This is a genomic window from Vibrio mytili (assembly GCF_049563345.1).
Classification (GTDB): Bacteria; Pseudomonadota; Gammaproteobacteria; order Enterobacterales; family Vibrionaceae; genus Vibrio; species Vibrio mytili.
Genome location: NZ_CP110481.1, coordinates 1,901,542 through 1,959,212 on the forward strand (window position 1 = coordinate 1,901,542; position 57,671 = coordinate 1,959,212).

The following is a 57,671-nucleotide window of genomic DNA, read 5'->3' on the forward strand; positions in this document are numbered from 1 at the left end:
TCACCTCTGTTTTACCCACCCCAGTAGGACCAGCAAACAAGAAGGAGCCGACTGGTTTATTATCAACGCCTAAACCAGCACGCGTCAGCTTAATGGCTTCAGACAAAGCATCAATTGCATTGTCTTGACCAAAGACTAGCATCTTCATTTTACTGTCGAGGTTCTTCAAAATATCTTTATCTGATGAAGAGACCGACTTCTCTGGAATTCGTGCCATCTTCGCAACCATGGCTTCGATATCAGCCACACCAACGGTTTTTTTACGGCGACTCGCAGGTGCTAAACGGCTACGAGCTCCCGCTTCATCGATGACATCGATAGCTTTGTCTGGTAGGTGGCGTTCATTAATATACTTGGCTGAAAGCTCCACCGCGGCTCGCAACGCTTTATTTGTGTAACGCACGGCGTGGTGAGCTTCGTACTTTGGTTTCAATCCCATCAGAATTTTTGTCGTATCATCTAGGGACGGTTCAACAACATCAATTTTTTGGAAACGACGTGAGAGCGCACGCTCTTTCTCAAAAATATTGCTGTATTCCTGATACGTTGTTGAGCCAATGCAGCGTAGCTTACCACTACTTAACAGAGGCTTAATCAAGTTCGCTGCGTCCACTTGTCCACCAGACGCTGCACCAGCGCCGATGATGGTATGAATTTCGTCAATAAACAGAATGGCGTCGTCTTCTTTCTCGAGTTGTTTCAAAATCGTTTTAAAACGTTTTTCAAAATCACCTCGATATTTGGTACCCGCAAGTAGAGAGCCAATATCAAGAGAATAGATAACACTGTTTTCAATCACTTCAGGGACTTGCCCTTCTACGATTCTCCATGCTAAGCCTTCTGCAATAGCGGTTTTACCCACGCCGGCTTCACCGACAAGCAGAGGGTTATTTTTGCGACGTCGACACAGAACTTGAATGGTTCGCTCTAGCTCTTTGTCTCGACCAATCAGTGGGTCGATATGACCTTGTTTAGCAAGTTGATTTAGATTGGTGGCAAAGCTTTCTAAGCGCTCTTCCGAGCTTCCCTCTTCAACACTATCGGAGCTAAAAGAATCTGGCGCAGACGGGTCTTCACTCGCACCCGATGCTTTTGTAATTCCGTGGGAGATAAAGTTAACAATATCGAGTCGGGAGATGTCGTTCTTCTTGAGCAAATAGGCGGCGTGAGATTCTTGTTCACTAAAAATAGCAACGAGTACATTGGCACCGGTCACTTCATTGCGACCCGACGATTGAACATGGAAGACCGCGCGTTGTAGTACACGTTGAAAGCTCAATGTTGGCTGAGTCTCTCGCGTTTCGTCGGCTTCAGGAATTAGAGGGGTTGTTTGATCAATAAAAATATCGAGTTCGTTGCGCAAAGCATCCAGATCAGCTTTGCACGCTAATAGGGCTTCCTTAGCTGCATCATTCTCTAATAATGCGAGTAGGAGGTGTTCAACAGTCATAAACTCATGTCGCTTATCACGAGCGCGAGCAAATGCACTGTTAAGGCTTGACTCTAGTTCTTTGTTTAGCATAAGTACCTCCCGAAAAAACAACTAGGGTTGTTCGAGCAAGTCTTCTTTTACGCTTGCTCCATAGTACAAAGTAACGGATGTTCGTTTTCCCTCGCGTACATCGTGACTTGCGCTACTTTGGTTTCGGCAATTTCTGCGCTGTATGTGCCACAAACTGCCTTTCCATCATAGTGGACCTTTAACATGATTTGAGTCGCCTTATCAATATCATGTGAAAAGAATCGTTCTAGTACCTCTATGACGAAATCCATAGGTGTGTAGTCATCATTATTCAGTACAACATTGTAGAGCTTTGGCGGCTGTACTTTTGTACTTTCTCGCTCCAGAAGATCAGAGTCTGGAGTGACCCATTCAAAATTTTTACTCATGGCAATTCAAAGATATCGTATCAAAGGGTTGATGGTTTCGACCTATAAAAACAATCTACCACAAGGATGAAGCTCGGTGTAGTGAGATGTAGCACCTAAATTAAACTTTGACAGATAAAGTGAACGCCCGGTACGTTTTTTCTTCTAGTAGTTTTTTCTTGTAGTAAGTGTACGGACCACTCATCTCGAAAATCAATCTACCCTTTTATAGAGACTAATCTACGTCGTCGTAGGGCGCAAATAAAAAAGCGCCCTCTTTGGCGGGAAAAGGCCTGTCTTATCTCCCCACTAACATCCTTGCTTATCCCTACAACTTTTTGGGGGATGAGTTCACATTTTTCAACATAAAATCGATAGAACTTATGAGCCACCCGCTTACCATTTAGCCAGATTATTTTTCTACTTTGGAACAGCATAGCGACATAGGTTACTTTAAAAAGAGGTCAACATGAGTATTAAGCACTGAATAATCATTAATTACAAAACTATCGTTTGCAAAATTGTTAATAATATATGCATTTTGTTGGCGATATTGTTTCAATTTGTAGCATATCACTATTGACTGTCTCAATTCATTGACTACAGTGGAAGATGTTGATGCATAAATCCTCACTCTGGGTCTGCAGGTTGAGCACCTAGCGGAAATACGGTATTAGGCATCGACTTGATGAGTTAGCACTAGCTAACAGTAGTACCAAGTAAATTCGTACTTGGGGTAGTAAAAATATCAATGCATGAGGGATGTAATAGCATGGCTACAGGTACAGTAAAGTGGTTTAACAACGCCAAAGGATTTGGTTTTATTTGTTCAGATGAAGAGGAAGGGGATATTTTTGCCCACTACTCGACCATTCAAATGGAAGGTTATCGTACTCTGAAAGCAGGTCAACAAGTTTCCTATGAGATAGAAAAAGGTCCAAAAGGCTCTCACGCTAGTGCCGTCGTGCCGATAGAAGACCAAGCTAAATAAACACATTTCGACAAACAAAATGATTGTTCTCGGGTTTCGCGGATCACCAATCGGTGGTATTGCTTTTGCTTAGAGAAGAATAAACCCGCAATACAGTAGCGGGTTTTTTTATTAGTTCTTCATTCAGCAACCAAAAGTTAAGATAAAGCACACCAATCAACGATCCATGTGCTCATCACTGATTACTTATCGATGATCGCGTTCAGAGTGTTACTAGGACGCATCAATTTGGCCGCTAAAGCGTTGTCAGGCTGGTAGTAGCCGCCTAACTCACCTTTCACACCTTGTGCATTGTTAAGCTCTGCAACGATCACTTCTTCTTGCTCGCTTAATGCTTTCGCAATGGGTGCAAACTCAGCAGCAAGATCAGTGTCTTGAGTTTGTTCAGCGAGTGCTTTAGCCCAGTATGCTGCTAGGTAGTAGTGGCTACCACGGTTATCAAGTTCACCTACTTTGCGTGATGGTGACTTGTTGTTGTCCAAGAATTCACCCGTCGCTTTATCCAACGTATCCGCCAAAACTTGTGCTTTAGCGTTACCAGTTGTCACACTCAAGTGTTCTAGCGATGCTGCCAATGCTAAGAACTCCCCTAGTGAATCCCAACGAAGGTGGTTTTCTTTTTCTACTTGTTGCACGTGCTTCGGTGCAGAACCACCAGCTCCCGTTTCAAACAAGCCACCACCGTTCATTAGCGGTACAATGGACAGCATTTTAGCAGATGTACCAAGCTCAAGGATTGGGAATAGGTCAGTGAGGTAATCACGCAATACGTTACCAGTGACAGAAATCGTATCTTGGCCCGCTTTCATACGCTCAAGTGAGTACTGACAAGCGTCTACAGGTGATAGGATCTTGATTTCTAAACCTTCTGTGTCATGTTCTGGCAGGTATGCGTTCACTTTCTTGATCAGTTCTGCATCGTGAGCACGATTTTCATCTAACCAGAATACCGCTGGCACACCAGTCGCACGCGCACGCGTCACTGCTAACTTCACCCAGTCTTGGATTGGAGCGTCTTTCACCTGACACATACGGAAGATGTCACCTTCTTCAACAGATTGTTCAAGAAGAACCTGACCAGCTGTGTCAACAACACGTACAGTGCCAGCTGCGTCTAGAATAAACGTCTTATCGTGTGAACCATACTCTTCTGCTTTTTGAGCCATTAAGCCAACGTTTGGCACACTACCCATCGTCGTTGGATCGAAAGCGCCGTGTTGTTTACAGAAGTCTATAACCGCCTGATAAATACCTGCGTAGCTACGATCAGGAATCATCGCTTTGGTGTCTTTTTGCTTACCGTCTGGTCCCCACATTTGGCCAGAAGAACGAAGCATTGCTGGCATGGATGCATCAACAATGATATCGCTTGGTACGTGTAAGTTAGTGATACCGCGATCAGAGTCAACCATCGCGAGTTCTGGCTGAGTTTCATAAACCGCTTGAAGTGCCGCTTCAATCTCAGCCTTTTGGTCTGCTGGTAGAGATTCAATTTTTGCGTAAACATCACCAATACCGTTGTTGACGTCCACACCCAGCTCTTCAAAGAGCTTGCCGTACTTATCAAACACGTCTTTGTAGTAAACTTTGACAGCATGGCCGAAAATGACTGGGTCAGACACTTTCATCATCGTTGCTTTCATGTGAAGGGAAAGCAATACGTCTTGTGCTTTCGCTTCGGCAATTTCTTTCTCAAAGAACTCAACTAATGCTTTTTTCTTCATTACAGAAGTATCAATGACTTCTTTGTCTAACAGTGGAAATGCTGGTTTTAGCTCTTTGACCGCACCATCTGCGCCAACAAATTCGATTTTTACTTCAGTTGCACCTGAGATCGTAGTCGACTTTTCACTGCCGAAGAAATCATTGTCAGACATGCTTGCAACATGTGACTTTGAATCGGCAGACCATGCGCCCATTGAGTGTGGGTTTTTCTTCGCGTAATTCTTGACAGATAACGGAGCACGACGGTCAGAGTTACCTTCACGTAGGACGGGGTTTACCGCACTGCCTTTGATCTTATCGTAAGCGGCTTTGATCGCTTTCTCTTCGTAAGTGCTCGGTTCGTCAGGGTAGTTAGGTAGATCGTAACCTTTCGCCTGTAGCTCTTTAATTGCCGCTCGTAGTTGTGGAATCGATGCTGAAATATTTGGTAGCTTAATGATATTTGCTTCTGGCGTTTTAGCCAGTTCGCCAAGCTCAGTTAACGCATCACCGATACGTTGCTCTTCTTTTAGGTGCTCTGGGAAGCTGGCGATGATACGACCTGCAAGTGAAATATCACGAGTATCTACGTTGATGCCCGAGGACGCAGTAAACGATTGGATAATTGGTAACAGTGAGTAAGTTGCTAGCGCCGGTGCTTCATCAGTAATGGTGTAGATAATTGTAGGCTTTTCTGTAGGCATGAAATTTCCCTATATTTTTTTAATCAACTGGTTGGTTGATCAACTCAGCGTCTGAGTTGGTGAAATTGGCGCATTGAAATACGTTAGTGGTGCGTTTCTCCTCGCTAACGCTACATGCGTTGCACTCTTCGTTGTAGTGATTCTGAATCCTTGAGTGCCGTTATATAATTAAACAATTGTCACGAAATAGTCTATCATTTCGTGCGTTTTGTAAGTTTTAGGCGCGCAAATGATATCTGATCATAAGGAAATTTAAAACTTTCAAACACAGTTCATTTACATTTTTGCAGGGTAGTTAACATGTCATCTCGTACTGGCCAAAGAAAAGGCCACCGCACGAACCAGCCAAAAGCAGAGCATTTAAAACGTTCCGGACACCAAAGCCGTTCAGAAACACAAACAAAACACCGTAGACGGGCTACCCGCACTGGCACAACAAACAAACCACGTATTGCTCCAAAAGATCGCAAAGTGATTGTGTTTAATAAGCCCTACGACACATTGAGTCAGTTTACCGATGGTCAAGGTCGTAAAACTTTATCGGACTTTATCCCGGTGAAAGATGTTTACGCGGCAGGTCGATTAGACCGCGACAGTGAAGGCTTAATGATCTTGACCAATGACGGTATTTTGCAAGCCAAGATCACACAACCTGAATCGAAATCGCCTAAAACCTATTGGGTTCAGGTCGATGGTGCGCCTCAAGAGCAAGATCTAGATAGATTACGCGAAGGTGTGGAGCTCAAAGACGGCATGACCTTGCCTGCCAAAGTTGAAGTGATGGCTGAACCCAATATTTGGCCAAGAACACCTCCCGTGCGCTTTCGAGCCAATATTCCTACTACCTGGTTGGCAATAACGATTATTGAAGGAAGAAACCGCCAAGTCCGCCGTATGACAGCCCACATAGGTTTCCCTACTCTACGACTAATACGTTACTCCATGGGTGACGTTACTTTGGGGGCTCTAAAGCCTGGGGAATGGAAAGAGATAGCGCTTTAGGCTAGCTTCTATATCGAAAAAGCCAGCCGCTAACGCAACTGGCTTGTTAAAATTAGATTTACGAATGAGGCCGAGAATATTACTGCTGATCAACCAACCACTTACGAAACGCTTTACGCTCTGATGGCGACAGTTTTAAATACGACATTTTCGATTTTTGCATATTCAGGCTATCTTGAGCGGCAGATTGAGTTGCTTGTTGAGTGCCATTGGCGATACTCGTTGCCACCACTGGTGCACTGGCAGTGCCCGCGAAACCGATGCCATTGGCTGCGTTGTAAATCGCCAGTTGTTCGTCAAGATTAGAGTACGGAAACGTACCCTTCTTACCCACCATTTTGACTTGTTCATAATTTACATCACTGTCATTCAGGCTGACATTCCAATCAATCGTATCACCTTCAAACACTCTTCGAGCTTGCAGTACATCGTTCAGTTGTGGGCCATCGATTTCCAGCTCGCCGCCATCAACATCCAAAGTAAGAATGTATGGTGCTGAGGTAAAGTTACCACGCTGATCGCCCCGACCCACCATCTTATTCATACGCAACACGATTTGGTTTGCTCCCGTTGCCAGCATGATCGGTGCATCCATCTGTTTTGCATCTTGGCTGTTAATAAATAGTACCTCAACCCCTTGAGCTGCATCCAGCTCCGTCAACAAATCCGTATTTGCATATGCATTCGGCAAACTCAATGCGGAAAGCGTCATTAAAATCGAAGTCCAAATTGTGCGTTTCATGATTTAACCCTTTTTTCTATTAAGCTTTATACCCAAACAACCTCAAGGTTTCGCTAACGCTACGCGTTACATACCTACTTATTACGTTGTAAATTCAACATTTGAGCTCAGTTGGGTATAACGCTTACAGTGCATCTATATAATCAAAAAGGCCGCATAAAGCGACCTTTTATTTACATTCAACTTGATATCAAGTGATTAGAATGTGTAGTACATACCTGCAACAAAACCGTCAGCTTCAACTTTGTTGTTGTCGTCAGCTTTGTTCTCAACGTCAGAGTATTCTGCAAACGCTAGGATGTTGCTAGATACTGCGTAATCAGCACCCAACGTGTAGTAGTTGATCTCTTCGTCGTTATCACCGTCAGTGAAGCCGAATGAAGTGTATAGACGTGCTTTGTCAAGTTTGTAGTCAAGAGCAGCAGAGATTGTATCTAGATCTGAAGCACCGTCGATATTTTCGAATACGTAGTTTACTGCAGCGCCGAAGTTACCTAGAGTAAGACCCGCTTTAGCACCCATGATCTGATGATCATCACCTTTGCCACGGTTGCCTTGGTCTTGGTAAGTTGCACCTAGTTTAAATGCATCGTTGAATGCGTATTCAGCAGACACACCGTACGCTACATCTTCATCTTCGTTTGAAGATAGGTAAGAGTCAGCGATTAACTTAAGACCACCAGTAGTGTACTTCATAGAGATAGCGTGACCAGCAGACTCTAGAGAGCTTACGAAGTCATCCATGTAGCCAAAGCCTTCGTTTGTGTTATCTAGCGTGATTGCGTCTAGAGAGTCACCGAAGTCACCGACTTCACCCGCAGCGATACCGAAGTTGTCACCGATATTGAAACCGAAGTAAAGGTCATCAGTTTTCATTGACTGGTCATCATCAATAATGCCTTCCCAGCCGTTAAAGCCGTTGCCGTTTTCAATTTCGAAAGAACCGAATGCACTTACGCCTTCGCTTAGCTTGTGAGTAGCATCAACTTGGATTTTTGCCCATAGGTCTACATCAAGATCTGAAGTGTTTTTAGTCTTCACACCTGCTGCTGTAGTTGTTGATTCAGCAGTACTTAGGTAAGTATCGATTTCACCTTTTACGTTGAATGCTGTAGTGCCGTCATCGTAGATGTTGCCTGCTGCAAGCGCAGAAGTAGAAACAGTTGCAACTGCTAATGCTAATAGAGTCTTTTTCATAATTAATCCACTGCCTTTTCTTAGTTCGGGATATCCTTTTCCGGTTCCCTTTTTTTATTTATCTAGGTAATGACCTTTAACTATTTGTTAAAACAATTCATTCCTAGAATCTGCGGATAAGATTGCAAGAGATTATTCTGGCTGTCAAATTTTATAAATCAGAACATAAAAAAACAAAAAAATCTTATTTTTCATAAAGATAAAAACAAACTCACACTGCAGAGGGCTAACTTATGAGCAGTTTTCTCAATTTTTAAAAATTTAATCACACGGAACAAATTAGAATATTTCACTAAAAAACAGAAAAAAAATAAAACCTTAAAACACAAAACCCCAACAACATGCGGCATGTGAAGTTTTATATTTTTCACACAGTGAAATTATATCAATTCTTGGAAGGTTCAATATTTTTTTGTGAACAAGATCGACATTATCCAGAAAAGCATTCAATTTTGTGAACTACAGAACATCTAGTGATGTGTGCTACTATGCGCCTCTAACGCATTTGAGGCCCCCATGCTGACCAGTAACATTCAAAAATCGATTCGTACGAGCTACCAAAACCTGCAAGCCCAACTCGATAACTTTGTGCCAAGAAGAGCGCAAAATTATCTTGTTGCAGAAATAGCAAAGACGCTTTGCGGTCAATACCATAAGTCCAATCGTATACTGGTCGCTGAAGCCGGAACCGGAATTGGTAAGTCTTTATCGTATCTTATGGCAGCGATACCTGTTGCTGTTCACAACAACCGTAAAGTGGTGATATCTACCGCAACGGTCGCTCTACAGGAACAGTTGATGAATAAAGATTTGCCGCTATTTCGTCGTCTAACTGATAGAGAGTTCTCATTTATATTGGCAAAAGGTCGTCAGCGTTATTGCTGCGCTGAAAAACTGGCTTCCGCAAGTGGCGTCGATGGCGGTCAGTTGGCGATGTTTGAAACCAAACCTAAACAGAAAGACATTGAATTGCTCGGCACCATGTACCGTTCCCTTGCACAAGGCAAATGGGATGGCGACCGAGATTCTTGGCCTAAACCTATCGACGATAAACTGTGGCAACTGATCGTCAGTGATAAGCACAGCTGTAATAACAGTATGCCCTCACATCGTGGCTGCCCGTTTCAAAAAGCTCGCTCAGAGTTAGACAAAAATGACGTCATCATCGCCAACCATTCGTTGGTTATGGCCGATGCAGATTTGGGGGGTGGGATCATCTTACCCGAACCAGAAAATACGATTTATGTGTTTGATGAAGCACATCACTTGCCTCATGTCGCACGCGACCATGCCTCCGCCTCTGCGAGTTTAAAAGGTGCCGCTGCGTGGTTAGAGAAGTTGAATCAATCGATCAGTAAATTTTCTGCGTTAGCAGACGAAAAGCGTGTCTCTCGCTTTCGTAATGAACTGCAAGAATCGGTGCAGGATTTAATACCAGCGCTGACTCAATTAACAAAGCAGTTTGATCCCGTCCATTTCGAGCAAGGCATTTATCGCTTCGAACACGGAGAACTCCCCTCATGGCTCGAAAACCAGTCAAAAGAACTGAAACAAGCCAGCAAAAAGGCCAACCAAAGTGTCGCCAAAATAGCGGATCTGATCGCAGAAAAAGTAAAAGATGGCGAATTAGCGAATCGAATTGCTGAACCTGCATTAGCAGAATTAGGCTTTTATATTCAAAGACTGGAAAACTTAGCCCAAGTTTGGCATTTGATGGCAGAGCCAACCCGGGAAAAAGGCGCCCCATTAGCAAGGTGGCTCGAAACCCATCCTGATCGGGAAGGCGACTTCATCGTTAGCGTTTCTCCTTTAGAAATTGGTTGGCAGTTGGATCAGAAAATCTGGAGCCGATGCCTTGGTGCGGTACTGGTATCAGCGACCATGCGCGCGCTCAATTCATTTCACTACTTCTGCCACCAAGTAGGGGTCGATGCGAAACCTGAGTCAGGCACGCAATTTTTAGCACTAGCGTCTCCGTTTGATTATCAGAATCAAGCGGAGCTACTTATTCCAAAAATGAAGTATGAGCCACCCGCCCCTCAATTTACTGAATATCTTATCGAGATTTTGCCTAAGTATTTGCAGGACAATAAAGCAAACTTAGTACTATTCTCCTCTTATTGGCAAATGAACCAAGTCGCTGAAGCGCTTTCAGCGGGTTTTATAAAGAAAGGTTGGGCACTGCAAGTACAAGGCGAAAGCTCACGCCAAGAAATTCTAAAAAAACATAAAAAATTGATAGAAAAAAATAAAACTAGCATATTGTTTGGTACCGGTAGTTTTTCGGAAGGTCTTGATTTACCAGGAGAGTTACTTGAAAACTTAGTCATAACCAAGATCCCGTTTGGCGTTCCGACCTCGCCGGTAGAACAAGCGCATTCTGAATATATAGAAAAGAAAGGCGGCAATCCGTTTATGCAAATTACGGTGCCAGATGCAAGTAAGAAGCTGATTCAGAGTGTCGGCAGGCTGCTGCGCAAAGAGAGAGATTCTGGTAGAGTAACCATTCTTGATCGACGCCTCGTCACAAAACGCTATGGCCAAGCCTTAATTGACTCTCTGCCACCATTTAAACGTAACATCGAATATTAGAAGAATAACCATTTATGGAAATGATTGAGCCAACCATGTTGTTGGTGTTGGCGCTCGTCGCTTTTATTGCTGGATTCATTGATGCGGTCGCCGGTGGTGGTGGCATGCTCACAGTACCTGCACTGCTTTCTTTAGGTCTGCCTCCTCACATTGCACTTGGCACCAATAAGCTTGCAGCAACCTTTGCCTCTTCGACGGCAGCTTTTACCTATTATCGAAAGCGTTTATTCCAGCCACGTTGCTGGGGTCGAGCATTTATAGCCACACTGATTGGGGCGACTTTAGGCACACTTTGTGTCGATGCCATCAGTACAGATTGGTTAGAAAAAGTGCTGCCATTAATCATTCTGGCTGCTGCTTTATATACTGTTTTTCATAAAACACCGCAATCCACTCACCAAAGTCCTATTCCTGAGCCTTGTCCTTTGTTAAATAAAAAGCAGTATGTGCAGGGACTGTCCATCGGCTTTTACGATGGTTTAGCAGGACCAGGGACCGGCGCCTTTTGGACAGTGAGTTCAATGGCGCTCTATCGTCTCAACATTCTGTTGGCTTCTGGTCTCGCCAAAGCAATGAATTTCACCAGTAACTTTACCTCTCTGATCACCTTTGCACTACTCGGCCACATAAACTGGGTGCTAGGCTTAACCATGGGCGTGTGCTTAATGGCAGGTGCATTTGTTGGGGCGCACTCCGCAATTCGATTTGGCTCTAAGTTTATTCGCCCTGTATTTGTTACCGTTGTTAGCATTCTCGCCATAAAGCTCGCGTATGAGGCTTGGTTTGTAGGTTTGGCATGAACATAGAGCAACTTTCACAAAATTTAGATCACATGGCTAAGCAGGCTGCGGTATTAGATCGACAACGTGGAGAACATCATGTCCCGCTATTTGACGAACGCTTGTTCAGTTGTCGGTCACGATTGCTAACGCCTTGCGTTAAAGAAGCGAAAGCGACGTTAGCGACAATTTTGCGTGAACAAGCTGAGAATATGCTCACTTCGCAGAGGGCTGAGTACCTGACCGAACGTTTAGTTGCTCAAATCAGCGCGATGCAGCGCGAAATCTCAACCACAAAAATACGCAAAAATGAGATCAAGCACAGTAGTCACTTCCGAAAACCAATCAACGCACTATATCAAGAGCTTGCCCAACATCAGGAGTGGGCACGACGATTGCGCGAAATGGTATTGGATAAAGAGCGCGCTCTGGCCAGTGCAACAAGTTTTCAGCGTGCTGAGGCCCAAAAAGTGCTGCTGGCTACCGAGCAAAGATTGGCGCGCTGTGAAGCGGCATTACTCAAACTAGAAAACCAAATTACTTACAGGGAAAAACATCAGTAGTATGTCTGATCAACCTACCTCGCCGTTAGAAAATGCACCGGAAGAAGTCAAACTTGCCGTGGATTTAATCTATTTATTAGAATCAAACGAGATCGATCCTCAAGTCGCATTAAAAGCGCTGAGAATAGTACAAACGGATCTAGAAAATAAGTTGTCTAGTCAAAGCTAGCGTTTTTGCTCCGCAAGCGCGAATCGTTTTTTGCGCAATAACCGTTTTTGGAACAATAACCGTTTTTGGAACAAACGCGCCAGAACACCATTTACGACAAATACGCCCATTAGAAGGATAAATAATGAAAGTCATCAGCTTTAACATCAATGGACTACGTGCACGACTCCACCAGCTGCAAGCACTTATCGATAAGCATCAGCCAGACGTAATTGGTCTTCAAGAAATCAAAGTTCATGACGAGGCGTTTCCACTTCAAGATGTTGAAGCGATGGGCTACAAAGTGTACTTTCATGGTCAAAAAGCCCATTACGGCGTCGCAATGCTGTGTAAGCAAGAGCCGATTCATGTTCAGAAGGGATTCCCAACGGACAACGAAGAGCATCAAAAGCGCATGATCATGGCAACTTTTGAAGATGAGAATGGCGAGAAAGTAACCGTATTAAATGGTTACTTCCCTCAAGGCGACAACATCAGCCATGAAACTAAATTTCCATATAAGCGACAGTTCTACATGGATTTGATGACCTATTTGAATGAGCACCACAGCAACGATGAACAGTTAATTGTGATGGGTGACATTAATATCAGCCCTATCGATGCAGATATTGGTATTGGAGAACCGAACCGCAAACGTTGGTTAAAAACGGGCAAATGCTCTTTCCAACCAGAAGAGCGTGAGTGGCTAAAGGCTTTACTTGATTGGGGGTTTGAAGATACGTTTCGCAATCTATACCCAGACGTAAACAATCAATTTTCGTGGTTTGACTATCGTTCACGTGGGTTCGATGATAACCGTGGTCTGCGTATTGACGTTATTCTAGCGACACCATCACTTGCGGAGAAGTGTATTGACGCTGGCATTGATTACGAACTGCGCGGGATAGAAAAGCCTTCTGATCACGCGCCAATCTGGTCAACATTTGAATAGACTTTACACTTGTAAGCGATAACCTTGCGCTTACAGGCTATAAATAACGAAGAGCGCCGTAATGGCGCTCTTCGTTTACTTTCCGACTTAACTCAGCGGTCTCGTATAAGCAAGTAGGCGTCGTTCAGCTTGCTTAAAACACCACAAAATCATGAATGTCAGCATCATATAGAACAACCCAGCCGTTAAAAATGACTCAAATGGCGCGTAGTAGCGTGAGTTCACTAATCGAGCGGCACCAGTTAAGTCCATAATCGTGATAATCCCAGCGACTGCGCTACCATGAAGCATGAAAATCACCTCATTTGAATAGGCAGGTAACGCTCTTCGAAGCGCACTCGGTAAGATGATGCGGCGATAAGTCATAAACGGACTCATCCCATAAGCTTTCGCGGCTTCAACCTCACCTGTAGGTAAACCATTAATCGCTCCTCGGATGATCTCCGAAGTGTAAGCCGACGTGTTCAAAATAAACGCCACAAGTGCACAGAACCACGCGTTCTCCCAGAGCGTGTCCTTCACTGGGAAAAACTGGTCCATCCCGTAATAAATAAGGTACAACTGTACAAGTAAGGGGGTCCCACGGAAAAAGTAAATGAACGCCCAAGATGGAAAGCTCAATAAATAGTTCTTACTGTTTCTAGCGATTGCCATTGGAATGGAGACACACAACCCAATGATCAGTGAAATACCTACCAACCAAACTGTTGTCCAAAGACCGTTAAGGTAAATCGGGAAACTTTCAATAATCAGTGAAAAGTCCATAATTTACCTCGTATGAATACTGAATTTACGCTCAACAAGCTTGAGTAAGCCTGTCGATACACTGGTAAAGAATAAAAATATAATGGCTACCGCCATATAGAACGTAAATGGCATTTTAGTCGAGCCCGCCGCTAAAGAACTGACCCTCACCATATCTTCTAAGCCAATAATTGAGACCAGTGCAGTGGTTTTAAGAAGCACTAACCAATTGTTTCCAAAGCCAGGCAATGCGTGACGCACCATCTGTGGTAACAGAATCCTTCTGAATGACATAGCCCCGCTCATGCCATAGGCTTTCGCAGCTTCGAGTTCACCTCTGTCGACGGCCATGATCGCGCCACGAAACGTTTCCGCCATGTAGGCCCCAAAAATAAAACCTATGGTCAAAACACCAGCGATGAAAGGACTGACATCAATATAATCTGGTAAGTATGATGTCCATTCATGATTTGAGTCGCTAGACGCAAACCACCCATTTAGCGTCTCATTGATAGAATAAAGGCTGTTATTTAAAAGTATTTGCCCACCGAAGAAAATCAGCATCATCAGAACCAAATCTGGGATACCACGGATAATGGTGGTATAGAGAGTGGCAACAGCTTTTGCCCATTTATAAGATGACAGTTTGGCGAGTGCACCCAACATGCCTAAAACCACCGCAAGTAACAGAGAAAGTACGGCGACTTCGATGGTTAATAAAGCGCCATGAAAAATGGACGCTTCGTATCCTTGCAAATCCAGCATAGGTGAGTTCCTAGTCCCTAGACTAAAAAAATCGACCGCTGGCTACCTCTAGGAACAAGCCAACGGTCGCTTGTTTACCGCTTATTCGCCGTAAACATCGTAGTTAAAGTATTTACTTGCGATTTCCTGGTAAACACCTTTCTCACGTAAAGATAGAATCGCAGCATCAAGTTTCTGAGTCAGATCTTTGTCTTGTTTACGCACCGCAATACCAAAACCTTCACCGAACCATTTCGGATCTGTTAGTGATGGGCCAACGAACTCATACGCATCGCCACCTTCTTTTTTCAGCACACCTTCTTCTAACGCTGATGCATCACCCAATACTGCGGCAACACGACCGTTTGCAAGGTCTAAGTATGCTTCATCGAAAGAGCCATAACGTACAATATCAATTTTATCGCCGTAGTTATCAGTCAAGTATTTGTCATGCGTTGTCGCACGTTGAACCGCGATTTTCTTACCGTCTAGATTGTCAAAGTCCAGACCTGCGCCTTTTTTAGCAATGAATTTATTTGGAATCAGTGCGTATTTGCCAGTAAAGTCGACTTTCTTTTTACGCTCGTCGGTAATTGACATAGCCGCAATGATTGCATCGTATTTGCGCGCCAACAGTGAAGGAATGATGCCATCCCAATCTTGCGCAACGATCTTACATTCAACCTGCATTTCTTTACATAAGGCATTCGCCATATCGACATCAAAGCCTTTCAAAGATCCATCCGTTTCTGTCCAGCTAAATGGAGGATAGGCGCCTTCAATGCCAAAACGAACGGTTTTCCATTCTTTCGCTTGTGCAATTCCGGACACTGCTGTTGCAGCAAGCGTTGCTGCTAATAACCACTTTTTCATTTCCATACTCCTGTGATTTATATTTTATTTCGTATTGTTTGTTGTGTTTATTTCAAGAGGCAGAAGAATGCCGCTCAAAAAACCTTGTACTCGATCCTTCGTACTTGAAAAGATTCTAGTAAATAGAAGAGATAAACTGTTTTAAACGCTCTGACTCTGGGTTGGTAAACAACTGAGCGGGGTCACCTTGTTCCTCAACCAATCCTTGATGAAGAAACATGACATGACTCGACACATCACGAGCGAAAGCCATCTCGTGCGTCACCACTAACATGGTTCTCCCCTCTTCTGCCAAATCTCTCATCACCCCGAGCACTTCTCCGACCAACTCGGGATCTAGTGCAGACGTTGGTTCATCGAATAACATGACTTCTGGATCTACCGCCAGGGCACGTGCGATAGCGGCACGCTGTTGCTGACCACCAGACAAATGACCTGGGTAATAGTCTTTACGCTCGTATAAACCGACTTTTTTGAGTAATAGTTCTGCGTTTTCAATAGCCTGAGATTTTGGCACCCCTAGAACATGAACAGGCGCTTCAATAACATTTTCTAACACGGTTAAGTGCGACCAAAGATTAAAACCTTGGAACACCATAGCAAGACGTGATCGAATGCGCTGAACTTGTTTTTCGTTGGCAGGAACGGGTTCACCAGAGCGGTTATTTTTCATCTGAATGAGCTCACCATTTACCCAGATATCTCCGGCTGTTGGTGTCTCTAATAGATTAATACATCTAAGAAAAGTACTCTTGCCTGAGCCGGAAGAGCCAATAATAGAAATAACGTCGCCTTTGTGCGCGGCAAGAGAAATACCCTTTAGGACTTCGTTTTGTCCAAACGTTTTGTGCAGGTTTTTTATATCTAGCGCTGGTACATCATTCATGCGCTTAACTCCCTGTGTCTTTTCACTGCTTTACGGGACTCCGCCCATCTAATTTGGAACAAAGTAGCATCACGCTCATAAACTTGCAACAAATCATTAACCTAGATAACTCGAATAGAAAGACATGATATCCAAATTTTTATGCAAAATATAGCGACATATGCTTTTATTCTTGAATATTTGACATAAAAAAGCCCCTAAAACTAGGGGCTAGATAAATTATAAAAGTGTTAGTTGGTTCTAGTTTAGTCAATCAATACGAGTACTAATTAGTGCGCTCTAAGCGTAATGTCTTCGTTTTGGCCATTCGGTTATTAACGCTTCTAACTTCTTGTTCATTCATCACAATGCCCAATGCATCTTTTGTCGTGCTCGTGCCGTCTTCGTTGGCAAACGCAGTCATAAAGTCTGTTGCTTTTAAGTCACTTTGATCTTCAGTAAACACATAACTTTGCGTCATGTTTGAACCACTTGATACCACTAGCCCACTAATACCAGAAATACTTGAGTAGTCCAACTTAGGAACAACAACCTTACCGCTGATCAATGAGTAAACTGAATGTCGAACAATGTATGGCACCGAATTTACACTTTTCCCTTGTTGGTAGGTCAAACGCTGTAAACCATTTTCATCGCCTAGAGCAATACTGTCACGCACATAAACATTGCCATTTGATACACCTGGCTTAGTATTTTGGGTATTGCTAACCGAGAATAATGAAGATTCATCTACAACAACGCGCCAGTCGTCTGATACCACGTCAGTGTAAGTCGCATTCCAACCATTGGTTGCAATTGTGCCTTCGACGCTAAAGGCCCATTGATCACCTTTCAAACTGTCTGGATGGTAAAAAGCATTCCCTTTCGCGACTTCAGCCAAACGATAAGAAAAGTTGCGGTAAATGGCGTCGATATCAATCGTTTTAAAGTTGATGCCCGAATTGCTGACAGACGGTGTGGATTGGTTTCCTGCAAACACCATTCGATTATCGTTCCAACCATCGAATCCGTACTGATATAAAGATGCTCGTGAACCGGTTCTATATTGAGCAACCATGGTCTTTTCATCTTTTACTGCGGATAACTTTTGACCATTAGTAAAACGCGATTCGTTTGCTTCAACGGTGTCATATTGAGAATCGAAGTAAAACGTTGAGAACGGATTACCCGATGCGTCTTCTGCAGCTTTATAGTCTAGGTTACTTTTATTGACCATTGCATCATTGCTACCAGTCAAACAAGTAGTGTTGCTAACATTCGATTGAGCAGATAGGTATACGTTGCGTAGTGAAGAATCTGCTTCTAGAAGCGCTTTAGTAAACGTTAATGCGTTAATGACCGTTCCGTCCACTTCTTGGATCGTTACACTACCGCCATCTGGTATAGACTGGCGAATAATCGTCAATTTATCGTTACTTGCCGTCACTAAGTCACCAACACGGTTACCCGACGCATCAGAGTAATAAGCGGTAAGCTGAGTATCTAATACTCCACCAATTCTATGATAATTCAGGACCTCCACAACACCATTAGTTGTATTACGATCATAGATAGTACAAGAGCCGTTGCTATCTAACGTCTGTGTCTTAGGTGTTACGAACGTAAAGTTGTACTGAGTTTGAGGCGCACCGCCGCCACCGCCGCCACCTCCGCCACAACCGACCATGATTCCTGAGATGATTGCCACTAAAGGCACTATTTTGAGCTTTTTCATGTCTTCTTCCTAAATAAGTCAAGCGGCAATAGATAGCCATAAATTCGTCATTTTTAGGAACTAAGCAAAAATGAAGCCAAGTTTTCACCACCCGATAGAACATCCGGGGATATTTCATTGATATGTGAAATGTGACCTGATAACGCTAACTCAACTCAAGTTATGTAATGAAATTACACACTTAAGCGCGATATGATCGACGCAACCCGCCGTTTTGTAGCAAAGTTTCAGATATAGTTCTAAAGTGATCTAAATCAATCACTCTTTATAGTTATGTTGATAGACTCCAGCCATAAAATGAGGATTTTCCTGTGCCTCAGCACAATCATAATAATAGCAACGTTATAAATCAGTTATTGGCTATGCTTAAGCACGTAAATTGAGTGCTACAAGTCTAATGACCGCCGGCGACGACTGTCCGATTGAGATACTTCAGTTCGACACAACACTGGCACTTATTTAAGAGTTCATACTTAAGAATTCATAACTTTAAAATATATGAGGAATCTATGTCAGACGCAGTGAATAAAGCGCATTCTGATTCAGATATCGAGACCAAAAGCTACCGTGAGCTTCATCGTCCAGCATCTGAGTTCGCCAGTCGTTCAGACTATCTAGACCACGAACTGCAAATCATGAAGCCACGTCGTTTCGGCTTAAACTTGCCAGGTCGTGATTTCCGTTTTGAGCTTGAAGATTTTGTTCCAGCTATTGCGGGTACTATCGGCATTATTGCAATGTATTCTGCAGTAATGATGTCTTGGGCTGAAGGTTTAACCCAAGCATGGGATCATGTGCATTTGACCAAAGAGTTCGCAATTGAAGTCGCTCGTGTCGAAATGCTGATCCCTGCTCTTCTTTTCTGTATTTTAGCTTCAGGTGTTTTTAACCCTAAAGCGAACCTCGCCGGTAACCATGGCCCAATGATTCCATTGATCGGTACTATCGCTCTAGCAGGTGCTCACCCTCTTGCTCTTGCCATTCTGATCGGTATTTTTGGTCTTCTACTCTCATTTTTTAAAGGCGGCTCAAAACTCGTCAACCTCACTTCTGAAGGCACCGCCGGTGGTTTGCTTATTTTCTTAGGCCTAACAGGTACGATTAGCCAAATCAACTCCATTCAATCCTGGGCAACAGGGCTGGAGTCTGCCGATGTTGCCGCTGGTAGCATGGGTTACGTTGGCTTTGTTGTTCTTGGTATCACCGTCGCTATCTATGCTTATCTTGCGAAAATCAACAAACGTTGGTTGGCAATTCCAGTGTGTGCATTCACCGGTCTTGCGATTGCGCTGGTTCTTGGTGCTGGCTTTGACATTGTATTCGAGACAAAAACAGGTCTGCCAAACCTTAATCCAGTTTACTGGTGGGGCAGCACCGAGGAAGGTTGGATGCTTGGTTTACCAACTGCAGAGCACTTTATCGCATCATTACCATTCGCGATTCTTGCTGTTGCGATGTGGTCACCAGATTTCCTTGGCCACCGTATCTTCCAGGAAATGAACTACCCACGTAAGACAGAAAAAGTACTGATGGACGTGGATGACACCATGACGATGTGTTCTTTCCGTCAGATGGTCGGTACTGCTGTTGGTGGCGGTAACATCACGTCATCTTGGGGAACTTACATGATCCCAGCGGCTATCGCGAAACGTCCAATTCCGGCAGGTGCGATTCTTCTAGGCTCTCTATGTATTATCGTTGCGATTCTTGGTTTCCCAATGGACGTTGCTGTATGGCCACCAGTCATGCGCGTCGCGCTGCTTGTCGGTGTATCGCTTCCTTTACTTGAAGCAGGTATGCAGATGGTGCGTGACACAAAAGATTCACAAGCAGCGGGTATCTGTATCTTTGCATCTATCGTCGCTAACCCAGTGCTAGCTTGGGCATTAACCATGTTCCTAGATAACAACGGATTAATTGGCGACAAAGAACGTGCATCACGCTTGTCATTCATGGATAAAATTATTATTCCTGTCACTGTCTTTATTATCTGTTTAGTTGCTATGCTTGCTGTTGGTATGCTAGAAGATCAATATGGATTAAAAGCTTGGCTATAATAAAGCTATAATTTTAACAAATATGTGGGTAGCGCTGGTCGCTACCCCATTTTTATCGCATTTTTTGAAGATTTATTGATTTAGTTTAAGGTTTGCAAAAAAATTTTAGTTTAGTCTTTCACTATAGGTTAACGAAACGGCGTTAATTTGTAGTGACAATATTTATAGTTTTACTACCCAGTATTGTGAATTTGAGACTATAAATATTGTTATTCATAAGAGTGTACTGTTCCTCACCTGAACGAGGATAGCTGGCTCAACGGCGAAGCAGTGCGTATTTTTTTCTACTAAAAAGGTAGGTATGTCATGGCAGAGCAATTTGCTAAAGCTTGGGAAGGTTTTGCTGAAGGTGATTGGCAAAACGAAGTAAACGTTCGTGATTTCATTCAGAAAAACTATTCTCCGTATGAAGGCGACGAATCTTTCCTAGTTTCTGAAGGTACTGAAGCAACTAACAAGCTTTGGGCTAAGGTAATGGAAGGTATCAAACAAGAAAACTCGACTCACGCTCCAGTTGACTTTGATACTTCAGTTATCTCTACCATCACTGCTCACGATGCAGGCTACATCGAGAAAGATCTTGAAACTATCGTTGGTCTACAAACTGACGCTCCGCTGAAACGTGCGATCATCCCTAACGGTGGTATCCGCATGGTTGAAGGTTCATGCAAAGCATACAATCGTGAGCTAGATCCGCAAGTTAAGAAAATCTACACAGAATACCGTAAAACACACAACCAAGGCGTTTTCGACATCTACACGCCACAGATCATGGCGTGTCGTAAATCTGGCGTACTGACTGGTCTTCCAGATGCTTACGGTCGTGGTCGTATCATCGGTGACTACCGTCGTATTGCTCTATACGGTATTGATTTCCTAATGAAGGATAAATTCGCACAGTTCTCTTCTCTACAAGAGCGTTTCGAGAACGGCGAAGACCTACAAATGACAATGCAGCTTCGTGAAGAGATCGCTGAGCAACATCGTGCGCTAGGTCAAATCAAAGAAATGGCTGCTAAATACGGTTGTGACATTTCTCGTCCTGCAGAAACTGCACAAGAAGCTATCCAGTGGACTTACTTCGGTTACCTAGCTGCTGTTAAATCTCAAAATGGCGCGGCAATGTCTCTAGGCCGTACTTCTACGTTCCTAGACATCTTCATTGAGCGTGATATCGCTGCTGGTCGCATCACTGAAGACCAAGCTCAAGAAATGATCGACCACTTCGTAATGAAGCTACGTATGGTTCGTTTCCTACGTACTCCTGAGTACGATGATCTGTTCTCTGGTGACCCAATCTGGGCAACTGAGTCTATGGGTGGTATGGGTCTTGACGGACGTACACTGGTTACTCGTACAAACTTCCGTTTCCTAAACTCTCTATACACAATGGGTCCTTCTCCAGAGCCGAACATCACTGTTCTTTGGTCTGAGCAACTACCTGAAGGCTTCAAGAAGTTCTGTGCGAAAGTATCTATCGATACTTCTTCTATCCAGTACGAAAACGACGACCTAATGCGTCCAGACATGAACTCTGACGACTACGCAATCGCATGTTGTGTATCTCCAATGGTTGTTGGTAAGCAAATGCAGTTCTTCGGTGCTCGTGCTAACCTTGCGAAAACTATGCTTTACACCATCAACGGTGGTGTGGATGAGAAGCTAAAAATCCAAGTTGGTCCAGAAATGCCTAAGATCGAAGGCGATGTACTGAACTACGATGAGTTGTGGGAGAAAATGGACCACTTCATGGATTGGCTAGCGAAGCAGTACGTGACTGCACTAAACGCAATCCACTTCATGCACGACAAGTACAGCTACGAAGCGTCTCTAATGGCTCTACATGACCGTGACGTTAAACGTACAATGGCTTGTGGTATCGCTGGTCTTTCTGTGGCTGCTGACTCTCTGTCTGCAATCAAATACGCTACAGTTAAACCTATTCGTGATGAAAACGGTCTAGCGATCGACTTCGAAATCGAAGGCGACTACCCTAAATTCGGTAACAACGACCCACGCGTTGATGACATCGCATGTGAACTTGTTTCTGTATTTATGGGCAAAATCCGTAAGCTTAAGACTTACCGCGACGCAATCCCTACTCAGTCAATTCTTACTATCACTTCAAACGTGGTTTACGGTAAGAAAACGGGTAACACACCTGATGGTCGTCGTGCTGGTGCTCCATTTGCTCCAGGTGCAAACCCAATGCACGGTCGCGATGAGAAAGGTGCGGTTGCATCACTAACTTCAGTTGCAAAACTGCCGTTTGCTGACGCACAAGATGGTATCTCTTACACCTTCTCGATCGTACCTAACGCTCTAGGTAAAGATGAAGGTTCTCAACGCGCTAACCTTGCTGGTCTGATGGATGGTTACTTCCACCACGAAGCAGGTATTGAAGGTGGTCAACACCTAAACGTGAACGTTCTTAACCGCGAAACTCTAGAAGACGCTGTTAAGCACCCAGAGAAATACCCTCAGCTTACAATCCGTGTCTCTGGTTACGCAGTACGCTTTAACTCTCTAACTGCAGAGCAACAAGCTGACGTAATCGCACGTACATTCACTGAGTCTCTATAATAACTCTCTGAAATAACGTAGATTGATACAACAAAGGCTGATGCTACAAAGCATCAGCCTTTTTTTTATCTCTAGAGTCAAACTTGTGACTTGGCAAAAGATTTCGCTGTCATTCTTTCGTATGATGCATAAAAAAGCGAGTAAATGAAGTATATGAAACTCAGCAAACTATTTGTTCTTCCCCTTTTGTCTCCTGTTGCCTTTGCATCGACACAGTCCACCCTTTCTTTTACGCTCGACAACGATGGAGTTTTTGGCGTTGACCACGATTATACCAATGGCGTATTTTTCTCATACGCAACGGGTCAGCTACGAAAGCAGAGCGAATGGGATTGGCTTAGTCTTCACCAATCCAACACAGAAAACATCGATAAAATCGAGTTAGTATTCGGTCATAAAATGTGGACGCCAAGTGACATAGAAGCCGACTACCCTCTTGCCAATGATCGCCCTTATGCTGGCTATCTCCACACTGAAATCAACTACCTTTCTCTGACTTCAGACAAAGCGGTTCGCTACAATTTTACGATTGGTGCAACGGGTGAAAGCGCCCTATCTGAAAAAGCACAGCTATTTGTGCATAATATTACTGGCTCGCCGGATCCAAATGGATGGGAGTATCAAATCGATGACAAAGTCGCCTTCAGTGTCGGCTATCGAGCTTTCAATAAATTACTACGTAGTGACGAAAACACAACACAATGGGAAATCACCAACGTTAACAACATTAACGCCGGTAACTTTCGTAGCGATATTTCTCAAGGAGTCATGTTTCGTTGGGGTACTCACCTCGCCAACAGCATAGGCGCCGCAAACATCAGTGTAGAAAGTCCCTTCTCGGCCAGCATGTTAGCCAAAAATACCAGTAGCTGGTTCGTCTTTGGAGGTTTCGAAGGTCACTACCGCTTTAATGACATGACCATCGAAGGCAAGCGCTCAGGTATACCCGGATCCCAGAAAGCCTATGATGTAGACTTAGAGCATTGGCAAGCAAGCGCAATCGCAGGCGCTACTTGGTATACCGAGAATGTGGGAGCCAGTTTAACTATGACAATAAAGACGCCAGATTATAAACAGCCTCACACCGACGTTTATGGCACGGGGTCTCTTTCTGTTTTTGCGTTCTTCTAAACAACGATTCTCAATACAGCAATAAGTTGCACTAACTTAAGCAAGGTTAAGCTGTTTTAACCCTGATTTTTGTAATAAAATAACAGTTAAAGTCAATAAGAATGAGAGCAAAAGATGTCAACAACTGGACGTATTCACTCCTATGAGTCATGTGGTACCGTAGACGGACCCGGTATTCGTTTCATCGTCTTCTTGCAAGGTTGCTTAATGCGTTGCAAATATTGTCATAACCGTGACACATGGGACACGCATGACGGCAAAGAAGTATCGGTGGAAGAGATCATTGCCGAGGCCAAAAGTTACCGACACTTTATGAATGCTTCAGGGGGTGGTGTCACTTGCTCTGGTGGAGAAGCCATGCTCCAGCCGGAATTCGTTCGTGACTTTTTCAGAGCGGCACACGCTGAAGGGATTCACACTTGCCTAGACACCAACGGGTATGTCCGTAAGCACACCGATGTCATTGATGAGGTGTTAGACGCGACTGACCTTGTCATGCTTGATATCAAACACATGAAAGATGAAATTCACCAGGACTTTATTGGTGTGTCGAATCGTCGTACTCTCGACTTTGCTCGCTACTTAAACAAAATTGGTCAAAAAACCTGGATTCGTTATGTCGTTGTTCCAGGCTATACCGATGATCCAGAAGCCGCCCATATGCTGGGCGAATTCATTAAAGACATGGACAACATCGAAAAAGTCGAATTGCTTCCGTACCATAAGCTGGGCGCTCATAAATGGGAAGCATTAGGATTGGAGTACCCGCTCGACGGCGTAAACCCTCCTTCTAAAGAAACCATGGATGAAATTCAATCCATCCTTGCTCAATACAACTCGAACGTAAAGTATTAAACATCCCTTAATCCAGTATTGGCACACACTAAGAAATACCAGCGCTACGCTGGTATTTTTGTATCGCCACGATGTGAATTTTCTAGCCCGAGTCTTCCGTGTAGAATGACCAGTTATTTACTACGATTGGTATCAGTACTTAGGAGTCACGTACAACTCATGACATCACCTAATAATAGTAACGAAGCCAACGCACAAGGAAGTAAGAATGAATTGGTTTAATCTGGTCTCGGCAATTGTTATTGTTTGGATAGTCATCGTGAGCTGTGTGCCCGATTGGAGAAAGAACGTTTGGCCCAAACTAGAAAAGGAGAAGTCGTTTCAGCATCTGGTTTTCGCGACCTTATTCGTTCTCACTCTTTTATGGTCTACCCAGGCAGGCGTGAAAGACGGACTGCAGATTCACTTTCTCGCGTTAACCACTCTGACGATGATGTATGGTTGGCGCATGGCATTACTACTAAGTATACCCGCGATGATCATGAGTCAGTGGTTACACGGAAATTCGTTGACTTTCATTCCTAGTATACTCATGTTATCGGCTCTACTTCCTATCCTCACCAGTTACCTCATTTTTCTGTTGAGTTTTCATTACTTACCAAGAAACATCTTCGTATTCATATTCGTTGCTGGTTTTTTCAATGGTGCGCTCACCGGCAGCTTACACCTTCTTTTCAACTCACTGTATCACCTATATTCCGGTCATTACGACTGGGAGACGATTCATCACAACTATTTTGTTTTTGTGCCATTACTCGCGTTCCCGGAAGGATTACTCAACGGCATGTCGCTCGCCGTACTCACGGTCTTTAAACCTGAATGGTTAAGAGTGTTCTCTGATCGCGATTACATATACAATCATTACCATAAAAAGTAGCGATTGTAGTTAGGGCGGTAAGACTACTTTTTAAGAATTATTACCACTTTTCATATTAAATATGTGTTGAGATCATGTTTCAGTCATGGTTTAGACGTTAACCTAAGCACATTAAAAATGTATTAGATAATTTAGTGAGGTCATCATGGAAATGTCGAACGCTCAACGTTTGATCCTATCGAACCAATACAACCTAATGTCTCAGCTTGACCCAAGTAATGCAGCGAAATACAAACGCTTACAAACCATAGTAGAACGCGGTTATGGGTTGCAGATGTGTGAGTTGAACAAAGACTTCGGTCGCATCACCGAAGCCGAGTGTCGCGAAATTATCGACATTATGGAGATGTTCCACGCGATGCAAGAATCCAACAATATTTTGGATGAAGAAGAACGCAGCAAAGTCGACCAACGTCGTTTGCAATTCCTTGGTTTTGATATTGCAACCGAAGCTCAACAAGTGCATTACGTGCGCTTCTTAGTGGATTCAGAAGGGCTATACCCACAGTTTGACAAAGCTGATCATCACTTCAACAGCCAAATGCCAATGTTGGATAAGTATCGTCGCATGCTGCAAACATGGCGCAATTGCCCTCGCCAATATCACCTATGTGCGAACGAGTTATCACAAATTTTTAGTGCATAATCGGCTTTGTATCGCGCATCCATCGTGCTTTGAAACAACACTTTGCTCAAGCCAGTCTGCAAAATTGACTGGCTTTTTGTCTCTGACGGTTTAAAAATTAAACAGATTACGGCGATAGGCTTGGAGCAATAGACGCAACTTCGAATTTTTATCAAAAAACTGGCTACAAATAAAGCAAACAGTAATTTTAAGGGTTTACAAGATTTTCAAAGCCTTATATTATGCGCATCAACACGGAGAGATGGCTGAGTGGTTGAAAGCACCGGTCTTGAAAACCGGCATACGTTAATAGCGTATCTAGGGTTCAAATCCCTATCTCTCCGCCACATTCAACAAAAACGCCGCTGATTCGTCAGCGGCGTTTTTGTTTTTGCGCACCCCAAAAATATCCGTTCTAGCATGCTACCCTTTCGTAAATGAGTGCTGTTACTCACGGCCACGATTAGGCGACGCCTTCCTTTCTTGCCACCGCAGCTCAATTGTCCTTTCTAACGCAACACCGCGTTTTCATCGAGAAGCCAGTCTCCTTTTCAAGCAGAAATGGCAACATCAACAACCACTCACGCTTAGAACCAAGAGAAGCACATAAAATTGGAGCATTTAACGTTCGGAGGGCACTCAAAACCGACAGTTTCCCAGCCTAAGCGTTTCAATAATGAGCACACACAGCAAACTAAACCACTAAATAAAACCACATTAGTTATATAAAATATCGCATAAAACTAAAAACCGTCATATTTACCTATCAACACCATTATTAAACTTAATTAGATCATTAACTGAGCAATCTCATTAATAATACAGACATAGTTCACACTTTTAATGAAAATGAACGCATACAACCACATTAAACTTGATATGGCTCACGCACAATGAAACTAGTAAGCATCTTTACTATGACTGCAATCACGGCTGCAACTCTAACAGGGTGTGGCGGTGGTGATGGTGGTGATAAATCAAATACTGATCAAGCGACTCAAACAGAGTTAAGCTCGCAACACAATCAAAATACGTCATCAGTAGAATCTACTAGTGCTCAAGCTGATAGTGCGTTGCTGCCCGTCACTGATGGGTCAAACGATACCGATGTTTCGTTTGAGATCCAATCAGTGGTCTCTAATGGCAACACAACTAAAAGCAACAATGGTCACGGCAATCGCCTCTCAAACAACCATGATAACAACGGTAAGCACACTGGTCAGGTGGCTCGAGTAAGTAAGACGGTAAACCACCAAGCGGTTGGCACTACGGTGTGGAGTCAAACGGCTCCGGCGGGTAAAACTGTCGAAGCAAGCACGTCATCGATAACGCCTAAAACAGTGGCAGGAAAAACAGTAAACCACCAAGCGGTTGGAACTACAGTATGGAGCCAGACTCCTATTACAGTTGCTGGTACTTCTTCTGTGGCTAAGACAACTGCTCTAGTAGCTGCTCAAGGTAAAGTTGCTTACAGTGCTGCTAGCACAATTACTGTTGCTTCTGTCCCTACAATTCAGTCTCAGGTTAGCCCTAAGCTAACTCCTAAGCTGATTACGGATACGCCTGTAGCTAAACAGCAATTTATCCCGGCTCCTCGTGATAAGAAGCTGACACCTAAGGCTACTGTAACTCCTACAGCTACAACTCAAGTTATTGCACCAACTCCTGATGTAAAACTAGAAGCTCCTGTAGTTACAAAAGCACCTACGGCTACGGCACCAAGTACTCCTGTGGCTACACCACAAGCTACTCCTGTACCTGAAACTCAAGCTTTGGCTAACCAGACCGAATTACAAGTTAGTAAGTATGGATCTCTACTGGCTGACCGTGCTCATGCACCTCTGCTACCTAATCAGTACGAACCAACGGCTACACTGTTACAAGAGACACCTACACCTGTTACTCAGAAGAACCCAGATCCTACTGATAAAGAAGGTATCCATGAGCAGATTGACCTACAGAAGTCGAAGTATGATTCACTGTTAAACCAAACGCCAGGGGCAACACCAAATGCAACACCAGAACAGATAGTAACAGAACCTAATGTAACGCCTCAAGGTGAACCTGATGCTACTCCCATTGCAATCCCTTCAGCAACGCCTGAAGAAGTCCAAGTAGCTCCTACTGCAAATTTACAAGGTGCCCCGGAAATACCAGAAGAAGCTATTGAGCAAGGTATCCCATCATTCAGTGTGGCTCCTGATGCTCTTGACCAAGGTCAACCGGAAGCTATTCCATTTAACCAAGAACCAGAAGTTGTGCAGCAAACTCCTGAAGCATTTGAAACACCGGAACAGGTACCAAATGTAGAACCACAGGGCGAGCCTAAACTGGTTACTTACGAAGAAACATTCGAAGGTTCTGTTGAAGTAGCTCCTGAAGGTTACAATGCTCCACCTAAGCCTGAACTCGTAGCACCATCGCTAGTCGCTGGTGTCACTCTGACTCCGGAGGTTATTAAAGATCAGACTGCTTTCATTGCTGAAAACTGTTTGGTTAACCTAAACAACTTCGTGTCAGCGAACGGAGGGCTAAATACACTAGGCGGTTTGGATTTCCAACGTCAAAGCACAGATGTAGGTTCACTACCAGAAGTTGACCAATTGGGGTATGCAATTGAGGTATTCTCACTGTTACAAGAGTATCTAACCGAAACCGGAAATTTCTCTGCAACAGCTAATGCTCACGCTGGTAATTCCAAAAACAGTCATACTAAAGAACACTGGACTGTAGACGCTACCAACGGTACGTACGAACTATCGACTGACGTAAACATAGACCACGCTAACTTTACTGTTCAGTTAGATGGAACATCAGGTGAGTTCATCCTATTGGACGGTAACGGTATCAAGTTTGCTCGTGTCTCATCGACGGGTAAAGCTGGTAATTGTGCCGAAGCACAGCTTCAGGTTAGTCTAACCGACAACTAAACTCCAACTAGCACATTACAAAAAAGGCTACTCCTCGGAGTAGCCTTTGCTGTTTGTGTGGTGAGCTCCCAATGAAAACTCAGTGAGGTTTCTTGCTGCGCTTTAAATAAGTCACGACGAAAGCCACACCTGCGAGTAGCTCTAACAGCCAGAAGATCGGAATAAGCGCAAACGGCTCAACCAAAATACCATTTTCATCAACGTGTGAACCGACTGTGTTGTAAGCCACTAGACTCACAATGCCCGCTATACATAAGACAACACTGACTTTGTATACTTTAAGAAGTCTCATCTAAACCTCTGGTTATGGAATGCCCAACCATTCAACACCGTATTCACCACTCCATTCAAGCAGAGATAAAGAAGAATGCGGACTATCTCATTAGTGCATCAAGTTCTTTTACATTCGACTCGGCGTTACGTCGATTATGTAAACGCTTCTACGCTCGCTTGAATAAGCTGCATATGAATGGGGACTAAGTCTTGATGATGGGTTCGGTAACCTCCGCCAACGACCGCCGCAACTGGAATACTTCTGTCTTTCATTAACTGCATTACGAAGCGGTCGCGATCCAATATCGCTTGCGTAGACACATCGAAGTAACCAAGTTCATCGTCAATGTGGATATCGACACCAGCATCATAAATCACCATATCAGGGCGGTGCAGGTTGAGCGCCATGGTCACGACTTCTTTGAACGTCATTAAGAAGGTTTCGTCACTGGTTCCTCGCGCCAATGGAACATCCAGATCAGACTGAGGTTTTCTTGCGGGGAAGTTTTTATCGCAATGGAAGGATAGCGTCACTATGTCTGGCTCTTCCTGACATAGCGTCGCAGTACCGTCACCATGATGAACATCACTGTCGATGATCAAAATTTTATCGACGTGCTCATGTTTCAACATATGCTTGGCTGCGATGGCAAGATCATTAAACAAACAAAAACCACTGCCAAAATCTTTATGTGCGTGGTGATAGCCGCCACTCAGATGCAAAGCAATACCATGTTCCCACGCTTTTTCCGCAGTAAGCACTGTACCTGCGGTCGACGTCAGTGTTCTCGTGATCAGCCCTTCACTCCATGGAAAGCCTATACGTCGCATCTTGGCCGCTGGCATGGTGCCATTGACAAGTAAATCCACGTACTCTTCATCATGCACGCCCTTTATTTCTTCAACCGATAACGCTTGAGGTTCAAAAAACTGGACTTTATCTTGCCAGTTCTGCTCCGTTATTCGTGCCTGGACCGCATCATAGAGGTATTGATACTTCATGATCGGATAGCGGTGCCCTTCCGGCAAATCAAGTTGAGAATAGATTGGGTGGTAGATCAGTGGCAGCATAACAATGTCTTGTGATTGATTTCGTCAGAATAGTAGCAAGTTCAAGAATGGATTCAACCGCAAACCGTTGATAAAGAATAACCACAAAAGCGGCATACAAATAGACCGCTTGCTTGTCGATAAAGTTGACGATTTACGAAGATTTGCGTCTGGATGCAGTCGGCTTAGATGCGCCACCTTTTGAGTAACTGCGTTTTTTTCGCTTAAAGGCTGGCCGCTCGACTTTAGGTAAATGGCGTAAAGACTCAGGAATTGGACCCGACTTGACTTGCCCCATTAGTCCATCGATCCGCTGTTCTAGCGCCTGCATAAATGGCTGGTAAGCTTGATTTTTCTCTGCCATGCCTTGCAACTGGTGTTCCCAATGCGCAGTCATATCAGGATAAGTGGCATCTTGTGGAAGTGCATGAATAAGACCGCGGCCCGCGGGTGAGCTAAGGATTGACTTCCCTTGGCGAGTCAAAAGTTGTCGTTTGAAAAGCGTATCGAGTATTCCGGCTCGTGTGGCTTCCGTACCAAGACCGTCGGTGTCACGAAGTATTTTTTTCAACTCTTTGTCCGCTACATAACGGGCAATTCCCGTCATGGCTTGCAGCAGGCTCGCTTCGGTAAAGTGCTTTGGCGGTTCGGTTTTACGATCTTTGATTTCACCTTCGCGACAAGTCAGCACCGTTCCTTCCGTCAACGGGGGCACTGCATCGATGCCATCGTCGTCTTTGTCCGTTTTCCCCATCAACGCTTTCCAGCCTGGATAAACCAGCTGACGACCTTTGGCGATAAAGGTGCCACCAGCAATATCGAACACCAGCTTAGCTTCGGCGTATACGGCTGCCGGATAAAACTGCATGAGATATTGACGTGCAATAAGCTGATACACTTTCATCTCATTACCAGATAATGCGTTGACGCTCGCTTTTTTCGGTGTCGGAATGATCGCGTGGTGTGCATCGACTTTTTTGTCGTTCCACGCTTTTGATTTCAGTGACAAGTCCGCCCCATGAACCGCACTTTGCAGCTCTTTGGCATTGTTTGAAATCGCCGAAGTCACTAAGTCAGCTTGTGCAAAGTGCTCTATCGGAAGGTAACGACAATCCGAACGTGGGTAAGTGATCAGTTTGTGCTTTTCATACAACGCTTGACAGGTATCTAGGACTTGCTGCGCACTCATCCCATAGCGCTTCGCAGCATCAATTTGTAGAGCGGACAGAGAGTACGGAAGTGGTGCCGACTGCTTGGTTTGCTTCTGTTCCGATTCTTTCACCGTGGCTGGCTGGTTCTTAATACGAGCAGCAACGTTCTCCACCAGCTTTCGGTTTAAAACACGCCCTTCCTCATCTTGCCAAGGTTTACACGCTTCACTTGGCTTCCAACGCGCACGAATGTCGAAAGCACCATTTTGATCTTGATACGGGATTAACGCATGCAATGTGAAATAATCTTTAGGGATAAAGCTTTCGATTTCTTCATCGCGGCGAACCACAAGCCCCAAAACTGGCGTTTGTACTCGGCCGACCGATAACACGCCCTGATACCCAGCCTTTTGACCTAACAACGTATAAGCACGAGACATATTCATCCCATACAGCCAGTCCGCCCGAGAACGCGCCAACGCGGACACGGAAAGTGGAATAAAATCGCGGTTACTGCGCATTGAGCTAAGCGCTCGTTTGACGGCGGGTAAGTTTAAGTCGGAAATAAGAAGGCGTTGCGTAGCGGCTTTTTTGGTTTTCGATAATTTGCAGTAATCAAGCACTTCATCAACCAAAAGTTGACCTTCGCGATCTGGGTCTCCGGCATGAATGACCTCAGTGGCCTCTTTAAGTAGCTTGCGGATCACTGTCAATTGCTTACTGGCGCTCTTCCTTGGCCTTAACTGCCACTGCTCAGGAACGATAGGCAGATCCGCCATATTCCATTTTTTGTAGCGTTCGTCATAAGCGTCTGGCTCTACCTGCTCCAATAAATGACCGATACACCAAGTCACCACGTCTCCATTGCCACAGCGAATGAAGCCTTGGTCTTTCTTTTGAGGGTTAGGAAGTGCAGCAGCAATCGCGCGGCCAAGGCTTGGTTTTTCAGCAATAAACAGACGAGACATAACAATTTAACAGTAATAATAATTAGGGCCACATTATCGAATGTGGCCCTAACAAATCAAGAAAAACTGTACAGATAGACAGTATAGATAGCTATTTTTAGAGAAACTGAACAAATTCCGACAGTTCTCGCTCCGGCACTTTCATCGGAGAGCAGCCAGCCGAGCCCAAGTAAAGGAAACCAACTATTTGATCTTCCCCTTCCAGTCCAAACGCTTTATGCACTTCAGGGTGGAACATCCATGATCCAGAACGCCAAAAACCTTGGAAGCCTTGCGCAACGGCGGCCATTTGCATTGCTTGCACAGCACAACCCGCCGAGAGATACTGCTCAAAGGCCGGCACTTTATCGTGTTTGGTCACCTTTGCGATCACCGTGATCACCATAGGTGCACGAAATGGCGCATTCTTGACTTTTTCAACCACAGTATCGTCACTGTTTTCAGCTACGGCAGCTTTTACCAATACATCCGATAATTTTTTCAAACCGTCGCCTTGCGCAATCACAAAACGCCATGGTGTTAAACCCGCATGGTCTGGCGCACGAAGTCCGGCGCGAATAATGTTTTCCAACTCCTGCCCTTCTGGTGCGGGCGCAGTGAGCTTCGCAATAGAACGACGATTAAGCAATAGATCGAGTGCTTCCATTAACAGGCCTCTTTTAAATCGAAAACGTTATCATTTACAAGATACTTTAACACAGTTTTTATGCTTAAATAACAAGCCGTTTTATGTGGATTTGATCCAGTCGTCTTTGATGACCCCAAGAGTGGACTTCATACGGGACTATTCCAGAAAATCCAGAGAACGTCGATTTTTCCCTTCGATAGCTTCACCACAAATTTTATAGCTTCACCGCAAGTTTGACACCTTGACGTATCGCCCGAACGGCATCGAGTTCACCAGCATGGTCCGCACCACCAATGATGTGCAGCTTATCCCCTAGCTCCGCCCACTTATCTTCAAATGGCCGAACAGACTCTTGGCCTGCGCAAATGACCACTTTATCGGCAGCTAATAATTGAGCATGACCATCAATGTGGATGTGTAATCCGTTATCATCAATCTTGTCATAGGATACGCCACCGAGCAGATGAACGCCTCGTTTTTCTAATGTACGTTTGTGAATCCAGCCAGTCGTTTTTCCTGGACCTTTGCCAACTCGCCCTTTGCGGCGCTGCAATACCCAAACCTCTTTCTCACTCACCGAGTCAGGAAAAGGATACAGTCCACCTGGTTGAGACATTTCTTTGTCGATGCCCCATTCATGTAACCAGTCATCAAGCGAGTGCTCTACTGGCTCGGTGATCATGGTCGCCACGTCCACACCAATACCTCCAGCGCCCACTATTGCAACTTTTTCACCGACAGGCGTTTTGTCGCGGATCAACGTTTGGTAATCAACTACCTTATCTTGGTTGTTGATTCCCTCTATCGAGAGTTTACGAGGCTCAACTCCCGAAGCCATGACCACCTCATCGTACTCACGGAGTAAATCATAGTTCGCTTCGGTAGATAGATGAAGGTTTACGCCCGTTTCATCAATGCGATTCGCGAAGTAACGAATTGTCTCCCTAAATTCTTCTTTACCCGGAATTTGCATCGCTAAGCGGAATTGTCCACCAATGCGATCTCTTTTCTCAAACAAGTCGACTTTATGACCGCGCTCTGCCAGTGTTGTTGCGCACGCCAACCCTGCTGGCCCTGCTCCAACCACGGCGATACTTTTCTTCTTAAAAGTCGGTTCGACCACTATTTCGGTTTCGTAACAGGCAAGAGGATTGACCAAGCAACTGGCGCGCTTGCCTTTGAATACATTGTCCAAACACGCTTGATTACAACCAATACAGGTGTTGATTAACTGCGCTTTCTCTTGCTCCGCTTTCGCCACGAAATAAGGATCAGCTAGGAATGGGCGAGCCATAGAAACCATATCCGCTTGACCCGATGAGAGAATACGCTCGGCTTCTTCAGGGGTGTTAATACGATTACAGGTAACAATGGGTACCGTCACATGTGGTTTTACTTTTTCTGTTACCCAAGTAAATGCACCACGAGGAACCTGAGTAGCAATCGTCGGAATGCGTGCTTCGTGCCAACCAATACCGGTATTAATAATGGTCACACCCGCGTCTTCAAGCCCTTTTGCCAGCTCAATAACGTCTTCAAATGTGCTGCCCTGCTCGACTAAATCCAACATAGATAAACGGAAAATAATAATAAATTCGTTGCCAACGGCTTTACGTACTGCTTTAACAATCTCTAAAGGAAAACGCATCCGCTTTTGATAACTGCCTCCCCATTCGTCATAACGCACGTTAGTCCGCTTACACAGGAACTGGTTAATCAAATACCCTTCTGATCCCATAAGTTCTACGCCATCATAACCGGCGCGCTGAGCAAGCTCTGCACTGTTCGCAAAGTCACTAATGGTGCTTTTTATCTGACGATCGCTCATCTCACTCGGCGCAAACTTCGCAATCGGCGCTTTGATTCCCGACGCGCTTTGCGCCAGCGGATGCATCGCATATCGACCCGCATGAAGAATTTGCAGGGCTATTTTGCTGCCATGTTTGTGCACTGCGTCAGTAACCACACGGTGTGCCTGAGCGTGTTTAGGTTTACTAAACTCGGCACTTAGAGGGTGTAATCGACCACGCAAATTGGGAGAGAAGCCTCCTGTGACAATAAGCCCAACACCTCCTTTCGCACGCTCTTCATAAAAGGCGGCGAGTTTGGTGAGCCCTTCCTTATCTTCTTCTAGACCCGTGTGCATCGATCCCATTAGCACTCGATTTCGCAGTTGTGTAAAACCGAGATCTAATGGCTTTAATAAATTAGGGTACATGGCAGACATGACAAAACTTCCATTTTTATTATCTTGTCTGACCAGACTAATCCTGCCAAATCAAAAAATCAAACACCCGTTTACATTTTTGTAACACCGATCAATCTAGCGTTAAAATATGCCAATTGTTGAGTGAGCGTGATAAGCTAAAAACATGTTAGTTTTTGAGATCTTAGAGATAAGACCCCATACTTTGTAAGATTCGGGAGAGATTATCTTGCTTTGGAGACATGATGAAAAAACTCTTTAAGTTTATCGGATTGATATTTAAGGGAATTTGGAAGAGCATTACTTTCATCAGGCTGGCGTTAGCCAACTTGATTTTTTTGGTGATGATAGCCGTTTTTTACTTTGCGTTTACCTACACTGGGGAAGGCAAACCAGTCGTTGATAAAGAATCGGCATTAGTGTTGAACCTATCCGGCCCTATTGTCGAACAAAGTCGCTATATCAACCCTATGGATTCCGTATCCGGTTCTTTATTGGGCCAGGATATGCCAAAGGAAAACGTCGTATTTGATATCGTTGATACCATACGTTATGCCAAAGACGATCCAAAAATATCCGGTTTAGTTCTGGCCCTGCGTGACATGCGAGAGACCAACTTGACCAAATTGCGCTACATTGCAAAAGCGTTAAACGAGTTTAAGTCCTCAGGAAAGCCTGTCTATGCCGTTGGTGATTTTTATAATCAAAGCCAATACTACTTAGCCAGTTATGCAGATAAAGTGTACTTAGCGCCTGATGGCGGTGTATTGATTAAGGGCTACAGTGCGTATTCAATGTACTACAAAACGCTATTAGATAAGCTAGAAGTGTCTACGCACGTCTTCCGCGTCGGTACGTATAAATCAGCCATTGAACCGTTTATCCGCGATGACATGTCAGATGCTGCGAAAGAGTCCGCAACCCGTTGGGTAACACAATTGTGGAATGCTTATGTCGATGACGTCGCGACAAATCGTAAACTGGATGCAAAAGTCCTGAACCCTACAATGGATGAGCTGTTGGCCGAAATGAAATCCGTTGATGGCGATCTGTCGCAATTAGCCTTGAAAATGGGATTAGTAGATCAACTAGCGACCCGACAAGATATTCGGACTCTTTTTGCCAAAGAGTTTGGCAGTGACGGTAAAGATAGTTACAACGCAATAAGTTATTACGATTACCTAGCGACTATGCATCCGGACAGCCAACTTGCGGAAAATGATGTTGCTGTTGTGGTGGCGAGCGGCACCATCATGGATGGCGAGCAACCTCGTGGTACTGTTGGTGGCGATACGATAGCAAGTCTTTTACGTCAAGCGCGCAATGACAGCAAAGTAAAAGCGGTAGTTCTTCGGGTGGACAGCCCGGGTGGCAGTGCCTTTGCTTCAGAAGTGATTCGTAATGAAGTGGAAGCATTAAAACAAGCGGGCAAACCCGTCGTTGTTTCGATGTCGAGCCTTGCGGCTTCCGGAGGTTATTGGATTTCCATGAGCGCAGATAAAATCGTCGCTCAACCAACCACATTGACCGGTTCTATCGGTATCTTTAGTGTGATAACCACATTTGAAAAAGGCTTTAGTAAACTTGGTATCAATACTGATGGCGTTGGAACATCACCGTTTTCGGGTGAAGGCATTACCACCGGGCTGTCTGATGAAGCCTCTCAAGCTTTCCAACTTAGTATTGAGCATGGGTACAAACGCTTTATCTCTCTAGTCGGAAAGAGTCGTGATATGTCATTACAAGAAGTCGATGACGTTGCGCAAGGTCGTGTATGGACAGGACAAGACGCGCTCTCCTTCGGCCTGGTCGACCAAATGGGTGATTTTGATGATGCCGTCGCACTCGCAGCTAAACTTGCTGATATGACGGACTACAATATTTATTGGGTAGAAGAACCATTATCACCTGCTGAGCTATTCTTACAAGAATTCATGAAGCAAGCCAAAGTGTCTCTTGGAATTGACGCAACAAGCTTACTGCCAAAAAGCTTATTGCCTGTTGCTCAACAGTTAGAGCAAGACGCAAGCTTGCTGCAGAGCTTTAATGATCCAAAAGGACAATATGCATTCTGTTTAAATTGCGAAGTACAATAGAGCTAACCATCTAAATAAAAAGGGGCATCTCTTAGAGATATGCCCCTTTTTATTACCCATCATTTCGTTATAATCCGCGCACTGTTCCTTACATGAAAGAATAAAAACGATGACTAGAAAACATATCTACATCGCGTATACCGGTGGCACTATCGGCATGCAAAAGTCAGATCACGGTTATGTACCTATCGCTGGATTCATGGATAAGCAACTGGCGGCCATGCCGGAGTTTCATCGTCCAGAGATGCCTGAATACACCATCCACGAATACGACCCGCTGATTGACTCTTCAGACATGACACCCGCCGACTGGCAGCAAATTGCAAACGATATCCGTGATAACTATGACAAATATGATGGGTTTGTGATTTTGCACGGCACGGATACTATGGCGTACACCGCTTCTGCCCTGTCTTTCATGCTAGAAAATCTCGGTAAGCCCGTTATTGTGACTGGCTCACAAATTCCATTGGCAGAGCTACGCTCAGATGGTCAAGCAAACCTATTGAATGCCTTGCATATCGCTGCCAACTACCCGATCAATGAAGTGACCCTATTCTTCAATAACCAATTGATGCGTGGTAACCGCAGTACCAAATCTCATGCAGATGGCTTCAACGCATTTACCTCGCCAAACCTTCCACCACTGTTGGAAGCAGGTATCAACATTCAAGTAAGCAACAACGTGACTGTTAATGCTCAACCTGAAGGCGTATTTAAAGTTCATGACATTACACCGCAACCAATTGGTGTAATTACAATGTACCCAGGCATTTCTCATGAAGTGATCCGTAACACTCTGCGCCAGCCGGTGAACGCAATGATTCTCCTAACTTTCGGTGTTGGGAATGCCCCACAAAACCCTGAACTGCTGGGTCACCTAAAAGAAGCCTCCGAGCGCGGCGTTATTGTCGTAAACCTCACGCAATGCTTAGCAGGAAAGGTGAACATGGGCGGATATGCCACAGGCTGTGCGTTGGCTGATGCGGGCGTGATCAGCGGGTTTGATATGACACCAGAAGCGGCACTGGCAAAACTTCACTATCTTCTCAGTCAGAACCTGTCTTACGAACAAGTAAAGGAACAGATGCAGCAAGTACTTCGCGGTGAAATGAGTTTATAACTGTCTGCGTCTAGATTTTCGACCCCTGTACTTACAAAAATCAAAAGTAGTAATTAAAAAAGCCCATCTCTGGGCTTTTTTGGTTCTATGCGCAACGGAGTAACGAGAAACTAGTCAGCATTCGGGTTTACTCGCACAATATCGCCTTGATTGGTTCTAAATTGTTTTTTCAACTCTTGCTTAGATTTAAAGCTGATCTCACCGCCTGCAGCTACCGTCATATGTTGTGCATCAGTATTATGTTTTGATTGATACAACATCACAGCTTGCATACATGAGTCTCGCTGCTGCTGAGAAAGTGTTGTACCCTCTGGCCATCTTCCCGTTTCGACAGCGTAAACCAAACGATCATAAACTTCTGGAGTTATCGCATTTAATAATTGTTCTGCGTCCATAATGTACCTTTTTATTACATTCTTTTCCCAGAACATAACGGGTTAAAGCGTTGAGTCAAGAATACGCGAATGAATTGGTGTAACGGATCACAGGCAAAACCATGAAAACAACTTACTGGTCAGTCGCTGGGCTTACTACTCTCATCCTAACAGGCTGCTTTGAACGCAATACCACAACAGAAAAGCTGTGTAAAAATACGCCAGAACTGCGTTGTGAGCACCTCAACATGGATGATGGACAGTGCCGAATTCCACGTACTGATTTAATTTGGCACCGCAATGAACAACTAAAAAACCCATCGGAAGCAAACCAAATTATTGAATACGGCTTAGTTGCGGAGTATCGCAAATGTCTTGAATTGGCATCGCAAATCACGCCTATCGATCAAAGCAAACTAAAACAGCAACGATTTAGCGCATTGGTACACAGTATTGATGAACTTAAACGTATCGTTGGGGAACTCAAAAAGTCAGACCGACCTGAGACATTGTACTTTTTATGGTCCCAGACTGGTGATACAGAAGCCCGCCGTCGTTTTTTACAAATGGAAGGCTCGTCAAAATTAAATACCGCTGAAATGCAGTTCGCGTTAGCCACCTTTTATACGAATAGAGATAAGAATAAAACCCTCACCTTGCTCAACAACGCCTTGAGCTTATCGAATAAAGACAACGTAAACCCTGTTATTCTTAAATCTTTGGCCAGTCTAAACCAAAGTCTAGGTAACAAACAGGATGCTTACTTGTGGGCAATGGTTGCCAAAAGATTTGATGTGCCTTTGGCTGACGAGAAGCAATTAAAAAGAATGTATGATTTTGACGACCCTAACCAATATGAGCATTTAGACGATCAGGCAGAGGTCATCGCCAAAGCAATCGAAAATGGGACATATTCAACAACCATGATTCCAGGAAAATGAATGAGCTCTTAATAACATTATCGAAATAAAAAACTCCCGACTGGGAGTTTTTTATTTCTGGGCGCAACATTTATCCCAACTCGATACGCAGGGTGCTAATATTTTGAAAGGATAAAACACCACTAGCGTTAATATTGTCATTTATTGTCAGTTCTGTTGAAAATTAACGACACTGAGTTGACGCAATAACGTTCACCTGTTGTCACTGGTCCATCCTCAAAAACATGCCCCAAATGACTGTCACACGTCGCACATCGAATCTCTGTACGTACCATTCCGTGACTTAGATCTTTCAAATAGCGCACAGCGGTATCATTAATCGGAGCATCGAAGCTGGGCCAACCACACCCTGAATCATATTTGTTGTCAGACACAAACAAGGGGGCCTGACAGCAGGTACAGGCATAAACACCCGTTTCCTTATTATGCAATAACTTACCACTGAAGGGCGGCTCAGTGCCTTGCTCTCGGCAGATGCGAAACTCTTCTTCTGATAGCTGCTCACGCCACTGTTCTTCTGACTTCGTGACTTTTTTTCCGCTTTGTTCCACTCAGTTTTATTCCTTCTACTCTATATTTAGTGATGAATTTTTTTGCAAAAAACTTGATTCTCGCAATAGTTGTAGCACATACTTTCTCACTAGGACACTATGTGTGATTAATTTGATAAGAGTACTTATCTTACGGGTTATATTACGCCAACTGGTATACGGAATTTCAGTAAAAAGTTTAAAAAACGAACATTTGCAAAGAATTGTTAAAAAAAGCGTCTCTTTTTTTTGACTTTAAACAAGTTAAGTCCGATTATCTGTTGCAGATGTTTACTGGATTTTGTAATTTTACTACCAGTTATCTTTAATCAGAAATTAAGTTGTGGAGCAACTATAATGACTATCAAAGTAGGTATTAACGGTTTTGGCCGTATCGGTCGTTTCGTATTTCGTGCAGCACAAGAGCGCGCTGACATTGAAGTAGTAGGTATCAACGACCTTATCGATGTAGATTACATGGCATACATGCTTAAGTATGACTCAACTCACGGTCGTTTCAACGGTACTGTTGAAGTTGAAGGTGGTAACCTAATCGTAAACGGTAAGACTGTACGTGTTACTGCTGAGCGTAACCCAGAAGACCTAAAATGGGATGCTATCGACGTTGACGTTGTAGCTGAAGCAACTGGTCTTTTCCTAACTGACGAGACTGCACGTAAGCACATCACTGCAGGTGCTAAGAAAGTTGTTCTTACAGGTCCTTCTAAAGACGCAACTCCAATGTTCGTTAACGGCGTAAACTTCGACACTTACGCAGGCCAAGACATCGTTTCTAACGCTTCTTGTACTACTAACTGTCTAGCGCCTATCGCTAAAGTTCTTAACGACAAGTTCGGTATCGAATCTGGTCTTATGACTACAGTTCACGCTACTACTGCAACTCAAAAAACTGTTGACGGTCCTTCTGCGAAAGACTGGCGCGGTGGTCGTGGTGCTTCTCAAAACATCATCCCATCTTCAACTGGTGCTGCTAAAGCTGTAGGCGTTGTACTTCCAGAAGTAAACGGCAAACTAACTGGTATGGCTTTCCGCGTACCAACAGCTAACGTTTCTGTAGTTGACCTAACAGTTAACCTAGTAAACGGTGCTTCTTACGAAGCTATCTGTGCAGCGATGAAAGAAGCTTCTGAAGGCGAACTAAAAGGCGTTCTAGGCTACACTGAAGATGCAGTAGTATCTCAAGACTTCATCGGCGAAACTTGCACTTCAGTATTCGATGCTAAAGCTGGTATCGCGCTAACTGACAAATTCGTTAAAGTTGTATCTTGGTACGACAACGAAATCGGTTACTCAAACAAAGTTCTAGACCTAATCGCTCACATCTCTAAGTAATTATTACTTAGCGTTATAATCAGCGTTTAGCGATTAACTTCGTGATAAAAGGCGGCTCTAGAGTCGCCTTTTTTGTATCTGGAATTTGAGGATTGTTCTACCTATCCTCACCAGCGAAAGGAACTGAACTGATGGATTTAAACACTCTTCCTGCCCTAACCGTTCTTTCTGACAATGTAACCGTTGTTGAAGTCGACCAAGTTAAAGTTGTTCGTATTATTCACGAGAAAGCAACAGCAGGTATTGCTTTACATGGTGGTCACCTGCTGTCTTTTACGCCTAACGGTCAAGACGACCTCATCTGGATGAGCGAAAAGGCCATCTTTGATGGTAAAGCAGCCATACGGGGTGGTATTCCGGTTTGCTGGCCTTGGTTTGGCCGCATTGCCACTCCCGCACACGGATTTGCCCGTACATCAGAATGGGAGTTAGTCGAACACCGCGAAAATGAGAACGGCGTAATAGTCGAGCTCGCTTTGCTACCATCTGAGGAAACGCTACAAATATGGCCGCACATGTTCGACGCGCGCCTGATTGTTGAAGTCAGTGAAACGCTAAAAATGACGTTGAAAGTGCTCAATATCGATGATGAAGCTTGGACATTTTCTGGTGCTCTTCATACCTATTTGAATGTAGGCGATGTGAAACAAGCGCAAACCACTGGTATGGGCCGCGAATATATCGATAGCTTGAAAAATAGCGAAGTGTGTCAAGGTGAAGAAATCCTTAATCTGACCGACACCATTGATCGCGTCTACACACAACCAGAAGCACAAATTTTGGTGAAAGATCCGATCCTTAACCGCACTCTCAGCATAGAGAACCACGGCCATAACTCCGCAGTTCTGTGGAACCCTTGGGCTGAAGGAGCAAAAGGCATGGGAGATATGGCAGACAATGGCTATGAAACGATGCTTTGTGTTGAGTCTGCCTTGCATTCATCAGACATCGCGCAAGGGAAAACTCTTCAACCAGGCGAGAGTCATGAGCTAATTACCATTATTTCAGCTCACTAATGGCTAAGTAGTGGTGCACGAAACCACAAAGCCGGTTCGCGCCGGCTTTTAAACACCGCACGCCCCCCACAGTCATTTCTTCACTGTGATCAATACACACTTTTTGGTAGAATTTTGCGCCTTACTTTCTGCTTGAGAATGTCATGAATTATCAGTGCCCTTTGTGCAACCAGCCTCTGGAACTCACCGAAAAAACCTTTAAGTGTGAAAACAACCATCAATTTGATCTGGCCAAAGAAGGTTATGTCAATTTAATGCCCGCACACCATAAACGTTCTAAAGATCCTGGTGACAACAAAGAGATGATGCAAGCTCGCCGTCGATTCCTTGAAGGAAATTACTATAACCCGATGCGCCAAGCTGTTGCACTACTGTGCGCAAAGTACACGCAGGGTACTGAACATCGATTGTTAGATATTGGCTGCGGTGAAGGTTACTACACGGATCAAATACAAAAGACGATACAAGAGCAAACTGACACTGCAGAGGTATATGGCTTAGACATTTCAAAAGTTGCCATTCGCTATGCAGCAAAGCGCTACACACAGTGTCATTTTAGTGTGGCTTCTAGCCACCGACTCCCCTTTGCCAATGAATCTTTAGATGCCGTTGTGCGAATTTATGCACCGTGTAAGGCTCAAGAACTCCAGCGCGTTGTCAAAGAGAACGGTGTGGTACTCACCGTCACACCTGCGAGCCGCCATTTGTACCAGCTTCGTGAGCGTATTTACCAAGACGTTAGACTTCACAGCGAAGAACCTGAAGACCTTGGAGGTTATGAATTAGAGCACCAACAACACCTTCACTATGTTATGGATTTGCAAGACGGTGCGGCGTTCGATTTGTTGCAAATGACACCATTCGCATGGAAGGCGACAGATGCACTTCGTGAAGAGCTAAAATCCGCTACCCTGTTCCAATGCGAGGCTGACTTTATGCTACGCGTATATCGTAAATCTATCCCTTCATACTAAACATTCACACTAACGCGCCCCTACAGGGTTCATGCTAATGTGTATGTAAGTTTGGTACGCTCAGTTTGCTATAAATAGGTCTGATTCTTGCTTTTATCCTGAATAGAAATCGAAAGCGGCAAAAACAGACCTATTTTTTTAGCTCATTCATTTAAGAAATACGTAATGCTGTCGATATAAGAACAAGCCCGCACTCAGTGAGCGAGTGCCTGTATTCCAGGGAGTATTCTATGAATCCAGTAGGAAGCTCAGCAGTTAACGTTTATAACAGCCAACCCACTAAAGTGGTGACAACGAAAACCAGTAGTGAAGAGGTCTCTGCGAATTCCATACAAACACCGCAAAGCAAGGTAAGCCTTTCTAACGAAGGTAAAGCGCTTCTTGCAGCGTTGCAGCAAATCGATCAGGAAAGCCAGGCAGAAGCACCAAAAGCGAAAACCGTTGGTGATAAAGTCGAATCATTTGCACATGGTGCGCTAGGAATTGATAGCCCAGAAAAAATCAAAGAAGAGGATGACTCCTATTCTGCAGGGCAATATGTTTCCGCTGCACTCTCTGTTGGTGGATTTTTGCTGGCGCTTCTCTGAGTCGATAGTTGTTGATGCGTATATTAATACATTTAAACGCCCCCTTGGAGCGTTTAAATGTATGGTGATGTGGTTTAATTATGCGTCTTGTTTGGCTTGCTCTACCATATGCAAATGCACATCTTGTTGTGGGAAAGGAATAGAAATACCTTCTCGGTCAAAGCGCAATTTTACTTCTTTCGTCATGTCCCAATATACGTCCCAGTAATCATCAGTTTTCACCCAAGGACGGACAATAAAGTCAACCGATGACGTGTTCAACGTATGTACTCTGATGTTTGGCTCTGGTGTACGTAGTACTGCAGGGTGAGAGTTCACAATGTCATTTAGTACCTGTTCTGCTTTCAGCAGGTCATCCGCATAACCGATGCCAAACACCATATCTACTCGACGAATGCGCTCATGGGTAACGTTTTTAATAACGTCTCCCCAAATTTTACTGTTCGGTACAATAATGATCTGGTTATCGAAGGTACGAATCGTAGTATTAACCAGGCTCATGTGACTAACCTTACCGTCCACGCCACCAGCGTAAACAAAATCTCCGACATCAAATGGACGATAAATCAGCAGCATCATACCAGCGGCGAAGTTCGACAACGTATCTTGTAACGCAAAACCGATAATCACACCGGCAATACCGAAACCAGTCAGTATAGGGGCAAGGTTTAAGCCGATCTGAGACAGACCGACCATGATACCAATAACCCATACAAACTTTCCGGACATCGAAATAAAGAACTCCTGCATTAACTGAGACAGTTTTAAGTTCTTTGAGGCAACCGTCCTTTTGACGATTTTTCTTGTCAGCTTTGCAAGTGCTCGTGCAACCAATAAAATTAGGAAAAATACGAACAATTGGAAAAGATGCTGCGGTGCATTTTCCCCTAACCAATCAACCGCTGTACTCGACCAGTGGCTCAAGATCGACAAAACCACTTTGCCGTTAAGTAAGAAGTGACTAATACTGCCCGTTGCTTCAAATACTTGACGCTTATATTCTGAAGTTTCTAGTCCAACTTTATCCCCAAGTTCAACCAGACGGCTCAAACTGTCCGTAACAATATCCAGCCTTTGCTTAATAATTAGCTGGTTGAGTTGCAGCGTTGCTTTTTCTGATTCTGGGCTTGCAGAAAGCTGAGTCTCTATAATATTGATTTTCTTGGTTAAAAACTGTATCGACGCTGACTGTAACTGCATTCGCTTGTCTAAACTGTCTTTTAGTTTATCTTCTGCAGGCTTGTCTTGAGCATCAAGCGTTTTTAACCAGTTAAGATTTTGCCAGCTAGATTCAAAGCTATCATCAAGATAAGTTTGAGCCTGACGATAAGCATTGATTAACGTTAGTTTTTCTTCGTCTTTCGCTTCACTGAGTTCATCTCCTGATGATTTTATCTTTTCAGCCATGTAATCAACCGCACCGTCTGAGTACGTTTGTTGAGTTTTAACTAAATCAACCAACTTTTGATTTGACATTGATTGGTGTGAAATAGCTAATGCCAGTTGTTTTCTCAACTCTTCATTTTTTTGAAAAAGCTGCAATTGCAAAGCATCACGTTCATCGCCAGTCGCTAGCTTAGACGCTTCCGACAGTTCAATCATCTCTCGACCTAACGCGTTAATCGCAATCTCTTCAGCGGAGAGTTCTTCTGGTGCTTCTGTTTGCGCCTCACCATCTTGAACATTACTGGTTTGAGTCGCTTCGCCACTTGCTTCAGTCGCATGAACAAACTGCGGGCTAAATACACCGAATAGAATTGAGAATACTACCAGCCACAATGACAGGCGGGTTTTGATTGGGGGATAAAACGTCATGCTTACCTCATTAAGACGAAAGTTCAATAGCGCAATATAAGCTGTCTAATATTACGCCCGCGCCATCATAACGTTAAGCTGATAATGACGGGGGTAATATTTCGGTCAAGATGCATCCAAGCACAACTAAGCGTGTGCGAGCATAAAAACGTTATTCTGATTGTCTATCAGGATGGTTCAAAATGTGGTCTTCCCAATTGACCACATCAATTTCGTATACGACTTTATTTCGCACACTCTCACCAGCGGCATGCATCGCAGATTTGGATCCCGTAATTAGTGGGTGCCACTCTGGTAAAGGCTGGCCTTCGGATAATAAACGGTAAGCGCACGTATGAGGTAACCAAGTGAAATCATCGATATCCTCTCGTGTTAGCTTTGTGCACTCTTCATCTGAGTTAAAACGGTTCGGATAATCTTTACACGCACATGTCTTCGTATTCAACCAACTACACGCCACATTAGTGTAGTAAATTTCATCCGTGTCTTCATCCATCAATTTATGCAAGCAGCACTTACCACAACCATCACAAAGAGATTCCCACTCTTCTTCGCTCATCTGCTCTAAGGGTTTGCTTTGCCAAAATGGAGTATTCATACCGTGTTTCTCATTGTGGGAATTAGGGGGCGATTTATACCCCTGTCATGAATAAAGTTCAAGTATTGAGAAGAGATTGCTTTTACTATGAATAAAACGACCAGAATTTCGCTATTTTTGTTTTAGTGTTCTACATTTTGATATCTGGCAATATCGTCATGTAACTTCAAAGTCTTGTTCACAACTTTGGAGTCATAATCAAATATATAAATGAAGGAAATGACATGGGAATCCTATCTTGGGTTATTTTGGGCTTGATCGCTGGCGCACTAGCAAAATGGTTGATGCCGGGTAAAGATGGCGGAGGTTGGATTGCAACGATGCTACTTGGTATCGCAGGAGCGTTCGTCGGTGGATTTCTTGGCGGATTTCTTGGTCTCGGCGGCGCAACGGGCGTCAATGTGGGCAGCATTGTTACCGCAACACTTGGCGCGTTTATTCTTCTATTTGTTTACAACCGCTTTCTAAGATAACCACACCCATTAATAAGCTGAGTTGGTTGCCGACATCCGTTTTGACGCTCAGCTTATTTTCTTTCTCCCCTTCCAATCTGTGAAAAAATGACCATAATTGCCCCCTGAATTTTCTAAGAGGTTTGAATGATGGATTGTCGGCTAGGCTGTGGAGCGTGTTGTATCGCACCCAGCATATCTTCTCCAATACCAGGTATGCCAGATGGTAAACCAGCTGGCGTTCGCTGTATCCAGTTGAATGAAGACAATCTATGTAAACTCTTTGGTCAACCCGAACGACCAAAAGTGTGCCATGAATTCAAACCGTGCCCTATCATCTGTGGTAAAACCAATCAGGACGCACTCAGAAACATCTCTGAATTAGAGCAACTGACATAAATTTTGATACGCAACTACCTGTTTAGACGTTGTTTTTGAATGTTGTTTGCCGCCTACCAGTCTCACAGCTAAGACGGAGCTGTAAAAAGGATATAAGATACCATTTTTTTGTGCGATGCCTCACGCTTACCTGACAATTCTGAACTATGTTCTTCTAGTTATTCAACTTTCAGATAGGAAATAAGATGAATAGGTATTTAGCAGAGGTTTTTGGTACGTTTTGGCTGGTTCTTGGTGGCTGTGGCAGCGCTGTGTTAGCAGCTGGGTTCCCAGACGTTGGTATTGGTCTCTTAGGGGTATCTTTGGCTTTTGGTTTAACCGTTCTGACTATGGCATTTGCCATCGGCCATATCTCAGGCTGTCATTTAAATCCAGCGGTTACTGTCGGCCTTTGGGCTGGCGGTCGCTTTGAGAGTAAAGAGGTTGTGCCTTACATCATAGCGCAAGTGGTGGGTGGCCTTATCGCGGGCGGAATTCTTTATGTCATTGCGGCTGGCCAAATGGGTTTTGACATCGCGGCATCAGGCTTTGCATCCAATGGTTATGGTGAGCATTCCCCGGGTCAATATTCGATGCTTGCTGCGCTAGTCACAGAAGTGGTGATGACCATGATGTTCTTGATTGTCATTATGGGGGCTACCGATAAACGCGCGCCTCAAGGTTTCGGTCCTATCGCAATCGGCTTGTGTCTGACGTTGATTCACTTAATCAGTATTCCTGTCACAAATACTTCTGTTAACCCAGCGCGCAGTACGGGTGTTGCACTGTATGTCGGTGACTGGGCAGTTGCTCAGTTGTGGCTGTTCTGGGTTGCTCCAATTATTGGTGGTGTGCTAGGTGCCGTTATCTACAAGAATCTGCTTGCGGCGGATTCTGAAGACTAAGAAACAGCAATCACTGTCCAGCAGAGTACACAGCTAGGGCTTCAAAAAAACAACGCAATTGATGTGACTGACGTACTTAATGGAAAACCTTCTAGGGTCGAAAATACATCAAAAATAAAAAGCCGTTGAAACCAAGTTCAACGGCTTTTTGCTATTCTTTGCTCATACTCTCTACTGTACAGTGACTAAATTTTATGTCGTCCCATCAGTGAGTGAGACAAAGTAGTACCATCAACCAGTTCCAGCTCTCCTCCAACAGGGACACCATGGGCAATTCGGCTGGCCTCCACGTTATGCGCTTGACATAACTCAGCGATGTAGTGTGCCGTCGCCTCTCCTTCCACGGTCGGATTCGTCGCCAAGATAACTTCTGTGATGTCTCCACGTCTCAAGCGATAATCCAGAATATCTAAACCAATATCACTAGGCCCTATTCCATCTAATGGAGACAAATGCCCCATCAGTACAAAGTACCTTCCTGAATATTGACCCGTTGCCTCCACAGCTGCGATGTCTGCCGGACTTTCGACAACACAAATTTGACCGTTTTCTTGACGTTTAGGGTTAGAGCAAATGTGGCAAACCTCTTCTTCAGTGAAGGTCCGACACTCTGTACAGTGACCAATTTCTGTCATGGCCTGACTCAACGCATCTGCTAATTGCAGACCGCCTTTTCGATCACGCTGTAACAAATGAAAGGCCATACGCTGTGCCGACTTGGGACCGACCCCAGGCAGACAACGTAAGGCCTCCATCAATTGCTCCAGCATATGACTGGTACGCATTTAGAATCCGCTTAATTAAGAAATTCGCTGATTTAGAAAGGCATTTTCATGCCTGGTGGTAGCTGCATACCGCCAGTAACTGAAGCCATCTTTTCTTTTTGTGTTTCTTCGACACGACGAGCTGCGTCATTGAATGCTGCTGCAATCAAGTCTTCAAGCATCTCTTTGTCATCTTCCATAAGGCTTTCGTCGATATCAACTCGACGTACACTGTGGCTACCAGTGATTGTCACTTTAACTAGACCAGCACCTGACTCGCCAGTTATTTCCATATTCGCGATTTCTTCTTGAAGCTTTTGCATGCGATCTTGCATTTGCTGGGCTTGCTTCATTAGGTTACCCATACCGCCTTTACCAAACATGTTTTTCTCTCTGGTTTAATGAGGTGTTGAATCAATTAATGGGGTGCTCACTCTACGTTTTCAACCCCATTCCATTCGATTATTAGATAGGACGCACACTATCTTTATCGAGTTCAGCAGCAAATCGTCTTTCGATAAATTGTACATTTGTATCGTTTTCCAAACTGTTTAATGCTTGCTGCAATTTCTCTTGATAGAGTCGATCTCTTAGCTCCAGCGGTGTTTCACCACCGTCACCGACTTCAATGCTTAGGTGACACTCTTCACCGAGGATGTCGCTTAGCGCATTGTGCAGATCAGCTTGAGCTCTATCTGTATTAAGATGCGCCTGACTACTTCTTAATATTAACGATACCGTAGTTCCGTCTTTACTATAATGTGAGTTTAGCGCAAGTTGTTCGACTAATTTAGGCGTGTTCATCAAACTGATTAACTTCGCCCACTCATTTAATGCTAACGATTCATCCACCAGCTTCTGGGCCATTTCTGGCGTTTTTTCATGTTCAAGCGCTTGCTTCAACTGCGTAGGTGTAAGTTGCGTATTTACTTTGGTCTCTGCCACTTTACTTGGACGCCAGCGATACGCTTCTTCGACAACTGGCTCTTCCTTATTCGGTGAAACCTTTGGCGACACCTGCGCGGAATTGCCATGCAATTGCGCTAACCGATCAATGACCGATTCTGGTTGTGCTGATGCCGCTTTAGGCTTTTTTGACCCACCACTTTGTTGAGGTGTGCTCTCCGTCTGAGCTCCATTTTGTTGCAACCCCTGACGCTGTGAGCGTAATTGATGGCGTAAACCGCTCCCCCCTCGAGAAGGCGCTGATTTACTCTCTTGAACCAGCGGCTGCTCTTGTGGCTGAGGTGCCGGGTTTTCACTCAATGGTGGTGCCATATCATACTGTGGCATTCCCATATCGCCACCCGATAGGGGCTGCTCTGGATGAGTTTGGCGAGAATCACCAACAGGCTCTGAATGATTTGACGTCACTGGCTCACTTGCAAAGCGAGAGTCAGATTGCATGCTTCCTGGATTCACGTGAGATTGCTGAATTGGAGCTTGCTGATCCTTTGATACCGTGTTCGTCTTCGACTCAGACGACACCTGCGGTTGCGAAGATGAGGCAATAATATTCGCACCGTTATTCACTGCTGGTCGAAATGCCATCATGCGCAGTACGATCATTTCCATGCCAACGCGACCATTCGGTGACAACGTCAGATCCTCACGACCTTTTAACGCAATCTGGTAGTATAATTGAACATCTTGCGGGTTAAGCGCCCTACTCAACAGTTCTATTTTTTCCGCATCAGGCTGCGCACGATCTAAGGTTGATGGCAAAGCTTGATACATCGCAATACGGTGCAGCTGAGTTGCAACTTGTTGTAACAAACCATCCCACTCAACACCGTTAGACGCCAGTTGTTGGATTTTATCCATGGCTTGTTGAGGCTGCTTACTGCTGATCGACTCAAGCAAATGAATCGCTTGATCTGTATCGATCGTCCCTAGCATGTGGCTGACGATATCGGTTTGAATCGTGCCATTACCCAACGCAATTGCTTGGTCAGTTAAACTCAACGCATCGCGCATACTGCCATCAGCGGCATGGGATATCATACCTAGCGCTTTCGGCTCTGCTGAGACTTGTTCTTGCTCAAGTATATGATCAAGTTGTTGGTGAATATCATCAACACTGATTGGCTTAAGGTGGAACTGAAGACAACGTGACAAAATCGTCACAGGCAGTTTTTGCGGATCCGTTGTCGCGAGCAAAAACTTCACATACTCTGGTGGCTCTTCCAGCGTTTTCAGTAACGCATTAAAAGAGTGTCGCGACAGCATATGGACTTCATCAATAAGATAGACCTTGAACCGCCCACGCGCTGGCTTGTACTGAACGTTATCCAGCAGTTCACGAGTGTCTTCAACTTTAGTGCGTGAGGCTGCATCTATTTCCAATAGATCAACAAATCGACCTTCATCAATCTCACGACACGTATCACACTGGCCACAAGGCGTGGCGGTAATACCAGTTTCACAGTTCAACCCTTTGGCGAACAAACGGCCGATACTGGTTTTCCCCACACCACGGGTACCACTAAACAGATACGCATGGTGCAATCGATTTTGCGCCAACGCATTTTCCAAAGCCGTAAGCACATGCTTTTGCCCTACGACTTGGTCAAATTGATGAGGACGCCATTTACGCGCTAAAGCTAAATAACTCATTGAATATATTAGTGTCCTTCAAAATCACAAATGCTGTATACATTTAGACCTAATGCTTCTAAACGTTTATCACCTGCGATTTCTGGTAGATTAATGACAAAGGCTGCATGTTCAACTTCACCGCCCAATTGACGAATCAGTTTTGTTGTTGCTTCAATGGTACCACCAGTCGCGAGCAAATCATCAACGACCAATACTTTGTCACCCTCTACGATGGCATCGGTATGAATTTCTAATGTGTCCATGCCGTACTCGAGCTCATAAGTTTGAGCAATCGTTGGACGAGGTAGTTTTCCGGGTTTACGAACTGGAACAAAACCAACGCCTAGCTCAAGAGCGAGTGGCGCACCAAATAAGAAGCCGCGTGCTTCTGTACCTACAACCTTGGTGAAACCCATGTCTTTATAACGCTCAACCAACAAGTTGATCGTCGCTTGGTACGCCTTGGCGTCTTCAAGCAAGCTCGTTACGTCACGAAACAGAATGCCTGGCTTAGGGTAATCTTGGATGCTTTTGATGCTGGATTTGATCAGTGAAATTGTTTCTGTAGTCATAATACCGATTTACTTAGATTGGCTCGTTGCCCTCTAAAATCTGTATATGAGGGCGACAAACAATAGGTTTCCATCGCTATGCATTTACTTTCTTAAAAAGTCACAAGCGTTGAAAAAACAAACGCCCACTCCAAGAGCGGGCACACTATTCTTACCGATTTTAGTGATTTTCTTCCCTATCAGCAACCAACTCAATCACAGGTAGGCGCATAAACAAGGTGAGTAAAAAGATCAGCATCATAAAAAGGCCAAGCTTTAACCACCCGTGAGGAACAACGAGAATTGAAACCGTAAAACTCAGCGCAATAAAAATGGCACCACGCCGTTTGACTTTAGGAGAGACGGCTTTGTGTTGTTGCCAATTATGCAAAACTGGACCAAAAGTTGGATGACAGTGTAGCCAGTGATGAAATGCGGGGCTGCCACGCATAAAACACGCACTCGCTAGAAGAATAAATGGAGTGGTGGGCACAAGAGGTAGGACTATCCCGGCAACGCCGAGTGCAATGCAGAGTCCACCAACAATATTGAACAAAACGCGCTTAATATAAATGGTGAACTCCTAGAGCTAAATTAAAAGCCTGTGTAACCATTCATTACACGAAGCCAGGTTAGCGTTGCAGGTAATGTTGGGATCATTAGTGCCACAATAAAACCTAAAAAGTAAAATAGATTATAAGGCTCTTTAAATTCTTTGTCTGCCATGAAGTTTATTCTCTTTTGTTTACGTTGACTTTACTTCCCAACACAATGCAGCGTTAAATGTTCGTTGCATAAATGGGTCATTATTGTTTGAACGCAAACTATACCTTAAACTACGTCAGTGAAACACAGACAAAAAGAAGGGGTTTATCCCCCACTTAAATGTAACGACGATAACTCAGAAACCACAAAAAAACAGCGCTCCTGCGCTGTTTTAAGTTCACTGTGTCACTTGGTTTATTGGACACCCTATTCTATTCGTCGATTTATTCTATTCGTCTCGTCGTTCGATACTCAGGCTAAAACTCGATGAACCAAGACAACCAATAGAGAGTCGTCCACTGTCGTGTATCGAAAGATCCCTTGTGATAAAGTTTCTCATACTGCCATCACCTAAACGATTACCCGCTTCAATGTGTTGACGAGTATCACCACCGACCCATTGACTATCCAACCCGGCAGGTAAAATGGTCACCGTGGATGACGCAAAATCAGCCAGTCCAAATACCGCATTAACAGGACCCGCACATTTTGAGCATTGGATGCCTTTTTCCATGATAGCGGTCATGTCTTTTAAGTCGGCATTTAAGCTACTCAAGTTCCTCAAGTAATCATCAAACAAGGCTCGAACTAAAAGAGGGGTCGCCACTCCTCCGTTTTCCTGAGATGCGGAATCAACCAGATAGAAAGCGAACTGTCCATTCATCAGCCAGCGATAATCAAAGACTAATGGCATCACATCGGTCGACTGAAGCAGTCGGTAAGAGCACCGCCAGTCACCTAGAGACGCATCTTTCTCTGGGAGTAAAGCATGCAAGAGGTCTCTGGCGGCACTCGGGTTCTGGTACAAAAAGTCTAAATGCCAGTGCAGCTCTTGCTCGTCGGGAATTTCCCCCCCATCGTCGACTCTGAACCACTGACTTGAAAAGTCGCGTTGTTCAGAAAAGTGCGCATCCGAATCCTCAAGCGTATTTTCAATGGCTTGAGATAAATGTTTATAGTTACCTATAGGTTTTGTGAGGAAGTCCTTAATACCAAAACGTAACGCTTTCGCGACGTCTGACATTTCATCAGTGCCAGATACCACGATCAATGGTATCGACGGATACTCTAAACTCACTTCTTCAACAAGTTCTATACCGTTCAACACAGGCATAGACAAATCACACAAAACAAGATCGGGCTGACATTCCCTAAGTTGTTGAAGAGCCTCTAGGCCATTTTCAGCTTCTACTACTTTAAAACCCTGACTTTCTAAATAAGCACGAGTTACGTTACGAAAAACACGATCATCATCCACTAGCATGACTAGCTTGTGATCAACCGCTTCCTGTACCGACACCCTTGCCGTTTGACTGTGAGTCTTAAACATACCTTTACACCTCACAAAGCTCTGTCAAAAAACGATTTTTCAAACTGTTATTATTCTTATTGTGTATATTTGCAGTGAAACAATACGCAGCAAGACCCCACACTGTTTCGCCTCGTTATAAAACGTAGCCTTAAAAAGACGTTTATACAAATATTAGATTAGTGGTCAATCTGCGTTCAAAAATGCATTCTTAATTTGCTCAAGCGCGTGTGCTATGGTCAAATAAATGCAACATGTTGACTTAAAGCAAACTTTAATTACAAATTTAATTATAAATTAACCTTTTATGGTAACTCGCTGTGTCTGGAAATATGAAATTAGATGATCTCAACCTATTTCGACTGGTTGTCGAAAATGGGAGCTACACCGCAACTTCGCGCAAAACCATGATTCCGGTTGCGACCATAACCCGACGCATTCAAGCATTAGAAGACTCCGTCGATCTTCGCCTACTTAACCGTCATGCGCGAAAACTATCTCTTACTGAAGCAGGGGAACGCTTTTATCACGAATGTTCTCCTTTATTGCAACGCTTGACTTCCGCAACCGAGGAAATCACAGACGATTGTCATGGGGCATCAGGGAGAATAAAAATATCGACACCGTCTAACTTAACCAAGCGTATGATGATGCCGATGTTGAATGGGTTTATGAAAAAGTATCCCGATATCGTTATTGAACTAACAACGGAAAACAATGCCGATAAGCTTGATCCAACTGAATGGGATGTCATTTTTCGGGTTGGGCCTCAGCGCGACTCTAGTCTGATAGCTCGTAAGGTCGGTGGTGTAAAAGATATTCTGGTTGCTAGCCCTGAGTACTTAAGTTCAAACCCCGCGCCAGAACACGCAGAAGAATTGTCAAACCACTCGCTGTTAAAAGGCTACCCATTGATTAAATGGACGCTCATTAACGGTGAAGGCGAATCTGTGGTGAACGTCGACCGTGGCCGCTTTCAAGCTAATGCGCTCAACGTCGTGCGTAGCAGTTGCTCTGACGGACTAGGGATTACACTTATGCCTGACGTGATGATCAAAGAGTATATTGAGAGAGGGGAATTAGTACGTGTGCTGCCTGAATGGAGTGCCAACCCCCGCGATATCTACATGCTGTATAACCACAAAGATCACTTGCCAGAGAAAGTACGTCTTTTCATTGACTATGTCATTGCGTACAAAATGCAGTAAGCCATTACCCCGAGGTAAATGGGTTAAGTCATAACAAAAAACCAGAGCCTCGGCTCTGGTTTACTATTAAAGGCTGAAACAGTATGTAACGTTACGCGCCTTCGTTATGCAATTCTAAGTTGGCTAAATCTTGCTGAATCTCGCGTTGAACTTTCGCATCATCATTGCGTAAACCATCGAGAAAATCGAGATATTTCTGGTCAATATCTCCCGTCACATAGTGGCCATTAAAGACCGATGTATCGAACTGAGTGATATCTTGATTGCCAAGGCCAACCGCTTCAACCAAATCTTCCAGTCGTTGATAAATTAGGGCATCAGCGCCAATCGCTTTGCAAATCGTTTCGTTGTCGCGACCATGAGCAATTAACTCTGTCGCACTTGGCATATCAATACCATACACATTAGGGAAACGGACTTCAGGTGCGGCAGAAACCATGAAGACTTTATTTGCACCAGAATCACGTGCCATCTCAATGATTTGCTCAGAGGTGGTGCCACGAACAATGGAATCGTCCACCAACAAAACGTTCTTGTCTTTAAACTCCGAACGAATCGCGTTCAATTTGCGGCGCACGGATTTTTTACGTTGCTGCTGACCAGGCATAATAAACGTACGGCCAACATAACGGTTTTTAACAAAACCTTGGCGATATGGCTTGTTGATGGCCTGAGCAATTTGCAAGGCAATATCGCAAGAGGTTTCAGGGATTGGGATAACCACATCAATATCTAGGTCTGAGTAATCTTCACAGATACGTTCACCCAACTTCTTACCCATTTCAACACGAGCACTGTAAACCGAGATCTTATCGATGAATGAATCTGGGCGAGCAAAGTAAACAAACTCAAAAATACATGGGTTTAGAGTCGGACGATCGGCACACTGTTTGGTAAACAGCTCACCGTCAAAGGTCGCGTAAATCGCTTCACCAGGTGCTACGTCACGCACAAAATCGAAACCAACCGCATCAAGAGCAACTGATTCGGACGCAACCATATATTCGGTTCTGCCATTTTCTTCACGCTTACCTAAGCAGAGCGGACGGATACCGTTAGGGTCACGAAATGCAATCATACCATGGCCAATGATCATCGCCGTCACAGCATAAGCACCACGAATTGTACGGTGTACGTTGGTCACAGCACGAAACACGTCTTCCGTAGTGACGTTCCCTTTCACGGAATCAATTTCGTGGGCGAGTACGTTAAGCAGCACTTCTGAATCTGATGTCGTGTTAATGTGACGACGGTCTTTTTCAAACAGCTTTTGACGAACTTCGTTCGCGTTAGTCAAGTTGCCGTTGTGGGCAAGTGTAATACCGAAAGGAGAGTTAACGTAGAAAGGTTGTGCTTCTGAAGCGCTTGAACTACCAGCAGTTGGGTAACGAACGTGACCGATACCAACCTCACCTTGCAAACGCTGCATGTGTTTTGCTTCAAACACATCCTTGACCAAACCGTTCGCCTTACGCAGACGAAAACGATTGCTTTCTATGGTACAAATACCAGCGGCATCTTGGCCACGATGCTGTAACACCGTTAACGCGTCATAAATAGACTGGTTTACAGGCGTTGTGCCCACGATTCCAACAATACCACACATGTCCTAATCCTCGATTTGCGACAGTAGCTGGCACTACTAGAGAGTGCCAGACAAAAAACTCGATGTTGCTTGTAAATGCTCGAAGAATGGGGCAATGATACGGCTGAACTCTGGGATCAACTGTGATTCTTTCCACCAATCCGAGCTTGGGAATGCAGTAAACGCATCCATAAAAAACAAAATCGCGGAA

General features: G+C 44.3%; 53 protein-coding genes and 1 tRNA gene (2 of these 54 only partly in view). 26 read left to right on the plus strand and 28 right to left on the minus strand.

Going from position 1 to position 57,671, the window contains the following annotated elements; all coding sequences use genetic code 11:
- Both clpA and clpS read right to left on the minus strand, forming a co-directional pair.
- Positions 1-1,522, minus strand: the 5' portion of a protein-coding gene (gene clpA / locus ONE56_RS08725; protein WP_041154873.1) for an ATP-dependent Clp protease ATP-binding subunit ClpA. It extends 749 nt beyond the left edge of the window; 1,522 of the gene's 2,271 nt are visible here — the first part of the coding sequence; its start codon is at positions 1,520-1,522; its stop codon lies beyond the left edge, outside the window.
- Positions 1,523-1,569: 47 nt separating this feature from the next.
- The gene (gene clpS / locus ONE56_RS08730; RefSeq protein ID WP_041154874.1) at positions 1,570-1,890 is read right to left on the minus strand and encodes an ATP-dependent Clp protease adapter ClpS; all 321 of its coding nucleotides are present in this window, start codon (positions 1,888-1,890) and stop codon (positions 1,570-1,572) included.
- Positions 1,891-2,641: 751 nt separating this feature from the next.
- On the opposite strand from clpS, the gene cspD reads away from it, so the two are divergent.
- Positions 2,642-2,860: a cold shock domain-containing protein CspD gene (cspD, locus tag ONE56_RS08735; protein ID WP_041154875.1), complete on the plus strand. Its 219-nt coding sequence runs from the start codon at positions 2,642-2,644 to the stop codon at positions 2,858-2,860.
- 182 nt (positions 2,861-3,042) lie between these two features.
- On the opposite strand, the gene ONE56_RS08740 is transcribed toward cspD, so the two are convergent.
- Positions 3,043-5,268 carry an NADP-dependent isocitrate dehydrogenase gene (locus ONE56_RS08740; RefSeq protein WP_423839677.1) on the minus strand — a complete coding sequence of 742 codons (2,226 nt, stop codon included), beginning with the start codon at positions 5,266-5,268 and terminating at the stop codon, positions 3,043-3,045.
- Between the two features lie 300 nt (positions 5,269-5,568).
- Here ONE56_RS08740 and ONE56_RS08745 point away from each other — a divergent pair, with 300 nt between their 5' ends.
- Entirely contained in the window at positions 5,569-6,270 is a 702-nt protein-coding gene (locus ONE56_RS08745) for a pseudouridine synthase (protein WP_423839678.1), read from the plus strand.
- 79 nt (positions 6,271-6,349) lie between these two features.
- Here the strand turns inward: ONE56_RS08745 and ONE56_RS08750 are convergent, their stop codons facing one another.
- Together ONE56_RS08750 and ONE56_RS08755 are read right to left on the minus strand one after the other, a co-directional pair.
- Positions 6,350-7,012, minus strand: coding sequence for a DUF2057 family protein (locus tag ONE56_RS08750; protein WP_423839679.1), 663 nt, complete (start codon positions 7,010-7,012; stop codon positions 6,350-6,352).
- 198 nt (positions 7,013-7,210) lie between these two features.
- The gene (locus tag ONE56_RS08755; protein ID WP_423839680.1) at positions 7,211-8,209 is read right to left on the minus strand and encodes a porin; all 999 of its coding nucleotides are present in this window, start codon (positions 8,207-8,209) and stop codon (positions 7,211-7,213) included.
- Positions 8,210-8,725: 516 nt separating this feature from the next.
- On the opposite strand from ONE56_RS08755, the gene dinG reads away from it, so the two are divergent.
- From dinG to xthA, 5 genes are all read left to right on the plus strand, one after another.
- On the plus strand, positions 8,726-10,801 hold the full coding sequence (gene dinG / locus ONE56_RS08760; protein ID WP_041154879.1) for an ATP-dependent DNA helicase DinG: 2,076 nt from the start codon (positions 8,726-8,728) through the stop codon (positions 10,799-10,801).
- Positions 10,802-10,815: 14 nt separating this feature from the next.
- The gene (locus ONE56_RS08765) at positions 10,816-11,601 is read left to right on the plus strand and encodes a sulfite exporter TauE/SafE family protein (protein WP_331437375.1); all 786 of its coding nucleotides are present in this window, start codon (positions 10,816-10,818) and stop codon (positions 11,599-11,601) included.
- On the plus strand, positions 11,598-12,143 hold the full coding sequence (locus ONE56_RS08770) for a primosomal replication protein (RefSeq protein WP_423839681.1): 546 nt from the start codon (positions 11,598-11,600) through the stop codon (positions 12,141-12,143). The genes ONE56_RS08765 and ONE56_RS08770 overlap by 4 nt, the downstream gene beginning before the upstream one ends.
- A 1-nt stretch (position 12,144) precedes the next feature.
- Positions 12,145-12,312 carry a pleiotropic regulatory protein RsmS gene (gene rsmS, locus ONE56_RS08775; RefSeq protein WP_423839682.1) on the plus strand — a complete coding sequence of 56 codons (168 nt, stop codon included), beginning with the start codon at positions 12,145-12,147 and terminating at the stop codon, positions 12,310-12,312.
- Positions 12,313-12,436: 124 nt separating this feature from the next.
- Positions 12,437-13,243, plus strand: coding sequence for an exodeoxyribonuclease III (gene xthA / locus ONE56_RS08780; RefSeq protein ID WP_423839683.1), 807 nt, complete (start codon positions 12,437-12,439; stop codon positions 13,241-13,243).
- 87 nt (positions 13,244-13,330) lie between these two features.
- Here the strand turns inward: xthA and ONE56_RS08785 are convergent, their stop codons facing one another.
- The 5 genes from ONE56_RS08785 to ONE56_RS08805 form a co-directional block, all read right to left on the minus strand.
- The gene (locus ONE56_RS08785; protein WP_331437372.1) at positions 13,331-14,008 is read right to left on the minus strand and encodes an ABC transporter permease; all 678 of its coding nucleotides are present in this window, start codon (positions 14,006-14,008) and stop codon (positions 13,331-13,333) included.
- A 3-nt stretch (positions 14,009-14,011) separates the two neighbouring features.
- The gene (locus tag ONE56_RS08790; RefSeq protein WP_423839684.1) at positions 14,012-14,752 is read right to left on the minus strand and encodes an ABC transporter permease; all 741 of its coding nucleotides are present in this window, start codon (positions 14,750-14,752) and stop codon (positions 14,012-14,014) included.
- A gap of 81 nt (positions 14,753-14,833) precedes the next feature.
- A complete protein-coding gene (locus tag ONE56_RS08795) occupies positions 14,834-15,604 on the minus strand; it encodes an ABC transporter substrate-binding protein (protein ID WP_041154886.1) in 771 nt (256 codons plus the stop codon).
- Between the two features lie 115 nt (positions 15,605-15,719).
- A complete protein-coding gene (locus tag ONE56_RS08800) occupies positions 15,720-16,490 on the minus strand; it encodes an ABC transporter ATP-binding protein (RefSeq protein WP_041154887.1) in 771 nt (256 codons plus the stop codon).
- 265 nt (positions 16,491-16,755) lie between these two features.
- Entirely contained in the window at positions 16,756-18,204 is a 1,449-nt protein-coding gene (locus ONE56_RS08805; protein WP_041154888.1) for a hypothetical protein, read from the minus strand.
- 509 nt (positions 18,205-18,713) lie between these two features.
- Between ONE56_RS08805 and ONE56_RS08810 the strand changes: the two genes are divergently transcribed.
- The 8 genes from ONE56_RS08810 (at position 18,714) to ONE56_RS08845 (ending at position 29,262) form a co-directional block, all read left to right on the plus strand.
- Entirely contained in the window at positions 18,714-20,261 is a 1,548-nt protein-coding gene (locus ONE56_RS08810) for a DUF3360 family protein (protein WP_041154889.1), read from the plus strand.
- Positions 20,262-20,567: 306 nt separating this feature from the next.
- On the plus strand, positions 20,568-22,844 hold the full coding sequence (gene pflB / locus ONE56_RS08815; protein ID WP_423839685.1) for a formate C-acetyltransferase: 2,277 nt from the start codon (positions 20,568-20,570) through the stop codon (positions 22,842-22,844).
- 153 nt (positions 22,845-22,997) lie between these two features.
- Complete coding sequence (locus ONE56_RS08820; protein WP_423840505.1) at positions 22,998-23,975, plus strand: lipid A deacylase LpxR family protein; 978 nt, start codon at positions 22,998-23,000, stop codon at positions 23,973-23,975.
- Positions 23,976-24,089: 114 nt separating this feature from the next.
- Entirely contained in the window at positions 24,090-24,830 is a 741-nt protein-coding gene (gene pflA / locus ONE56_RS08825) for a pyruvate formate lyase 1-activating protein (protein WP_041154891.1), read from the plus strand.
- Positions 24,831-25,038: 208 nt separating this feature from the next.
- The gene (locus ONE56_RS08830) at positions 25,039-25,707 is read left to right on the plus strand and encodes an energy-coupling factor ABC transporter permease (protein WP_331437370.1); all 669 of its coding nucleotides are present in this window, start codon (positions 25,039-25,041) and stop codon (positions 25,705-25,707) included.
- Positions 25,708-25,852: 145 nt separating this feature from the next.
- Complete coding sequence (locus ONE56_RS08835) at positions 25,853-26,353, plus strand: YfbU family protein (protein WP_041154893.1); 501 nt, start codon at positions 25,853-25,855, stop codon at positions 26,351-26,353.
- Between the two features lie 235 nt (positions 26,354-26,588).
- Positions 26,589-26,679, plus strand: a tRNA-Ser gene (locus tag ONE56_RS08840).
- Positions 26,680-27,225: 546 nt separating this feature from the next.
- Positions 27,226-29,262, plus strand: a complete 2,037-nt coding sequence (locus tag ONE56_RS08845) for a hypothetical protein (protein WP_423839686.1) — start codon at positions 27,226-27,228, stop codon at positions 29,260-29,262.
- 79 nt (positions 29,263-29,341) lie between these two features.
- Here ONE56_RS08845 and ONE56_RS08850 read toward each other — a convergent pair whose 3' ends face one another.
- The 5 genes from ONE56_RS08850 to ONE56_RS08870 all read right to left on the minus strand — a co-directional run bounded on the left by ONE56_RS08850 (position 29,342) and on the right by ONE56_RS08870 (position 35,559).
- Complete coding sequence (locus tag ONE56_RS08850; protein WP_423839687.1) at positions 29,342-29,554, minus strand: DUF3955 domain-containing protein; 213 nt, start codon at positions 29,552-29,554, stop codon at positions 29,342-29,344.
- A gap of 134 nt (positions 29,555-29,688) precedes the next feature.
- Positions 29,689-30,606, minus strand: a complete 918-nt coding sequence (locus ONE56_RS08855; RefSeq protein WP_423839688.1) for a histone deacetylase family protein — start codon at positions 30,604-30,606, stop codon at positions 29,689-29,691.
- Positions 30,607-30,739: 133 nt separating this feature from the next.
- Positions 30,740-32,704: a DNA topoisomerase III gene (locus tag ONE56_RS08860; RefSeq protein WP_423839689.1), complete on the minus strand. Its 1,965-nt coding sequence runs from the start codon at positions 32,702-32,704 to the stop codon at positions 30,740-30,742.
- A 97-nt stretch (positions 32,705-32,801) separates the two neighbouring features.
- The gene (locus ONE56_RS08865; RefSeq protein WP_041154904.1) at positions 32,802-33,350 is read right to left on the minus strand and encodes an NAD(P)H nitroreductase; all 549 of its coding nucleotides are present in this window, start codon (positions 33,348-33,350) and stop codon (positions 32,802-32,804) included.
- 196 nt (positions 33,351-33,546) lie between these two features.
- On the minus strand, positions 33,547-35,559 hold the full coding sequence (locus tag ONE56_RS08870; RefSeq protein ID WP_331437367.1) for an NADPH-dependent 2,4-dienoyl-CoA reductase: 2,013 nt from the start codon (positions 35,557-35,559) through the stop codon (positions 33,547-33,549).
- 224 nt (positions 35,560-35,783) lie between these two features.
- Here ONE56_RS08870 and sppA point away from each other — a divergent pair, with 224 nt between their 5' ends.
- Both sppA and ansA read left to right on the plus strand, forming a co-directional pair.
- Positions 35,784-37,634 (plus strand): signal peptide peptidase SppA, encoded by a 1,851-nt coding sequence (gene sppA / locus ONE56_RS08875; protein WP_041154905.1) that lies wholly within the window; start codon positions 35,784-35,786, stop codon positions 37,632-37,634.
- A gap of 109 nt (positions 37,635-37,743) precedes the next feature.
- Positions 37,744-38,757 (plus strand): asparaginase, encoded by a 1,014-nt coding sequence (ansA, locus tag ONE56_RS08880; protein ID WP_041154906.1) that lies wholly within the window; start codon positions 37,744-37,746, stop codon positions 38,755-38,757.
- 110 nt (positions 38,758-38,867) lie between these two features.
- Here ansA and ONE56_RS08885 read toward each other — a convergent pair whose 3' ends face one another.
- Positions 38,868-39,152 (minus strand): YeaC family protein, encoded by a 285-nt coding sequence (locus tag ONE56_RS08885; RefSeq protein WP_041154907.1) that lies wholly within the window; start codon positions 39,150-39,152, stop codon positions 38,868-38,870.
- Positions 39,153-39,253: 101 nt separating this feature from the next.
- Between ONE56_RS08885 and ONE56_RS08890 the strand changes: the two genes are divergently transcribed.
- Positions 39,254-40,072 (plus strand): DUF2989 domain-containing protein, encoded by an 819-nt coding sequence (locus ONE56_RS08890; protein ID WP_041154908.1) that lies wholly within the window; start codon positions 39,254-39,256, stop codon positions 40,070-40,072.
- Positions 40,073-40,209: 137 nt separating this feature from the next.
- On the opposite strand, the gene msrB is transcribed toward ONE56_RS08890, so the two are convergent.
- Positions 40,210-40,623 (minus strand): peptide-methionine (R)-S-oxide reductase MsrB, encoded by a 414-nt coding sequence (gene msrB, locus ONE56_RS08895; protein ID WP_041154909.1) that lies wholly within the window; start codon positions 40,621-40,623, stop codon positions 40,210-40,212.
- Between the two features lie 336 nt (positions 40,624-40,959).
- On the opposite strand from msrB, the gene gap reads away from it, so the two are divergent.
- The 4 genes from gap to ONE56_RS08915 all read left to right on the plus strand — a co-directional run bounded on the left by gap (position 40,960) and on the right by ONE56_RS08915 (position 44,532).
- The gene (gene gap, locus ONE56_RS08900) at positions 40,960-41,955 is read left to right on the plus strand and encodes a type I glyceraldehyde-3-phosphate dehydrogenase (protein WP_041154910.1); all 996 of its coding nucleotides are present in this window, start codon (positions 40,960-40,962) and stop codon (positions 41,953-41,955) included.
- Between the two features lie 131 nt (positions 41,956-42,086).
- Positions 42,087-42,971 (plus strand): D-hexose-6-phosphate mutarotase, encoded by an 885-nt coding sequence (locus tag ONE56_RS08905; protein WP_423839690.1) that lies wholly within the window; start codon positions 42,087-42,089, stop codon positions 42,969-42,971.
- 143 nt (positions 42,972-43,114) lie between these two features.
- Positions 43,115-43,945 (plus strand): 23S rRNA (guanine(745)-N(1))-methyltransferase, encoded by an 831-nt coding sequence (gene rlmA, locus ONE56_RS08910; protein WP_423839691.1) that lies wholly within the window; start codon positions 43,115-43,117, stop codon positions 43,943-43,945.
- A gap of 230 nt (positions 43,946-44,175) precedes the next feature.
- On the plus strand, positions 44,176-44,532 hold the full coding sequence (locus tag ONE56_RS08915; RefSeq protein ID WP_331437364.1) for a hypothetical protein: 357 nt from the start codon (positions 44,176-44,178) through the stop codon (positions 44,530-44,532).
- Positions 44,533-44,610: 78 nt separating this feature from the next.
- On the opposite strand, the gene ONE56_RS08920 is transcribed toward ONE56_RS08915, so the two are convergent.
- Both ONE56_RS08920 and ONE56_RS08925 read right to left on the minus strand, forming a co-directional pair.
- Positions 44,611-46,347 carry a mechanosensitive ion channel domain-containing protein gene (locus tag ONE56_RS08920; RefSeq protein ID WP_423839692.1) on the minus strand — a complete coding sequence of 579 codons (1,737 nt, stop codon included), beginning with the start codon at positions 46,345-46,347 and terminating at the stop codon, positions 44,611-44,613.
- Positions 46,348-46,498: 151 nt separating this feature from the next.
- A complete protein-coding gene (locus ONE56_RS08925) occupies positions 46,499-46,945 on the minus strand; it encodes a YcgN family cysteine cluster protein (protein ID WP_423839693.1) in 447 nt (148 codons plus the stop codon).
- 224 nt (positions 46,946-47,169) lie between these two features.
- On the opposite strand from ONE56_RS08925, the gene ONE56_RS08930 reads away from it, so the two are divergent.
- From ONE56_RS08930 to aqpZ, 3 genes are all read left to right on the plus strand, one after another.
- The gene (locus ONE56_RS08930) at positions 47,170-47,418 is read left to right on the plus strand and encodes a GlsB/YeaQ/YmgE family stress response membrane protein (RefSeq protein WP_331437362.1); all 249 of its coding nucleotides are present in this window, start codon (positions 47,170-47,172) and stop codon (positions 47,416-47,418) included.
- 129 nt (positions 47,419-47,547) lie between these two features.
- Complete coding sequence (locus ONE56_RS08935) at positions 47,548-47,796, plus strand: YkgJ family cysteine cluster protein (RefSeq protein ID WP_423840506.1); 249 nt, start codon at positions 47,548-47,550, stop codon at positions 47,794-47,796.
- 185 nt (positions 47,797-47,981) lie between these two features.
- Positions 47,982-48,680: an aquaporin Z gene (aqpZ, locus tag ONE56_RS08940; protein WP_041154917.1), complete on the plus strand. Its 699-nt coding sequence runs from the start codon at positions 47,982-47,984 to the stop codon at positions 48,678-48,680.
- A 185-nt stretch (positions 48,681-48,865) separates the two neighbouring features.
- Here the strand turns inward: aqpZ and recR are convergent, their stop codons facing one another.
- The 7 genes from recR to ONE56_RS08975 form a co-directional block, all read right to left on the minus strand.
- Complete coding sequence (gene recR, locus ONE56_RS08945; RefSeq protein WP_423839694.1) at positions 48,866-49,465, minus strand: recombination mediator RecR; 600 nt, start codon at positions 49,463-49,465, stop codon at positions 48,866-48,868.
- A gap of 32 nt (positions 49,466-49,497) precedes the next feature.
- Positions 49,498-49,827, minus strand: a complete 330-nt coding sequence (locus ONE56_RS08950; RefSeq protein ID WP_041154919.1) for a YbaB/EbfC family nucleoid-associated protein — start codon at positions 49,825-49,827, stop codon at positions 49,498-49,500.
- 82 nt (positions 49,828-49,909) lie between these two features.
- Complete coding sequence (gene dnaX / locus ONE56_RS08955) at positions 49,910-52,060, minus strand: DNA polymerase III subunit gamma/tau (RefSeq protein ID WP_331437360.1); 2,151 nt, start codon at positions 52,058-52,060, stop codon at positions 49,910-49,912.
- Positions 52,061-52,068: 8 nt separating this feature from the next.
- Complete coding sequence (gene apt, locus ONE56_RS08960) at positions 52,069-52,614, minus strand: adenine phosphoribosyltransferase (protein WP_041154921.1); 546 nt, start codon at positions 52,612-52,614, stop codon at positions 52,069-52,071.
- A 160-nt stretch (positions 52,615-52,774) separates the two neighbouring features.
- Positions 52,775-53,149 carry a YbaN family protein gene (locus tag ONE56_RS08965; RefSeq protein WP_415679233.1) on the minus strand — a complete coding sequence of 125 codons (375 nt, stop codon included), beginning with the start codon at positions 53,147-53,149 and terminating at the stop codon, positions 52,775-52,777.
- A gap of 38 nt (positions 53,150-53,187) precedes the next feature.
- The gene (locus ONE56_RS08970; RefSeq protein ID WP_041154923.1) at positions 53,188-53,319 is read right to left on the minus strand and encodes a hypothetical protein; all 132 of its coding nucleotides are present in this window, start codon (positions 53,317-53,319) and stop codon (positions 53,188-53,190) included.
- Positions 53,320-53,587: 268 nt separating this feature from the next.
- Complete coding sequence (locus ONE56_RS08975; protein WP_423839695.1) at positions 53,588-54,688, minus strand: response regulator; 1,101 nt, start codon at positions 54,686-54,688, stop codon at positions 53,588-53,590.
- A 311-nt stretch (positions 54,689-54,999) separates the two neighbouring features.
- Here ONE56_RS08975 and ONE56_RS08980 point away from each other — a divergent pair, with 311 nt between their 5' ends.
- Positions 55,000-55,875 (plus strand): LysR family transcriptional regulator, encoded by an 876-nt coding sequence (locus ONE56_RS08980; protein WP_041154925.1) that lies wholly within the window; start codon positions 55,000-55,002, stop codon positions 55,873-55,875.
- Positions 55,876-55,966: 91 nt separating this feature from the next.
- On the opposite strand, the gene purF is transcribed toward ONE56_RS08980, so the two are convergent.
- Positions 55,967-57,481: an amidophosphoribosyltransferase gene (gene purF / locus ONE56_RS08985; protein WP_041154926.1), complete on the minus strand. Its 1,515-nt coding sequence runs from the start codon at positions 57,479-57,481 to the stop codon at positions 55,967-55,969.
- Positions 57,482-57,517: 36 nt separating this feature from the next.
- Positions 57,518-57,671, minus strand: the final stretch of a protein-coding gene (locus ONE56_RS08990) for a CvpA family protein (protein WP_041154927.1). The gene runs 338 nt beyond the window's last position; the window shows 154 of its 492 coding nt (coding positions 339-492); its start codon lies beyond the right edge, outside the window; the stop codon is at positions 57,518-57,520.

Coding starts and splice junctions, on each gene's coding strand:
- clpS (WP_041154874.1), bottom strand. CDS start 1,890: ATGAGTAAAAATTTTGAATGGGTCACTCCAGACTCTGATCTTCTGGAG.
- cspD (WP_041154875.1), top strand. CDS start 2,642: ATGGCTACAGGTACAGTAAAGTGGTTTAACAACGCCAAAGGATTTGGT.
- ONE56_RS08740 (WP_423839677.1), bottom strand. CDS start 5,268: ATGCCTACAGAAAAGCCTACAATTATCTACACCATTACTGATGAAGCA.
- ONE56_RS08745 (WP_423839678.1), top strand. CDS start 5,569: ATGTCATCTCGTACTGGCCAAAGAAAAGGCCACCGCACGAACCAGCCA.
- ONE56_RS08750 (WP_423839679.1), bottom strand. CDS start 7,012: ATGAAACGCACAATTTGGACTTCGATTTTAATGACGCTTTCCGCATTG.
- ONE56_RS08755 (WP_423839680.1), bottom strand. CDS start 8,209: ATGAAAAAGACTCTATTAGCATTAGCAGTTGCAACTGTTTCTACTTCT.
- dinG (WP_041154879.1), top strand. CDS start 8,726: ATGCTGACCAGTAACATTCAAAAATCGATTCGTACGAGCTACCAAAAC.
- ONE56_RS08765 (WP_331437375.1), top strand. CDS start 10,816: ATGGAAATGATTGAGCCAACCATGTTGTTGGTGTTGGCGCTCGTCGCT.
- ONE56_RS08770 (WP_423839681.1), top strand. CDS start 11,598: ATGAACATAGAGCAACTTTCACAAAATTTAGATCACATGGCTAAGCAG.
- rsmS (WP_423839682.1), top strand. CDS start 12,145: ATGTCTGATCAACCTACCTCGCCGTTAGAAAATGCACCGGAAGAAGTC.
- xthA (WP_423839683.1), top strand. CDS start 12,437: ATGAAAGTCATCAGCTTTAACATCAATGGACTACGTGCACGACTCCAC.
- ONE56_RS08785 (WP_331437372.1), bottom strand. CDS start 14,008: ATGGACTTTTCACTGATTATTGAAAGTTTCCCGATTTACCTTAACGGT.
- ONE56_RS08790 (WP_423839684.1), bottom strand. CDS start 14,752: ATGCTGGATTTGCAAGGATACGAAGCGTCCATTTTTCATGGCGCTTTA.
- ONE56_RS08795 (WP_041154886.1), bottom strand. CDS start 15,604: ATGAAAAAGTGGTTATTAGCAGCAACGCTTGCTGCAACAGCAGTGTCC.
- ONE56_RS08800 (WP_041154887.1), bottom strand. CDS start 16,490: ATGAATGATGTACCAGCGCTAGATATAAAAAACCTGCACAAAACGTTT.
- ONE56_RS08805 (WP_041154888.1), bottom strand. CDS start 18,204: ATGAAAAAGCTCAAAATAGTGCCTTTAGTGGCAATCATCTCAGGAATC.
- ONE56_RS08810 (WP_041154889.1), top strand. CDS start 18,714: ATGTCAGACGCAGTGAATAAAGCGCATTCTGATTCAGATATCGAGACC.
- pflB (WP_423839685.1), top strand. CDS start 20,568: ATGGCAGAGCAATTTGCTAAAGCTTGGGAAGGTTTTGCTGAAGGTGAT.
- ONE56_RS08820 (WP_423840505.1), top strand. CDS start 22,998: ATGAAACTCAGCAAACTATTTGTTCTTCCCCTTTTGTCTCCTGTTGCC.
- pflA (WP_041154891.1), top strand. CDS start 24,090: ATGTCAACAACTGGACGTATTCACTCCTATGAGTCATGTGGTACCGTA.
- ONE56_RS08830 (WP_331437370.1), top strand. CDS start 25,039: ATGAATTGGTTTAATCTGGTCTCGGCAATTGTTATTGTTTGGATAGTC.
- ONE56_RS08835 (WP_041154893.1), top strand. CDS start 25,853: ATGGAAATGTCGAACGCTCAACGTTTGATCCTATCGAACCAATACAAC.
- ONE56_RS08845 (WP_423839686.1), top strand. CDS start 27,226: ATGAAACTAGTAAGCATCTTTACTATGACTGCAATCACGGCTGCAACT.
- ONE56_RS08850 (WP_423839687.1), bottom strand. CDS start 29,554: ATGAGACTTCTTAAAGTATACAAAGTCAGTGTTGTCTTATGTATAGCG.
- ONE56_RS08855 (WP_423839688.1), bottom strand. CDS start 30,606: ATGCTGCCACTGATCTACCACCCAATCTATTCTCAACTTGATTTGCCG.
- ONE56_RS08860 (WP_423839689.1), bottom strand. CDS start 32,704: ATGTCTCGTCTGTTTATTGCTGAAAAACCAAGCCTTGGCCGCGCGATT.
- ONE56_RS08865 (WP_041154904.1), bottom strand. CDS start 33,350: ATGGAAGCACTCGATCTATTGCTTAATCGTCGTTCTATTGCGAAGCTC.
- ONE56_RS08870 (WP_331437367.1), bottom strand. CDS start 35,559: ATGTCTGCCATGTACCCTAATTTATTAAAGCCATTAGATCTCGGTTTT.
- sppA (WP_041154905.1), top strand. CDS start 35,784: ATGAAAAAACTCTTTAAGTTTATCGGATTGATATTTAAGGGAATTTGG.
- ansA (WP_041154906.1), top strand. CDS start 37,744: ATGACTAGAAAACATATCTACATCGCGTATACCGGTGGCACTATCGGC.
- ONE56_RS08885 (WP_041154907.1), bottom strand. CDS start 39,152: ATGGACGCAGAACAATTATTAAATGCGATAACTCCAGAAGTTTATGAT.
- ONE56_RS08890 (WP_041154908.1), top strand. CDS start 39,254: ATGAAAACAACTTACTGGTCAGTCGCTGGGCTTACTACTCTCATCCTA.
- gap (WP_041154910.1), top strand. CDS start 40,960: ATGACTATCAAAGTAGGTATTAACGGTTTTGGCCGTATCGGTCGTTTC.
- ONE56_RS08905 (WP_423839690.1), top strand. CDS start 42,087: ATGGATTTAAACACTCTTCCTGCCCTAACCGTTCTTTCTGACAATGTA.
- rlmA (WP_423839691.1), top strand. CDS start 43,115: ATGAATTATCAGTGCCCTTTGTGCAACCAGCCTCTGGAACTCACCGAA.
- ONE56_RS08915 (WP_331437364.1), top strand. CDS start 44,176: ATGAATCCAGTAGGAAGCTCAGCAGTTAACGTTTATAACAGCCAACCC.
- ONE56_RS08920 (WP_423839692.1), bottom strand. CDS start 46,347: ATGACGTTTTATCCCCCAATCAAAACCCGCCTGTCATTGTGGCTGGTA.
- ONE56_RS08925 (WP_423839693.1), bottom strand. CDS start 46,945: ATGAATACTCCATTTTGGCAAAGCAAACCCTTAGAGCAGATGAGCGAA.
- ONE56_RS08930 (WP_331437362.1), top strand. CDS start 47,170: ATGGGAATCCTATCTTGGGTTATTTTGGGCTTGATCGCTGGCGCACTA.
- ONE56_RS08935 (WP_423840506.1), top strand. CDS start 47,548: ATGGATTGTCGGCTAGGCTGTGGAGCGTGTTGTATCGCACCCAGCATA.
- aqpZ (WP_041154917.1), top strand. CDS start 47,982: ATGAATAGGTATTTAGCAGAGGTTTTTGGTACGTTTTGGCTGGTTCTT.
- recR (WP_423839694.1), bottom strand. CDS start 49,465: ATGCGTACCAGTCATATGCTGGAGCAATTGATGGAGGCCTTACGTTGT.
- ONE56_RS08950 (WP_041154919.1), bottom strand. CDS start 49,827: ATGTTTGGTAAAGGCGGTATGGGTAACCTAATGAAGCAAGCCCAGCAA.
- dnaX (WP_331437360.1), bottom strand. CDS start 52,060: ATGAGTTATTTAGCTTTAGCGCGTAAATGGCGTCCTCATCAATTTGAC.
- apt (WP_041154921.1), bottom strand. CDS start 52,614: ATGACTACAGAAACAATTTCACTGATCAAATCCAGCATCAAAAGCATC.
- ONE56_RS08970 (WP_041154923.1), bottom strand. CDS start 53,319: ATGGCAGACAAAGAATTTAAAGAGCCTTATAATCTATTTTACTTTTTA.
- ONE56_RS08975 (WP_423839695.1), bottom strand. CDS start 54,688: ATGTTTAAGACTCACAGTCAAACGGCAAGGGTGTCGGTACAGGAAGCG.
- ONE56_RS08980 (WP_041154925.1), top strand. CDS start 55,000: ATGAAATTAGATGATCTCAACCTATTTCGACTGGTTGTCGAAAATGGG.
- purF (WP_041154926.1), bottom strand. CDS start 57,481: ATGTGTGGTATTGTTGGAATCGTGGGCACAACGCCTGTAAACCAGTCT.